Below are 56490 nucleotides of genomic sequence, written 5' to 3' on the forward strand. Positions count from 1 at the left end.
ACTGCGTCGCCCTACCTGCGCAATATCTATGAAGACACGCCGTTTTATCGCCGCTCCCTCATCGAGACACGGATCTCCGGCGACCATGTTTCGATGATGCACGAGACACTGGATTGTCGACGGCTCGCAATGCCGCTGGTCAGGCTGATGTTGCCGTTTCGCATGCCGCGTCGAGCCTAGCTTGCGTCCGTGTTGCGTTGCTGCGGCCGTTCGGCCTCTCGGGCGCGGGCCTCTGCCTTGAGCTTTTCCTTCTTGAGGTCGCGCATCTGCCAGACGTAAAAGGCAATGGCGAGGCTGAAGACGAAGATCGCTTCGATGATCCCGAAATAGTGCTCAAGCAAGGCTCGCCACCCTTTCCCGCGCCGCCCGGCGCCGCTCACGTGCCACGACGCGGGCGTCTTCATGCAGCCGAATGAGGATCTCGGTCACGCGTCCGATCCTGGCATTCTGCGCGGTTTCGGAAGCTATTGCCTGCATGGGTTCGGCCTCTTTATCCGTGCCGCTCAGGCCGACCAGATCACGTGCAACGACTTCCGTCGATGCATGAAGGTCACGTGCGGATGTGGCTGTCCACCTTACGTCCTCGCCGCGCGCGCGGATCAGCAGGCCGATCTTCCTTGCCAGGCCGGTGCTCGCGCGTTTCGAGACGCTGTCATAGCCGTTGGCGGCGATTTCCTCGCCGATTGCTTCGTAAACCAGTGCTGCCGTGCGAATGGCGTGGCGGCATGATCTCGGCAGACATGGGATGCCGGCATGGCCGAGCCGGTAGTGGCGCGCGGCCTCCGCCAGCAGACGCTGGACAACTGCGCCCAGCGCATCCGAATGGCGCGGATTTCGCAGGAAGGCGGCGGGATCGATCCCGTATTCGACGAGCCATTCGAGCGGCAGGTAGAGCCTGCCGTTCCGGGCATCCTCGCCGACGTCGCGGGCGATGTTGGTCAGCTGCATGGCAATGCCGAGATCGGCCGCCCGTGCGAGGGCCGCCCTGTCGCGAACGCCCATCACGCAGGCCATCATCAACCCGACGCTCGAGGCCACGCAGGTCGCATACGCCTTCACATCCTCGATTGTCTCGTGGCGGCGGCCGTCGAGATCCATGGCGAAGCCGTCGAGCAGCGCGTCGACAACCGGCTTGGGGATCTGATGCTCGCACCACCCGCGCAAAGGCGCGATCGCAGGAATAGGGAGCCGGATCCCCGGCATAGATGAGGTCCAGCCGTTGCCTCAGTCGGAGCAGGGCCGGCATGCCGCTTTTCGGGTCGTCTATCAGGTCGTCCGAATGGCGGCAGAAGGCATAAAGGGCCCGGGCAGCCTGGCGCGTGGGCGACGGAAGAAGCAGCGACGCCAGATGAAACGACCGTGAGCCGCGCCGGATGGCGTCCGAGCAGGCTTTCTCATCCTCATGGGCACCGGAAAAGCCATAGTTGAGCGCAATGGGGCGTTCACTCAGCGGGCGCGCAAACATGGGGTACTGGGTCGTATCTGATGTCATTGAGGCCGCTCCCGCCATGCCTGTTCCTGCCATTGTCCCGACAGGATGGTTGCCGGATCTGGCACCAGATCGGCGACGATGCGTGCCGAGGAGACAACGCCCGGCAAGCCCGCCCCCGGATGGGTGCCTGCGCCGCAGAGATAAAGGTTCTCCAGCTCTTCGCTCTTGTTGTGCGGGCGGAACCAGGCGCTTTGGAAGAGTTTCGGCTCAAGAGCAAAGGCGGCCCCCTGCCAGGACAGCAGGCGGTCCCGGAAGTCGACCGGTGTTGCGATCCTCGACGTCACGATATGGCGCGAGAGGTCCGGCAGGATGGTGTCTTCAAGGCGCTTTTCGATCTTGCGGCGATAGCGTTCGGCCGCCGCTGACCAGTCTGTCCCGCTTTGCAGGTTGGGCACCGGGCTCAGTACGTAAAAAGCATCGCAGCCGGGTGGCGCGAGCGACGGATCGCTTGCCGTCGGGCGATGCAGATAGAGGCTGAAATCTTCGGCAAGCCGCTGGCTGCGGAAGATGTCGTCGAGCAGTCCCTTGTAACGCGGTCCGAATAGCATGGTGTGGTGCAGGACATCGTCGTAGCGTCTGTTGGTGCCGAAGTACCAGACGAAGAGGCTCATGGAGTAGTCGCCGCGGGCAAGCTTGGCGTCCGTCCAGCGGCGCCGCGGATGGGCTTTCAGCAGGTGGCCATAGGTGGTTGCGGGATCGGCGTTCGAAACCACGATATCAGCCGCAATCTTCTCGCCCGAGGCCAGCCGGACGCCCGTCGCCCTGCGACCCTCGGTCTCGATTTCGACGACCTGTTCGTTCAGCCTGATGCGACCGCCGTTCCGGGTAACCAGCGAGGCAATCCCGCGCACGAGTGCATTGGTGCCGCCGATGGCATGGTGCACGCCGTATTTGCCCTCGAGATGCGCGATCAGGCAGTAAAAGGAGGTGGCGGAAAAGGGATTGCCGCCGATCAGCAGCGGATGGAAGGAAAACAGGGTTCTGAGCTTGTCGTTCCTGAAATGCTTGGAGACAACGGAATAGACGGAGCGATAGCCACCGACCCGAACGAGGCGGGCCAGTGTCTTTGCCGTGAACAGAAGACTGTGAAAGGGCTTGTGGGCGAGTTGCTCGAAGGCAACCTCGTAGATGCGGCGGCTTTCATCGAGGAAGCTGCGGTAACCGGCGACATCACGCGGTTCTATCCGGGCGATCTGCTCTTCCATAGCAGCGCGGTCGCCGGAATAATCGAAGACCGTGCCGTCATCAAAGCGCACGCGGTAGAAGGGGGCATTGGGGCGGAGCTCCACATCATCGCTCATGCGGCCGCCGCAATCGCGCCAGAGATTCTCGAACAGCCACGGTGCCGTGATGATCGTTGGTCCGGCGTCGAAGACGAAGCCGTCCTGCCGGTGGGCATAGGCGCGACCACCGGGTTCATCGAGCGGATCAAGGACGGTGACACGATAGCCCTTTGCGCCGAGCAGGGCTCCCGTCGCAAGGCCACCAACGCCGGCACCGATGATGACCGCATGCGGCCTTGTGTCGGCGGGTTGGCGGTTTGGTCGGGAGAAGCGGCCCACGATGTTCATGCTGCGTCCGCCCCGTTCGAATTCTGATCTCCGAGAACCTCGCCGAGCCATTGGGCGATTTCGTCTGCCCGACATTCGTGCAGCAGATGACCACCCCGCTCGGTGAGGATCAGGCGGCTGCCTGACGCCTGCTGTGCCGCATGGCGGGAGTTTTCAATCGGGACCATAGGGTCGTCCCGCGCGGCGATCACGGTCATTGGAAAGGGAAGGCGGCGCAGCATCTGGTCGAAACGGCTGAGGTCCCAGGCTGCCATCATGCCGAGCGCGCCCCGAACATGGGCGGGAGACGCAAGCAGCATGCGGTAGATGGCCTTGCCGTCTTCATCGATGGAAGAGCCGGTCGCTGTGAGCAGGTTGCCGCCCAGCGGTGTCGCGCGCGCCATCAGCGAAAACATGGAAGCCGAAAAGGGATTGGCGAACAGCGCCTTGGCGAGAGGCGAGAAGAGGGCGTTGCCCCTGATGGGCAGGAAGGCGCCGTTGATCCCGATGACATGGCGGGGGACGGAGGAGGCCTGATCCGCGGCCAGCGCGACCGCGATCGCAGCGCCAGCCGAATGTCCGACGATGACGGCGGGGCAACGGTCGAGCTTCGCCACAAGCTCACTCAATGCGCGCACCATGCCGGTGAGAGACAGATCGGCAGGACCGCGTGGGCGGGTGAAGCCGTGACAAGGCAGATCCGGCGCCACAATTCGAAACCGCCCCGAGAGAAGGGGAAGGAGATGCCGCCAGGAATGGGAGGCGGCGCCCGTTCCGTGGAGCAGGAGAATAATGGGTGCGTTTTCCGGGCCCGCGATCTGCACATGCCAGTTGAAAGACGAGGTCTGAAGGAATTGGCTCACCTCGCGGTGGGGCCACTGGCGCCCATCCGTTTCCCAGTCCAGCCATTCGCGCCCCATGGTCATGCGCGCGCCTCCTGCATGGAACGGTCGACCAGTAGGGACACGCGTCCGGCATCGGCCTGTTTCAGGACATGCAAATCGGCGCCCAGCATGCGGGCAAGGTTGGTCACGCTTTCGCGGGGACGGCGGGCAATGTCGATGCAGATCGTCCGCGTCTGACGCGCCTTGCAGGTCGCGGCCAATCGCGTGAGTTCTTCTGCCGCAAGCGCTCGGTCGGGAGAGCCATCGAGAGCAATATTGCCGCTACCATCCGTCAGAAGCACGAGAACCGGGCTGCTGCCACGGCGCTCGACGGACAGGGCCAGTTCCATTCCGGCTTTCAAACCAGATGCCAGCGGGGTCGGGCCGCCGCCCGGAAGGCCGGCCAGCTTGCGTTTGGCGGCGGTCAGGGAGCGGGTGGGAGGCAGTAGCAGCTCGGCGCTTGTGCCTCGGAAGGCGATCAGGGCCACCTCGTCGCGACGGACATAGCAACGCGCCAGCAATTGTTCGATGGCACCCTTGGTTTCGCCCAGGCGCTCGAGCGCAGTGGAGCCGGAGGCATCGACGACAAAGATCGCGGTCGACGGGGCGGCGTGGCGGAGACGCACGTAGCGAAAATCATCGCGGGTGACATAGGCGCGCGGTGTCATAGCCGACGAGCCGGGGGACTGCTGAGGTGTGGACAGCGCGAGGCGCTGTGCAGCCCGGATCTTCTGGAAAGGTGCTGCCGCGCGAAGCGTTGCGACAATGTCTGGGCGCGCCTCCGGATGCGGGGGGCTGAGGCCAATGCCGAAGGGGCGTCCCCGGCGCGCGTTCTTGCGCAGGCCTCCGGATTTGCCGGCGGACCCCGAACTGCGTGTCGGGCGCAGACAAATGGAGAGCCAGGGATCCGCGGTGAGGGTGCCGGCCTCAACGGCGGCGAGCATTTCGGTCAGGCTGTCGAGTTGCGCCGGTGTGGTCGTGGCGGATTGAGGCTCATGGCCCGCCGGCTCGTCGGCGGATGCGGGTTCGGATGATTGATCGGTGCCGTTTTCGGGTGGCGGAGTTTTGACTTCCGTCGGCTCGTGGGTGGGGACGAGGCGGATGCCGAGGCAAAGGCGGAGGGCGCCCAGCACATCCTGGTCCGCGACGGCCTTGCGACCTTCCCGAAAGGCAAGCAGCCGCGCGGTGCGGGCGAGATGGCCGAGAATTCGCGTCGAGCGATGGCCCGTGTTTGAGGAAAGCGCCGCCAGAGCCTTCAAGAGCCGGTCGTCGAGCGCGACGCCGCGCCAGTCCAACCCGGGCTTTAGTGGAGCAGGCGCCTCCGCGGCCGAGCGCTCCACATGGTGCCAGCCGATGCCATCGAGATCGACCCGAAGGGCAAGGCGGTCACCGATCAAACCGGACAATGGCGCTTCGTCCTCCAGGGATTCATCGAGGGCGATAACGAGGATGCCGTCTTCGGTTGTCTCGTCCATAGATTTGGCGACGAGTGCCGCGATTGCGGGGTCGAGCCGTTCGGCCATGGGGATCAGCAGCACGCCGCCTTCGGCTCTCGCCAGCAGCCCCCGTTGGCGCACAAGGGAGCCGCGCCTGGCGGTCGCTTCGAGATCAATACCGCCTATCAGGTTCGCCATGGATGTTCCGGGCGGCAGGCGTTGCCATGATCTTCCGAGACGCTCTCGCAGCCGTTCGAGAAACAGGTCGCGTACGCCGCCCGCGCGCGCCTTCAACCAGAGGCCGCCGATCTCTGCGTGTCCCACGGATAAAAGCTCGATGGCCAGCAGAGCGTCGCTCCAGAGCTCGCTCGCCCGGGCCTCCAGCGCCTGTTCAAAGGCTTCATGGCTCCCGAGTTCAGCCATGAGCGTGGTTGTCGCTGATTGTCGCCAGAGCGCGCTCCACCCTCGGTGTCGAGCCCGCATCGTCGAGCGGATCGCGTCTCAAGCGGTGGCAGAGCACCATCGGCGCGATGTCGGCCACGTCGTCCCAGGTGACGGATTTGCGGCCGGCGAGCGCTGCGGCCGCGCGGCTCGCACGCATCAGGGTCAGTTCGCCACGCATGCCGTCGATGCCGAGCCGGAGACAGAGCTGCGACATGCGCATGACCACATGATCCGGGATCTCCACCTGGCGCAGGATCTTGCGGGCGGCAACCACGCGACGGCTGATCGCCGCATCGCGTTTGGCCCAGGCCTTGCCGAAAGCGATCGGGTCGGTCTCATAGGCATCCCGGCGGCGGATGACCTCGATGCGTTGCTCGAGATCGTCGATGGTGCGGACATCGACCGAGAGACCGAAGCGGTCGAGCAGTTGCGGACGCAGATCGCCTTCTTCCGGATTGCCGCTGCCGACGAGGACGAAGCGGGCGGAGTGGCGGATGCTCAGGCCTTCCCGTTCAACGACATTGACGCCGGAGGCTGCGGCATCGAGCAGAAGGTCAACCAGATGGTCCTCGAGCAGGTTGATTTCGTCGATGTAGAGGAAGCCGCGGTTTGCTGCGGCGAGCAGTCCGGGTTCAAAGTGTTTCTCCCCGGCGACAAGCGCCTTCTCGATATCGAGCGAACCGCAGACACGGTCTTCGGTTGCGCCGAGCGGCAGATCGATCATCGGGGCACGGTGCTTGACGATCGGTGGCGGCTTCTGGCCGGTTGCCTGACTGCAGACAGGGCAGGCGGATTGCGGCTCGGCCGGCAGGCAGTTGTAGCGGCAGCCGACGCGGGTCTCGATCGATGGAAGAAGTTCGGTCAGGGCGCGGACAGCGGTGGATTTTCCCGTGCCGCGGTCGCCGAAGATCAGGACGCCACCCAATAGAGGCTCGACGGCGGCCATCAGGAGGGCCTTCTTCATGTCCTCCTGCGCGACGATGGCGGCGAATGGGAATGGTTGGGCCATGGGTCCCGCCTCTGCTCTTGTGTCAAATTTAGTTTACACTTTTTGATGTCCCTTTGAAGAGGGTGTTTTCAGAATATTGCCGCAAACGAAAATGGCCGCACGCGTGGTGCGGCCATCGTGTTCGGTAGCGTCAGGCGATCAGGTTCTGAGGACGCGGTAGATCGCCGGTATCACGAGGACCGTCAGCAGAGTCGAGGAGATCAGGCCAAAGAGCAGCGAGATCGCCAGCCCTTGAAAAATGGGGTCGGTCAGGATCACGGCTGCCCCGATGATGGCCGCAAGCGCCGTCAGGAGGATCGGCTTGAAGCGGATCGATCCGGCCTCGATCAGGACGTCGGTCAGTGTCTTGCCCTCGTGGTCCGCATGACGGATGAAATCCACCAGCAGGATCGAATTCCGCACAATGATTCCGGCGAGCGCGATGAAGCCAATCATCGAGGTCGCCGAGAAGGGCGCGCCGAAGAGCCAGTGACCGCCGAGGATGCCGATGAAGGTCAGCGGCACGGGCGTCAGGATCACCAGCGGCACCTTGAACGAGCCGAACTGGGCGACGACCAGGATGTAGATGCCCAGAAGCGCGATCATGAAGGCTGCACCCATGTCGCGGAAGGTGACCCAGGTGACTTCCCACTCGCCATCCCAGAGCAGGGTGGCCTGATCTTCGTTGGTCGGCTGGCCATGCAGCGAGATCACCGGCTTGGGCAGGCCTGTCCAGTCCTGCGCATTGATCGCCTCCTGAACGGCCAGCATGCCGTAGAGCGGAGCCTCGAAATCACCGGCAAGTTCGGCCGTGACCATTTCGGTGCTGATGCCGTTATGCCGGTAGATCGGCAGCGTCGTCTGTTCGTCGAGGACCCGCACGACGTCGCCGAGTTCGACGACACCCTTGTCGCCGGGCAGGACATTGGCCGGCATGGGGGTCGAGAGGAAGCGCTCATCGATCACCTTTTCGCCCTTGGCGCGCTCCAGTCGGATCGGGATCGGCGGGCGACCCTCGCCACGATGGGAATAACCGATGGTCTTGCCGTTGGAGAGAATGGCGATCGTGTCGAAGACATCCCCTTCCTCGACCCGGAAGAATTCCGCGTCGTCGGTGGAGATCACCAGCCGCTTGCGCGGGGCCTCGACCCCATAGGAATTGTCGACATCGACGATGAAGGGCACCGAGCGGAAGGCGGCTTCGACCTTGGCAGCGACTGCGCGGCGGATTTCCGGCGTCGGGCCGTAGATTTCAGCCAGCAGGGTTGCCATGACTGGCGGGCCCGGCGGGGGCTCGACGACCTTGAGACTGGTCCCCTCGGGCATCGCGATATCGGCGATCTGCTGACGGATATCGAGGGCGATATCGTGGCTCGTGCGGTCACGATCGCTCTTGGGCGTCAGGTTGATTGCCACATCTCCCTGATAGGATGCTGCGCGCATATAGGCGTGGCGGACCAGACCGTTGAAGTTGAAGGGTGCTGCGGTGCCTGCATGGGTTTGGACGGAAACCACTTCCGGCATCTCCAGCACTGTTCGTCCTACGGCCTGGGCGACCGCATCGGTCATCTCGACGGAGGAGCCTTCGGGTAAGTCGATTGTCACCTGCAGTTCCGACTTGTTGTCGAAAGGCAGGAGCTTCACCGTGACATGCTTGGTGTAGAAGAGGCTCAGCGATCCGAGCGTCAGCAGACCGATGAGGATCAGGAAGATCCAACTGCGGGTTTTGGTGGCGAGGATGGGGCGGGCGGTTGCCGCATAGATCCGGCCGAGCATGCCGCCGGTCTCATGATCGGCATGGGCATGGACGGGTGCGTTGCCGGCGACCTTCAGCATCAGCCAGGGGGTGACCATGACCGCGACGAAGAAGGAGAAGATCATCGCGGCGGAGGCGTTGGCCGGGATGGGGCTCATATAGGGGCCCATCATGCCGGAGACGAAGAGCATCGGCAGGAGGGCGGCCACCACGGTCAGGGTCGCAACGATCGTCGGATTGCCGACCTCGGCGACCGCTTCGATGACGCTGCGCCGCCGCGAGCGCCTGTCCCCCATGCCCCAGTGACGGGCGATATTCTCGATGACGACGATGGCGTCGTCGACAAGGATGCCGATCGAGAAGATGAGCGCGAAGAGCGAGACGCGGTTCAGCGTGTAGCCCATCAGACGCGAGGCAAACAGCGTCAGCAGGATCGTCACGGGGATGACGATGGCGACCACCAGGGCTTCGCGGCGACCGATCGACAGCCAGACAAGCGCGATGATCGAGACGGTTGCCAGGCCGAGGTGGTAGAGGAGCTCGTTGGCCTTCTCGTTCGCGGTCTCGCCGTAGTCGCGGGTCACCTCGACATGGATGTCGTCCGGGATCAATCGGCCTTCCAGCGCTTCGACGCGCTCAAGGATCGCCTCGGCAACCACGACAGCATTCGAGCCGGCGCGCTTGGCGATGGCGAGCGTGACGGAAGGCACCCGCTCGACGGTCTCATCCTGCTTGCGTAGCGTCGAGACGAGCGCTTCCGTCGTGTCGGTCGCAAAATCGATCGTCGCGACATCGCGGACATAGACGGGCCGACCGTCGCGGGCGGTCAGCAGCAGATTGCCGATCTCGGCCGGAGTGGAAAGCGTTTCGCCGGCAAGCACGTCAATCTGGCGACCGCCTTCGCGGACCTGAGAGGCGGGCATGGCCGTATTTGCGCCGCCGACCTTGCCGGCGAGCTGCTGCAGCGTGATGCCGTAAAGGGCGAGCTTTTCCGGCTGCGGCGAGATGCGGATGATCTCGTTGGTCTCGCCGACCACATAGGTGAGGCCGACATCTTCGACCTTGGCAACCTCGTTGCGCACCTCGCGCACGATGCGCGTCAGGTCGTTGGCGCTGACATGGCCGCCTGCGTCGGTCGTGGGGGAGAAGGTGAGGGTAACGATTGCAACATCATCGATGCCGCGCCCGACCACCTGGGGTTCGGCAATGCCGACGGGGATGCGGTCGATATTGGCGCGCACCTTGTCATGGACGCGCAGCACGGCGGCGTCCGAGGAGGTGCCGACCAGAAAGCGTGCCGTCACCATGACCATGTTGTCCATGGACTGGGAGTAGATGTGCTCGACGCCGTTGATGCTCTTGACGATTGTTTCGAGCGGCTCGGTGATCAGCTTTTGAGCGTCGTCGGCGCGCAGGCCCGGGGCCTGGACGATGATGTCGACCATGGGCACGGAGATCTGCGGCTCTTCTTCGCGCGGCAGGGTGAGCAGCGCCACGAGCCCGAAGGCGAACGCGGCAATCAGGAAAAGCGGTGTCAGCGGCGACTTGATGAAGGCGCGCGTGAGGTTGCCGGCAATGCCCAGATTGGTCATCGGGGTATCGTCGTCTGGCTCGCCAGCCGCAGGGGTCTTGTGATTGGGGTTCGTCATTTCGTCACCACGACATCACCGGCTGCGAGGCCGGAGAGGATTTCGACCTGTGTCTCGCCGCCGAGTTCAAGGGCCTCGCCTGCGACGACGGCGCGTTCGACGACTTGGTCATTTTCCCGCACACTGACGAAGTTGACGCCGGAGCGGTTGGTCAGTGCCGTTGCCGGCACCATGAGGGCCCGACGCTTGCCGACGGGCAGTTCGACCTGAACCCGCGCGGCGACAAAATCGGTATCGAGGCCATCGACCTCGACATCGGCAGTCACCCGCCCACCTTCGATCTGCGGATAGATCTTCACGAGTTCACCCTCGAGCGTTTCGCCGCCGGTCTCGATCTTGATGGGAGCGCCCTGTGAGAGATCCTGTGCATGACGCTCGGGGATCGCGAGCCGCAGGAAGAAGCCGCCGCCGGCAATGGTCGCCACGGTCTCGCCCGCCATCACCACAGCGTCGCGGGTAACGGGAACGGAGATGACGCGTCCATCCGAGGGCGCGATGACGGCGCCTTCGGAGGCCTGCTGGACGAGAACGGAGCGCTGGGCCTCGGCCTGGCGAACCTGGTTGGTGATCACGTCGCGCTGCGTCTTCAACTGGTCGAGGCGTTGGGTGCTCGCGGCACCGCTGCGAACGAGCCGATCGGCGCGGTCGAGCTCGACCTCGGCATCCCGCAAGGAGGCGTTGAGGCCCTGAAGCTGCGCATCGACCGCCTTGATCTGGAAGTCGATCTTGTCGTCCTTGACCTCGGCGATCACGTCGCCCGCCTTCACGATATCGCCTTCGGTGACATCGAGACGAACCAATGTGCCGCCGAGCCGGGCTCTTGCGAGCACACTGTTTCGCGGCTGGATCTGGCCATAGACCGCCTTCATTTCCGGGATGTCCACGGCTTCGAGCTTGAGTTCGGCGGCTCGCGTTGCTGTCAGCCCCAGCGCGGTCGCGGCGGCAACGAGGATCGTGAAGGCGGCTTTGTGCATGATCTATTTCCTCAGAATGCGGTGCCCGGGCGCAGGCCCAGCTTGCGGAAAATCATCGCTGCCGGACAGAAGCCGGTGAATGCCGACTGCAGCATGTTCACGCCGATGAAGGCGGTGAACCAGACAAAGCCGGGGTGCACGAAATAAGTGAGCAGCAGCGAGAGCAGGATCATAAGGCCGGCAAAGGCAAGGACGGCGCGATCGATCGACATGACATTCTCCTTAAGATACATACCTACGATAATACGTATATATTAGATAAGGGGATGTCAAGGCACGCTCCGACCTAGGTCACGTGAGAGGTCTTAGGCGGCGCAGTCGGAGGTCTTGCAGAAACTATTGTAGAGCGTGCCGATCACGGCACGCGCCGGTTCGCTTTCGATGCGGTACCAGATGGTCTGACCATCGCGGCGTCCGGCAATGATCTTCTCACGCCGGAGGAGAGCGAGATGCTGGGACACAGTGCTGTCTCGAATGCCGAGAAACTCCGCCAATTGCCCCACGGAATGCTCGCCATCGGCAAGCCGACACAGGATCAGCAACCGGTATCGGTTCGAGAGCGATTTCAGCAGTTCGCTGGCCATGTCGGCGCCAGCTTTCATCTGTTCAGGATCAATCTTCATAGATACGAATATATCGTAGAAAAGCAGGTTGGCAAGAGTTGACATGGCAGGCGGTGACCAACATATATGACAAAATATATATGTTATGGCGGCGCTTGCCCGCGTGCGCTGTGTCAGGAGGCTACATGAGCATTCGCAGCATCGATCCCAACTTCCACGTCACGGGTCAGATCAAGCCATCCCAGGTGGATGAGATCGCTCGGCTCGGTTTCAAGACTGTCATATGCATGCGGCCTGACAACGAGGGTTTCCTGCAGCCGAGCTTCACCGAGGTCGCCGATGCCGCGCAGAGTGCGGGCCTCGACGCGCATTACCTGCCGGTGGTTCCGGGCTCCATGCCGCTCGATCAGGCGACGCAGCTGAAACATCTGTTGAGCAAACAGACGGGTCCGATCCTCGCCTACTGCGCTTCCGGACAGCGCTGCGCGGCGGTCTATGATCTGGCGAAAAGAACCTCTTGACCGAGTGACGGCCGAACCCGCCTCGGACCAGCGCTTCCTTCATTAGGGGCGGCTACTAGATTTACCAATCGACGCGGCAGACGATATGACCTTCTATGGCCTCTCTCGTCTGGAGCATCGCTGATGGATCAATTGCGTGCCGAACACGACCGGGTGCAGCGATCAGTTCACCCAGGAATTGAGCAATTCCTGGGCGAGCCGGTCTGGTGTCTGGCCAGCCGCTATCTTGCGCATCCCGCATTCGACAATGCGGTGCTCACCTATTGCCGCCGGATCGTCGAGCCCAGTGCCTTCCGCTGGCCCGTCAGCAAGATCTTCGCTCAGAAGATGCGCTACATTACCTGTTACATGCTGATCGGTCTGGCTGCCCGTTTCGACGCCGGCAAGGGTCCGGCGCCGACCATGACCCTGCTTCAGACCGTGGTTCCGGGAAGCTCCCGCCAAGTCAGCGACCTGATCGCAGGTCTGAGAGCTGGCGGCTACGTGGAGGCGCATCGCAACGCGCAGGACAGACGAGAAATCCGGCTGCGTCCCACAATGCCTCTGGTCACGGAAATCGCGCGCTCGCCGATGGCTTTCCTGGAAATGTCCGGAATGCTGGAGGACCACGGACTGTTCGAAGCGCTGAATGCCGACCCGTCGCGGATCAGCAGCCTCATTGCACGATCGACCGAGGCGTTCCAGTCCAGCGACATCCTGTTCGCCCCCTTCGAGACGATCGTCGAGTTCACGAACCGCGACAGCGGATATTCCATGCTTTGCGCGCTGATGGGCGCCTATCTCGCCCGGCAGGCGGGCGAGGACTGGGCGCTTCCGCTGACCTATGATGCGCTGGCGCACCGGTTTCAGGTGTCCCGCCAACATGTCGGCAATGTGCTGGCCATTGCGACCAAACGAGGTCTCGTCTCCCTCCATGCCGGCGCCATCCAGGACATGGATCCGACCCTGGTCACCGAGTTCTCGTGCTGGGCGGCGGGCCAGATGGCACATTTCAGAATGCAGGCCGCCTGAGCCCCGAGATTGTGCACGGCAGAGGGCATTCTCCAAAATGATTTAGATATTCTTTAATTACTGGTGCGCTAACTTGATCACAGATTGCAGAATCAGGATCTGCACGGGGTCCAAGGCGGCCGCGATCATTGACACAAGGTGCGTGCCAGCGCGGGCACGCAGCAGGAGGAAATGCAGATGAACACGACGTCGAATGCCGCTGATGCCCTCGAAATCATCGCCTTTCGGCTTCATCATCAGGAATTCTGCGTCAAGACGACATCCATCCGCGAAATCCGCGGCTGGGCACCTGTGACGCCCATTCCTCATTCTCCTTATGAGGTTCTCGGCGTGATGAACCTGCGTGGCACGGTCATTCCGATCGTCGATCTCGCCGTCAAGCTTGGCATGCCCGCGGCCCAGGCCACCGAGCGCAGCGCCGTGGTGGTGACGGAAGTGAATGGCATGACCGTGGGCCTTCTGGTCGATGGCGTGTCCGATATCCTCACGGTGGCGGGCAGCACGCTGCAGCCGCTGCCTGCGGCGACCGGTCCAAGTGCGGCCTTCTCGGACGGCATCATCGCTCATGAGAAGAGCATGATCTGCTTCCTCAGCCTCGAGCGGATGTTCGGCGAGGACGACCCGTCTTCCTGGGGCATGGCTGCCTGACCAGAGCGGACTGCGGGGGAAGACGACTTCCCTCCCGCCTCTGGCGACTCCTCGTCACACTTTGTTTTCCATGGCTCGCGAAAGAGTTGTGCCAGCAGGCGCCGCTCACGGAGAATTGCGACTTTTTTAAGTGTTTGAGCCCAGCTTTGGTGGCGAACGGCTTCCGCAATTCCCATGTTTGTAGCAGGATGTCGTCAGAGGAGCACCGAGGTGACGCAGTCCCCGCATAACCTGACAGAAGACCTTCTGAGCCGTCTCAGCGAAGCGCTGGCCGGGACCCATGGTCGCGCGCTCTCGGTCGAGGCCGTGAAGTCGCTCGTCCAGCTCGAGGTCCAGGATTGGAACATGGATCACTCTGCGGAAGCGAGCCCGCCAGTGACTGCCCGTTTCGAGCAGCCGCTGATCGGTCACCGCATCCGGCTTTCTTCAGAGTAACCCGTCTCAGTTCTGTACTGAAATCGTACAGCTGATCCGGCGATCGTCGTAGAGCTTGGTCAAATTGCCGCCGAGCTTCGTGTTCGACATCGGCCGGAACGACGCGAATTCCTTTTCCATCTCCAGGTCATTGGTCACGGACACATAGGGTTCGAGCCAGGCAATCGCCGAGAGATTGTTCTTCAGCCCCGGTTTGACTGTCTGGCTCTTGCCGTTGATCTTCTGGACGATCTTGGGATCCTTGACGGCTGTGATCGAGAAGCGGGCCATTTTCTTCAGCTTGTCCAGATCTGCGCCGCCCTTACCGTAGCCTGCCTCGCAGTTGCGCGCGACGGAGGTGACGAGCGGTGCCATGGCGTGCAACTGGTAATGCAGGGCATATCTCTGCCGGTTCATCTCGAGCGGCAGGCTCCCGTCACTGTCTGCGTTGGTGATCATGTTATCATTGCTGAGGATGGACCATTCGACCAATCCGCGGTCGCGGTTCAGCACGCCCACTTCCCCGACAGCCAGGCTCGCCCAGGCGCGCAGGTTATTGCGGGAGGCACCCTTGGTCGCTTCGTTCTCGAAGAAGTAGACGATCTCCTGTGCCCTCTTTTGCAGCCATTTTTCGATGACGCGTTCGCGATCATGAAGTCCCGGCACCTGATCGCGGCTTTCGGCGTAAAGGATGGCCAGCCCGCCGATGCGCGAGGGTACGGAGAGCTTTGCGTTGAAGGTACGCATGTCACTCAGCGCATCGGCTTTCGCCCAGGCATAGATCGAGTCGACAACGCAACGCTGGTAGGCGCGGCGGGTGGCGACATCCTTTTCGCTCTCCGCCTTCGAGACGATCTTGGCGAGGTTCTGGATGAACTGGTCGATCGGCTTCAGGGCTTTGGTGACGGCCGCATCCGATTCTTCGTCGATGTCGGACCTCGTTTTCGAATCCGCCTCGTATCGGCTGCCGAACCCAAGGCTGATCACCGGCGTGGGGGTCTTGAAGCAGGTTTCATCGGCTGCTTTGGCGAATGACGTCGAGGTCAATGCGGCGGTGAGAGTAAGCAGCGAGGCTGCGACGTGGCGCTTCAGTGTCCATCTGGTGCGATTGGCCAATGATCAACCCTCCGTTCCTGCGTTGTTGAGTTTGAGGACCTGGGTGGCGGCGGGATATCCGGCCTCAGCGGCCTTTGCCATCCAGGCTTGTGCGGCATCGAGGGCAGGGCGTGTGCCCAACCCGTAGGCGTAGGATTGCGACAGGAGGAACATGGCCTCCGCATCGCCGGCTTCGGCCGCCTTCTTCAGCCAGCCGAAAGCAGCCAAGATCGACTGCGTGTCCTTGGCATCGTCGCGCAGAAGCTTTGCGACCTCGCGCATGGCGACCGGCTGGCCGGCCTCGGCCGCCTTCTGATAGAGCGCCTGCACATTGATGCTCTGGGAAACCTGACGCTGGATTTCCGGCTTCATGTTGGCCAGCATGAGGAGTTTTTCAGGCACTTCCTGCAACTCCGAGCGCCCGACGAGTTCGACAAAGATCGCGCTTGCCTTCTGCGGGTCATAGCTCTCGCGGGTGTTGTCGGCATAATGCTTCACGAGGCGATAATAGGCCGCGGGTTCACCGCCTTCGCGCGCCGACTGATAGAGGTCGAGTGCGTGCTTCTGCATGTCTGGGCCGTTGAGTGCCATGAAGACATCGGCGATCTTGACCTGCCTCCATGCGTCCTCGCCGGCAATATGCTCGGCAATCGACAGCCAGCGCTGCACGTCCTCACGCTCATGCCGGATGGCAAATTCAGCCAGCGCCATCGTGTCATCGTAGTCGCAGCGCTGCGTGCTGATCGCCTGATGATAGAGGCGGGTGCGCTCTTCGGCGGATGCCGCGTTTTCAGCCAGCAGCAATTGAGCCGACATGTCGCCGCGATCCCGCATGACATCGCCGAAACGGGTGAGCGGGGAGGAGAGCGGATCCATGTCCGGGCCCTCCAGTTCCTGGAGCAGGCGAACGGCACGTCCCGAACCGGTCTCGGCCAGCGGATGCAGGATTTCCTTGGCAAGCGCCACGCTCTCCGCATCCGTCGCGTAGTTGTTGACGAGGAAGCGGGCAAAGCTCAAGCCTGCGTCCACGGTCATGCCTTCGCCGGTCATCTGGATGCTGCGTTTTGCATCGTTGATACGACCTTTTTCGAGGTTCTGCTTGAACTCGAGCAGTGCCGCCTCGACGGTTGCGCCGCGACGCACTTCTGCGCGTTCTGCCCAGAAGCGAAGGACCTGGTCGGAGTAACCTGCCCCCTTCAGATAGCGCTGGTAGAGGGCCAAGGCGCTCGCTCGACCGTATAGCGCCTGGGTCTGGATCGCTGCGATCACCATGGGATCTTTCAGCTCGGGCAGCTTGTCGATCTGCTCAGGCGCAAGGTCCAGCGTCTTGTTGCCGGCTCCGGCCTCGATATTCGCCCAGTAGTCGGATGCGGCGACGTCGGGACCGGCAGGATCCATGCAGAGATAGACCCGCTGGAGCTTGGCGATGGCGTTGATTTCGCCATTGATGTGGATCGCGCCCGAGAGAAGGTCGGTCGAGCGGGCGATGGTTTCAGGAGAAAGGTCTTCCCGCATCAGGAGTTCGGCCAGATCGATCCCGCCTTCGATATCGCCGCGCTTCACGGCTTCTTCCAAGAGCGGCTTCACTTCAGGTGCCGATTTCCAGATGCCGTCGCGCGTCTGGATCACACGGGCGAGACGGGTAAATGCCCATGGTGGCGGATCCTTGCGGGCGATCAGCCGGCGCAGGAGGTCTTCATAGGCGGCCGCATCTTCCGGTGAGGCGTCCTTGGTCTGCTCCAGAAGCTGGGCTTGCTTGATCACACCGGCCTGGTTGCCGGCAGCTTCCGCCTGCTTGAAATAGGCGAAGGCCTTCTCTTTGTCTCGCGGGACCAAAGCGCCTTCGGCATAAAGACGGCCCATCTCCAGGATGGCAGCCATGTTGCCGCCATCGGCGGCCTTCTTCAGGTATTTCAGGAGGACATCGTTGTCCTTGACCACCTTCTCGCTGAGGAGGTTCAGTTCCGCGACTTCCCATGCGGCAGCCGTATCGCCAAGATCGGCAGCGAAACGGTACCAGGCCATGCTGAGTGCGGGGTCCTTCACCACGACCTCGCCATCGTCATACTCGCGGGCCACACGGCTGATGCGGTCGCAGATCCCCTCGTCCAGCACGCCGACCAGCGACCCGAATGCCATGTTCACGGCCAGTTCCGGCTCGATCTCCCAGCCCTCGACGGCTTGTCCGTCTTCGGTGAGACGCGCGAGATCCAGGATGGCGTCGGCATTGCCGCCATAGGCGGCCTGGACCTTCAGCTTGAATCCGGCTTCCTTGTCCTGGGCGATGCCCCTGCCTTCGATGAGGTAGTCGGCAAGCGTGTTAAGCGAGCCTGCCGGATGGCCCCCGATATCGATCAGTTTCTGCACCAAGGCCTCTTCGCGGACCTTGTCGCTTTCGCCTTTCGCCAGCATCAGCTTGACGCGGTCGAACAACGCGTCCGTTTCGCCGTAGTTCTTTTTGACGGTCGGCATCAGTTCCTGGATGCGGGTAATGATCGGCTCGAAGCGACGGGCGTCGAGATCCCGCATCCGGTTCATGTCGCGGGTGATCGCGAAGGTCGCGCGCTTCGGCAGCGCCTTCTGATCCCAGGTGGTCCATTCGGCGATCATGTCCTCGTCACGCACCCGCGGGGTGCAGACAGCTGATTTCGGCAGTTCGACATCCGGTGGCGCGAACCGGACGTCGATGGCGGCCGTACGGCCCGGGGTTCCGGCGGCCATCGTCATCACGCCTGCCATCAGCAGCGATTTCGCCATTCTTGCAATCGTCATGATAAACCTCCGGAACCTGTCTTCAATTATCGGGCAATGGTGCTGGGAACGGCGACGGCGTCGACCTTGTCGCCTTCGCCGGTCACGACGATTGTCACGCCGGCGAGGCGCTTGAATTCGATCTTGTCGAGCTTGGCGAGATCCTTGTCGCCGTCACGGACGACGAGATCGACGGCGAGTGGCGCGCGCAGCGCCACGGATTTGGAGCCTCCGCTGTCGACGTCCGACACGGCTTCGGCGCCGGCCTGGGGCACGAAGAGGTCGATCGCGGCTTTTTCCGTCAGGTTATAGAGCGAAAGCGTCGCCTTGGACGGGTTTTTCGTCATGTCGTCGACCATCGTCGTCGCACCGTCCTTGGTGACGATCACGGAGTAGAACTTGCCTGCTGTCGCATCGACGCTGCCTTCGCCGAGGCTGGACGAGACCGGGATCTGACCCGGCGCAACCGCGACATAGGGCGAAACGCCATCATCGAGCTGGTTGAAGGCACTGTTCTGGACCGTTGCCGTCGTCGCGCCCGGGGCAATGACGCGCACGAAGGCGGAGTTCGGATCGAGTGGCTTTTCGTAGAGCCCGCCATCGTCGGCAAAGGCCGCCGTCGAAAAGGCGAGGCCGGCTGCAAGCGAGGCGGCAGCAAAGCGGATCGGGGTCTTGGTCATCATGACTGTTCTCCAGTTTTGGTCTTGCAGATGGAAAGGGTGGTGGTTTCGCTGACCGGCGCGTCGAAGGTGACTTCGACCTTGTCAAAGGATCCGTCCGGGAAGCCACCGAGCGAGAAGAAGTAGCGACCGGTGGAGCGCAGGCGGTCGCCGCGCTCGATGGAGCGCGTGCGCACGGTGCCGTCCGCGCCGGTCAGGGTGAAGGTTGCCTTGCGGCTGACATCGCTGCCGATATCGGCAAGGATCACGTCATCGTGGCTGAGCTTGGTCGCCGAGAAATCGGCTTCGATGGCGTTTTCGCTCTTGCCCTTCGCGGGAACGGGAGCGCTGCATTCACCAAGCGATGCTGCAACAATCTCTGCCCAGGGGGCGCCGCCATACTGGCCGAGATTGTTGTAGATCGGGTTTTCCCAGATCAGGAAGCGGGGGCGGCGCTCCTGGAATTCGCGGGACGTAATGTAGGACAGGATCGAGCCGAACTGGTTACCGCCCGAAATCGAGTAGTTTTCGACCGGGATGCCGGTCCAGTGCTCGAGGTAGCCGGAGAAATTGCTGATCGGCTTGTCCGAGTAACTGGTGCCGATCAGCGCAACCGTTGCCTCGTCGCCGCTGCCGAAGATATCCATGGAGCCGGCTTCGGCCGACGCGTCCTCGGCACGGACGGCCTCGTAAGTGTGTGCGGTCACCGTCGGAACATGCGAGATGCAGTGCTTTTGCAGCAGTTCGCGCATGCTGGAGAATTCCTCCGGCGGCGGCACTTCCTTCATGTCGAAGCGAACGGGGGTGACATCACCATAGGCCGGCAGGCCCTTGATCCTGTCGCCGATTGCGCGTGCGGCGATGTCTGCCCCGTGAGCCGTCCAGTGGAAGTCTGCCTGGAAGAACGAATACTCGCCGAAACCGTTGCGGTTGTTTTCGCGCATCGGCGTGGCGATATCGACGGCAGCCACACCCTTCTCGTTCAAGCGGCGAACGACGTCGTCGTAGATCTCCGTCGCGATACCGGCTTCGAAACCGTAAAGAGATGCGCGGGCCGGAACGAGCTCCGGAAGCACCTGGGACTTGGTCGGAAGCGGCACGTAGATCAGCGTGGTGCCATTCTTCTCCAGCGCCTTGGCCATGGCCGCCAGATGATCGACGGTCTGATCGGTGAAGGCGTGTTGCAGGCGCAGATCCGCCAGAATGCGGAAGAACATGCCATCCTTGCCCTCGATCATCTGCAGTTCGGCGATCTCTTCGAGGCTCTTGCAGCCATAAGCGGAGGACGGGGCCGCGTCGCCACCGCCTGTCGTTTCGGCAGAAGCCGGATTGCCGACGGCCAGCATGATGATCGTGGCAAGGGCTGAGCTGGCCAGAATATGTGACTTGCGAACTGGGGTCATTGCTGAACCTCCGCGGTTGTTTCTGTGGGCTTGGTCTGAAGCTGGGCGAGAAGGTTCCCGGCCGCGGCCTTCATGCCGATGCTGCCGTTCTCTTCTGCGATTGCGAGAAAGCGCGTCGCGCGTTCGGTTTCTTCCGGCGTCCGGTCTCGATCCGACAGCAGCAGGACGGCGAGCTTGAAAGCGGTGTCACCGTTCTTCTTGCCAGCACCCGAAGCAAGCAGCGCTTCCAGCTCGTCGCGCTTGTCGCCGAACAGGCGGCCTTCGCTGTAGAGGCGGATGAGACCCTCGACAGCCTGCTCGTTTCCCTTCCGCGCCTGGCGCCGGAGGGCAGCTTCCGCACTTTCAAGATGCGACGGTCTGAGCTCAAGGCTGCCGTTATTGAGGATCGCCATCATGTGACGCACGGCGTAGCCGCGATCCTCATAGGCGGCGATTGCGAAGTAATGCAGCGCATCGGTTGCCAGCTTCGGGTCGCCTTGTGTCTGGATGCGTTCGGCCAGCTTGAAGGCGCCGATCCCGTCCTTCGCATCGGCAAGCGCCTGAAGCTCGCCGTAGGAGACCCGCTTCCCGGCCAGCAATCGCTTGCGCGCCTCCTGCAGGGCAATTGGCAGATGCGAGGCCGGTCCCATGGTCTTGCGCTTAACCGGCTTGGCGGGCTCCACGGTTTCCGGCGGGTTGCGCGGGAAGAAGGGTTTGACCGCATGTGCGGGCGACAGGCCCATCAGAGGCACGGCAAGGGCCGTGGCGCAGAGGAGGTGGATCAGGCGATCAGACATTGCCGCCCTCCGCCTTTGCATCGCCTTCGCGCTTCCAGAGGGTCTTCGTGCCGAGATAGCGCACCGGGAACTCCCAAACGACAACCGTCGGAGCGGTTTCGTCGAGCGCCGATCCTGCCAGAAGATCCATCATCGGCACGCCGGGGCCGAGGCCCTCCTTGGCGACATTGACGACATCGGCGCGCAGCGATTGGCGCAGGAAATCGGCAAAGGACCAGTTCTCGTTGGCGCTGTAGCTCGTGCCGACCAGCATGACCGGCACCGAAGCGTCGTCACCGAAGATGTCACCGCCACTGGCGTCCGTATTGACCGCCGTGCGGTAGATCGGGACGCTTTCCTCCGACAATCCGACGGTCGGGGCGTAATCCGGCGAAGTCACGAACTTGGTGAGGTCTCCCCATAGCGAAACCGGGGTCTGCCACTGGGCCGTCAGCTCCTGCGAGGGCAAAGTGACACCGTTCTTCTGCAGGCTCGACTGGATGGCTTCGGCTGCGGCTTTGGCTCCGGCCGGCGACCAATGGGTGTCGGACTTCAGGAACACCTCGCCGAAGGGTTTTGCCGTCAACATGGCGGCGCGCGTGTCGGCGACGGCGATCCCTCGTTGCTCAAGAGCGGCCGAGAAGGCGCTGTAGGCATCGGCCATGGCCGAGCTCCTCACGAATGACGGGACTTCTTCGGCATAAAGGTCCGACTTTGCCGGCAAGGGTGCTAGCACCAGACCGATGCCCCGGGTCTCGAGGTCACGCTTGATGGACGCGACGCGATCGGCGGCGTCATCGATATCCTTCGTCGACACGGTCTTGAATTCTTCGGCCGTGAAGAACCATCCATCCTGGCCGACGATCACGCCCTTGCGGCCGGCGCCGAGCAGCGCGTAGCGCGCGTTGCCGAAGAGGCCAACGGAGGCCGCCCGATGCGGCAGTTCGTTCTTGTAGAGGCTATCGAGATCGCGTGTCGCCTCACCGTCGATGACGTAGGAGAGGGAGAGATCCTTTCGCTCCGAGGCCTGGGCGGCCGGCGATGCCGCATTCATCAGGAGGGTCGAGTTTGCGTAGAGCGCATAGCCGAAGAAGGCGCTCGGCAGGAGGAAGAGGGCTGTGCACTGGCGCAGACTGGGCATTGTCTTGCTCCTGTCAGAACTGGAAGTAGAGGAAGGGGGAGGCGGACTGTTCGGCGAGACGTGCGATGGTCACGGCCAGCAGCGCGGTCATGGCTAGCGGGTAGGCGATGGACGGGGCAGCGACGATGGCGCCATCCGGTCCGACCTGCGGCTGACCGGCGAGCGGCACGCGGTCCGGATCGGTCAGATGCTTGAAGCGCGGCTCCATCACGACGGCGACGATGGCGAGCAGGATGAAGACGAGATGCTCCTGGTTCACGCTTGCCAGGAATTCCAGACTCGGCGCCGTTCCGTTCAGTCCGAGCATGCCGGCATAGACGGAGAAGGCTTCGGCGACGCTGGTCGCGCGGAACATGACCCAGCCGATGACGACGAGAAGCAGGGTGGCAGGAACGGTCAAGGCCTTGCTGAAGCCGGCGCGGGCATAACCCGTGTAGCGCTCGATCGCCAGCCAGCTCCCGTGCCAGGCGCCCCAGAGGACGAATGTCCAGGCAGCGCCATGCCAGAGACCGCCGAGCAGCATGACCAGAAAGAGGTTGAGGTAGGTGCGCAGCGGGCCTTTCCGGTTGCCGCCGAGCGGGATGTAGAGATAGTCGCGCAGCCAGGTCGACAGGCTGATGTGCCAACGCTGCCAGAATTCGGTAATCGAGGCGCTGACATAGGGCGTGTCGAAGTTGCGGATGAACTTGAAGCCCATCATCAGGCCGAGACCGATGGCCATGTCGGAATAGCCGGAGAAGTCGAAATAGAGCTGCAGCGTATAGGCGGCGGCTCCCAGCCAGCCCTCAACGAAGGTGACGTGACCGGAGGCGAAGGCGGCATCGGCGACCGGGGCGATGGAGTCCGCGAGCAGCACCTTCTTGGCAAGACCAATGGTGAATATGCCAAGGCCGGTCGAGAAGAGTGCCAGACTGTGGGTGCGCTCGTGGAACTGGTCGGCCAGATCCTTGAAGCGCAGGATTGGGCCTGCGATCAACTGCGGGAAGAGCGCGATGAAGGCGGCGAAGTCGACAAAGTTGCGGGTCGCCGGCGTGTCCTTGCGGTACACGTCGATGACGTAACCGACGGCCTGGAAGATGTAGAAGGAAATGCCGATCGGCAGGATCAGGCGCCAGTGAACCCCGAGTTCATCCGGTGTCGTGCCGAGCAGGGCGGCAAAGCTGTCGATGAAGAAATTCAGATACTTGAACACGCCGAGCACCGACAGGCAGCCGACGACACCCAGGATGAGCGGGATCTTCGCCCGCGCCTGACCTTCCCAGCGCTCGATCAGCAGTCCGCATCCATAGGCCCAGGCCGTGACGCCGACGAAGAGGATGAGGAAGTCCGGACGCCACCAGCAATAGAAGATGTAGGAGCCGATCAGGATCGTCCATGACTTCAGCCGGTCCGGCGTGAGGTAGTAGGCGGCCAGGAAGAGTGGCAGGAAGAGAAACAGGAACGTCTCGGAGGAAAAAACCATGGTCAGCTCCCGGTCTTGCAATCAGCCGGCGCGGCAGATTGCGTGTTGGCGTGGATGGTGAGTGCCTCGGCCTGCGGACCGGCGGAGGCTGCCGTCTTCAGCAGTTGGGGCACGTAAGGGGCGAATTCGCCGTCCAGGAGAATGGGCGACTGGCCGGCAAAGTCGTTCGCCTTGAGCGCAACTTCGCTGGCGGATCCGCCATGAATCCCTGATTTGTTGGCGGAGAAGGCATTGCCGTCGATCGCGACGCGGGCATGGGCGTCCTGATCGATGATCGAGATGCCGGCGCCGGCATTGGCGATGAGATCGTTGTGCGACAGTGTGAGCGCATCACTCGCTCGGACCTTGATGCCGACCTGGCCATTCGAGAGGATGATGTTGTCGGCAATCGTCATGCAGGCGCTGCGCACGACGGAGACGCCGCCGCGACCATTGCCGGAGAGCAAATTGCCCGTGATGGTGACGTCGCGGGCGTCGTTTGCGACGAAGATCCCGCTGCCGCGATTACCGAGCAGGATGTTACCGGTCACTGCAACCGAAGTGCTCGTGTTCTGGACGTCAATCGCCTGAGCATCCGTCGTGCCGGTAATGACATTGTTCATGATATCAGCACCGGTGACACCCTTCAGCGCAATCGCTGGACCCGCCCCGCCGGAGATGCGGTTGCCGGAAAGCCGGATGCGATGCGTGTTCTGGAGGCTGATGCCCCCGACATTGTCGAAGGTGCTGTCGACGATGAATGAGCTGATCTTGGCTGGGAAAAGGGCGGCTCCGAGAACGGAAATTCCGCTCGTCGAGCCTGTTCCGCCGTAACCCAGACGATCGAAGCGGGCTTCCCTCGCCTGCATCGCGCCGGTCATCGCGGTGGCGACGAAGGGGCGGAAGTTCTTGATGCCTGGATTGGTGCCCTCCGAGGCGGAAAGTGTGCCCCGGTCCAGGGTCAGCAGGCCGGAGTTCAGGAGGAATGCTCCGTCTGTGGTCGAGAGCTCCAGTCTTTGCCCTGATCCAACCACGAGCGCCGCATCAGACCAGATGACGATCGGCCATCGGGCAAGCACCGTTTCGCCGTCGCGTTGCAGGGCGTCCGGATAGGACTTGGTGGCTTCCGCCGCCAGTTGATCCAGCGTCATGGTGCCGCCGCGAATGAAGAGTGCGGGGGCTGCGCGATCGGCCAAAGCCTTCTCGACATCCGTGTCGAACTGCTGTGCGGTCTGCAGACGCAGCTGTGCCAGCATGAAGTCGACCGGCACGGTGCCGAGCTGTCCTTGCGTTTCGAGACGGTCGAGAACAACGGGCGCCTGATCCGCCTGACGGCCGACTGCCGCAAAACGGCCCGTCAGCAGGGCCCGGGCATCGTCTTTGCGGGCCTCGGGCGAGCGCAGACGTTCCCCGATCTTAGAGACGGTTCGGGTCAATCTGGCCATGTCTTCATGGCCTAGACTCTCGGCATGAACGCCGGGAGCCGTAGACGTCAGAAAGACGGCCAGGAGGAGTGAGAGGCCCTTGCGCATCGCCATCCCTCAGCTGTGCACGAGCTGGAGGCTGGCCACGGCTTCGGCCGCCGTGACGGTGACGTCGCAGACCACTTCGACCAGTTGCATCTCGGTCTCCGGGCCGCAATAGATGGCGGCTGCTTCCCCGGCCTGGACTTCGAAATTGTCGCCGATGCGCAGCGGTCGCGTCACCGCACCGGTCTTCAGCAGGCCGGAACCTGACGTCACCGTCACCATGCGGTGAGATGCGGCGTCTTCGATCATGGGCAGCATGGTACCGGGCCTGAGGGTCATCATGCGGAGTTCGTAGCCGGGGCCGGACTGAACGCGGCGCACTTCGCCCCAGGCCATCTGGTTGCGCATGTGCTGCGCGAGCTCGCGGCGCTTGATGCTTTCAAGCTTCTTGACGATCTGCTTGACCTGCTGGGCCTGATCTCGGGTCGTAATCAGCAAAGCGTCATCGGTGTCGACGACCACGACGTCATCCATGCCGACGACGGCGACCAGCTTGCTCGACGCGCGGACATAGGAATTGCGGGTGTCGATGCTGATGACGTCGCCGCTCAGAACATTGCCGTCGTCATCCTTCTCGGCGATGTGATGCAGGGCGTTCCAGGCGCCGACATCGCTCCAGGCAACGAGAAGCGGGGCAATGACCGTGCGCGGAGAATGTTCGAAAACGATGGATTCGGTCGGCAGATTGGCGGCCGGCTGCAGGGCTTCGGCATTGAGATAAAAGGCGTGCTCGGTTTCGAAGCCGTGGTCGAGCGCGTTCTTCACCGCATCGAAGGTCTTCGGATCGAGGCGCTTGAACTCTTCAATCAGGACGTCGGCGCGGAAGAGGCTGAGACCCGATGCCCAATAGGCGCCCCCGGCGTCGATGAGGGCCGTCGCGACCTCGACAGGCGGCTTTTCGATGAAGCTCGACACCTTGCGGGCGCAGGTGAGATCTTCAAGCGCGCCGCCATCGACAATGTAGCCGTAGCCTGTCTCGGGATATTCCGGGGGGACGCCGAAGAGCACGATATGGCCCTGCTCGGCAGCCTTGCGAGCGGCGAGTACATTGGCCGGCAGGTCACCCTTGACGATGTGATCCGAGGGGATCACGCAGATCAGGGACGCCGGGTCCGTCTTTGCCAGGGTGAGTGCCGTGGCCAGGACTGCAGGGCCCGTGTTGCGGGAGATCGGCTCGGCCAGAACGCGGGCCGGGCATTTGATGTCGTTCAGCTGCTGCAGAACGGTCGCGACATGGGCGCTGCTGACGGCGACGATCGGGTTGGCAAAGCCCGGCGCGCGGTGGCGCTCGACGGTCGCGTGGAAGAAGGTCGTTTCCGAGTTGCCGTCGATGCGCTGGAACTGCTTGGGGTGTTCGGTGCGCGAGAGAGGCCAAAGTCGGGTGCCGATGCCTCCGCAGAGGATGAGGGGGTGAACGTCTTGCATGGCTGTTCCTGTGAATCCGTTGGAGTGATTACGCGGGATAGTCTGCCGGGACGGGCTCTTCAGGTGGCGGCGCCCTCCTTGAACCACTCGCCAAGCTTCTGACGCAGGGCGAAGATGCGCTGGCTGATGATGCGAACGGAGACGGGAGAACCGGCGGCTTCACTACCGAGCTCGGTGTTCGGCTCGATCAGGGCGCGCATCTCGCCCTCGTTGCCCACGGCGGTCAGGGCTTCCGCGTTCTGAGCGAGGCTGCCGAAGATGACCTTGCCGTCGGAGAAGCGGAGCTCGGCGATGTCGCCGGAAACCAGCTGCTTGGCCTGCTCGGCCGAGACGACGGCCTGAACAACCGGGGTTGCGGTTTCATCGACGACCTCGACGATCGGGTCGCCCGCCATGACGGTCGAACCTTCGCCAGCGCGCGTCGGAAGGATACGGCAGTCGCAGGGCATGTTGACGCTGAGCGTTGTGCCAGAGACCGATTGCAGGGTGTAGAGGACTTCGCCGCGGGTCGCGCCGAGATCGAGATAGGAGATCTGGCCGCTGGCAATGGCGCGCAGCGGCTGCCCGCCGGCGGAGAGCACTGCGAGCTGCTTCACTTCCTTGGAGAAAACGCGCTCGTAGATGAGGTTTGCCGCAATACCGGCCAGCGCGAGGCTGACGGCGACCGTCGCCACCGTCTTCAGGCCGCGGCCCACCAGTCCGCCGATGCTTGCCTGGCCGGCCTGCTTCTTGCCGCCAGACACGGCTACCCGTTCGCGCAGGCTGATGATGCCGTCGACGGAGGTGATGTCGCCTGCGATGTAGCTATTCAGCAGATAGCGCAGGGTCGGCAGGTGCTCGCCCGTCGGCTCCAGAAAGTCGAGGCGCAATTCACCGGTTTCCGCATGGGTCCGGCTGACACGCACGTCCACCTGCAGGGAGATCGTGTAGCCGTCGAAGTCGAAGCGCAGGACGGCAATCCGTTCCTTGCCTTCCAGTTCCGGGCCGGCGAGGCCGGAGACATTGGCCGATACCAGCGAGAGGCTTCGACCGGTGAACTGGCGACCATCGATGACCGCGATGAAGGGAATGTTCGTCTTGGGGTGCTCGGTGCCGCTGTCCAGCAGGATCGGAAAGGTTTCTGCCTGTCCGGTGTAGCCCTGGGAAGCGGTGTCGCGTGCGGCCTTCGTTTCGATGTCCATGGTTACAGTCCTTCGGGAGTTAGATGATGTTGCCGACATAGGCCACGCCGAGGATGAGCCATCCGAGCGCGAGGCAGTGCATGTAGGTGGAGCTCATGGCGCGCCAGCGCTGGCCGAGGGGAATGGCTCGGGCGGATCCGGAACCCGACTGGCGGGTCCATCTCTGGCGGTCGAGGCGGAAAAGGATGAAGCTTTTGACGATCGCGCCGCCGACCTGGCTGAAGTAGAGCAGGAAGGGATAGGTGATCGGGAAGCTCTTGCCGCGGAAGGTCATGATGACCGTGCAGAAGAGGTAGCGGGTGAACATGACCCAGGCGAGATAGATCGGCAGGATCCAAGGGCTGACGAAGAAGGCTGCGAGCAGGATGCTCGCGGGGCCGGCCAGCGTCGTCCAGATGGAGAGTGCCTGATCGAGGATCGACCACCAGGTGAAGTAGCCGATGCGGGAGGCGGGGAGCGCCAGCGCGCGGGCATTGGTGCGCAGCATGTTGCCGAACCAGCGGGTCATCAGCGTCGTGGCGGATTCGAAGAAGCCGTCCTTGGGCTGGGTCTCGATCGACAGCGTGCAGAGATCCGGCAGGTAGAGCATCTTGTAGCCGCGCTGCAGAAGCCAGTACCAGGTGGACTTGTCGTCGCCGGTCAGGAAGTGGACGCGGCCAAGGCGCCAGTGATCGATGAAGTCGTTGCGGACGAGGTCGACGAAGCCGGGATCGGTCGCGAGGCTGGCGCGGAAGATCGACATGCGACCGGTCAGCGTGAGCACACGTCCGCCCAAAGACATCGACGACATCATCACATGGCGCTGCGAGAAGCGCAGGTCGAACCAGTCGCGGAACAGCTTGCCACCCTGGGTGTCGCTGAGTTCATCGGTGGTCACGGCGCCGACCGACGGATCGGTGAAAAAGGGAATGCTGCGGTCGACGACATCATGGGGGACGCAGCTGTCGCCGTCGACGAAGACCACGATGTCGTTGCGGCCGGGGTTCAGTCTCGCGATCGAGCGCAGCGAGGTGGCGAGCGCATCGCGTTTGCCGGTTCCGGCGATCTTGTCGATCTTTAGGCCGACCATCGCTTCACGGCCGGGATGATGCAGGGCAACGGATGCCATGACGCGGCGGATCAAGCGGGCATCGGCTTCGTCGACGATCGAAGCGACGATTGTGGCACCACCAGTTGCCCTGAAGGCGGCCTCGAAGATCGAGCGATAGACGCGGGTCGAGATTTCAGGGGCGATCTTGTAGGTCGTGACCAGAAAGTAAGCGTGGTCCTTGAGACCCCGGGCCGTGTAGGCCTCGGCGGCGAGATGGCGCCGCCGAGGATAGGCGAAGTTGAGGAAATAGGCGGCCCGCGCCAGGTTGATCCCGGCCCAGGCATAACGCCAGGCGCCAATCAGACCGACGGTGATCAGGGTGCCGGAAACCGCCGAAACGGTCGGGTGTGGCACGCTGAGCGCCAGGATCGTCATGGAAAGGATGTAGATGACGTGGGCCAGCATCTTTTCGCTCCTTACCAGCAAATGCCCTGGTAGGTGCCGGACGAGCGGATGTCCGGCCGGATGCGCAGGAGGTCGACCATTGGGATCTTGTCGCTCGACTGGTCGAGGACCGGCATGGCTTCGGCATAGTGGTTGCCGACAAGGATGACGTCCGAAGTGTCGATCAGGTCACCGAGCTCGCCGACGAGGCGGTTCTTCAGGTCGATCGCGGTGTCATTGCCGCGACCGGCACCGCTCATGCCCTCCGCGTAAGCCTGCTGCACGAAGGGGTCGTAGATCTTCAGATCATAACCCTTGGCGATCAGGCGCGAGGCAAGGCTTGCGAGCGGGCTTTCGCGCAGATCGTCGGTGCCGGTCTTGAAGCTGATGCCCACCATGCCGACGGTCTGGCCGCCCATCTGCGAGACCATGGTCTCGGCGCGATCGATCTGGGCTTCGTTCGCCTCGAGGACAGCATCCAGGAGAGCGCTCTCGACATGGGCTTCCTTCGCGAGGTGACGGAGAGCCCGCACATCCTTCGGCAGGCAGGAGCCTCCAAAGGCAAAGCCGGGACGCATGAAGTAGGGGGAGATGTTGACCTTCAGATCCGAGCACAGGATCTTCATCACCTGCTGGCCGTCAACGCCGCAGGCCTTGGCGATGTTGCCGATCTCGTTGGCGAAGGTGACCTTGACCGCGCGCCAGGAGTTGCTGGTGTATTTGATCATTTCGGCCGTCGCGAGCGGCACCGAATGGCAGACGCAGGGGAGACCGGCATTGATCTCGTGCAGGATCTTGTCGGTCGTCTCGTCGATCGCGCCGAAGACGATCAGCCCCGGATCGTAGTAATCTTCGATCGCGGTGCTCTCGCGCAGGAATTCCGGATAGTAGCCGACGCCGAAGTCCGTGCCGGCGATGAGGCCGGTTGCTGCTTCCAGCGCCGGGATGCAGACCTTGTCCATGGTGCCCGGCACGATGGTCGAACGCACGACCACCGAGTGGAAGGCCTGCTTGCGGGCAATCGCTTCGCCAATCGCCTCGCAGGCTTTGACGACATAGGTCAGGCCGACCGAACCGTCGGGTGCGCTGGGGGTGCCGACGCAGACGAAAGAGAGGTCGGTGGCGGCGATGGCTTCATCGATGTCGAGCGTGGCGCGCAGGCTGCCATTCGCCACTGTAACTTCGATGAGAGGCTCCAGGCCCTTCTCGACGATGGGTGTCTTGCCGCGGTTGATCGTGTCGACCTTCGCGGGATCGATGTCGACGGCCACCACTTCATGTCCGTCTTTTGCAAGGCATGCCGCGGCGACTACGCCGACATAACCAATCCCGAATACACTGATCCTAGCCATATGCTGCCCTCTACCTGGCGGCGCGACCCGCTCAGGGCCAGCCGTTCGTTAACATCTGTTAATCTCGGCTGTAGGATTGGCAGTATTGCACCTGCGAACAAAGTCAGGAAAATCGGACGCTTGTCAGGAATATCCTTACCTGTTTGGGATAGTTTGTTCAGAATATGTCAGTAATCATAAAGCTGCAACGCAAAAATGCCGCAATCAAGAAGATGCGGCATTCCAGTTTTGACTTGTTGTATTCTTAGTGCTGCAGCCAGCCTACACTAATTGCGTAATTCACGATATCGGATCTTGTTCTCAGATCCAGTTTTTTTATGGCTCTGTACTTGTAGGTTTCCACAGTTTTGGCGCTGAGTTGAATATCGGCGGCGATCTCTTTCATCGCCTTGCCGAGAGCCACGTGTCGCAGCACGAATTCTTCCTTTGTGGACAGCTTTCGCTGATCGACTTCGCAGGGCTGAAGCGACCGTTCAGACAGCGCAAGCACGGTTTCGTCAATCACGACATCCCCGGCATGGACACTCTTGATCGCCCGCAAAAGGCGTGGGCTCGCCACCGTTTTGGTCACCACGCCACTATAGCCGCGGTTGATATACGTCTCGCCCGACCGGGTTTCACGCGCATCGCAGTAAGCGATCAGCTTTGCGCCGGCGCGCAGCTCATGCAGTTCAAGTCCACACTCAGCCAGCGTGCGATCCAGAAAATTGGGATCCGCGACGATCACATCTGGCTCCAGGCGCTTGATCGCCTCGCACAACTCCTGGTCGCGTTGAGCAAGCAGGATCGCATGCAGTTGCCGGGTCGAGTTGATCAGGAAGTTCAACCCATCCACCAGGACGGGATTGTCGTCGAGAACAAGCACCCTGATCTTGCTAGTGTAATCCATTGCAGCTCCAATCTTTCGACAACGCCACAAAACCCCTCTCCGGTCACGACCGGTTGAACAAGTCTCACTTTCCTAGCCAGTGCCTCGAATGGTCCGGGAGAACGTCTGAGGTGTCAAGATGTTGCAGTGCCGCGAAAATCTTAGACAAATTGTTGGCCTGCAAAATCGTGGTCAGTCGGCGGTTGTCACTTGGTCAAAAATATATCGTTGATTATCAGTTATTTGATGGGCTGATACACGTGTTATCAAGTGGTTGCGGACGAGACCATTTCAATTTTGCGCTGCAGAAAACTGTCGATTTTTGGGGCACTCGGCGTCCTTTCAATAGGCTCTTTATAAGGAATGACAGATGAGAAATTTACTCTTTTGGGCTGCTGGGCGACGCTCAATTCGGGCGAGAATGTGGCGGTTTCGGCCGCGGTGCTGCGTTGTTTTGTCATCCCCGAAATCACAGATCATTGTTCCTCATCACTGCTTCTGACGGAATCGTGATTTGAGGAAGGCTAAAGAGGCTATCGGGCAAAATTGCAGCAGCGACATGAATGTCGCAAAACGGCGACCACGCAAAAGGAGGCGAGGCGCCGAATTGCGCCTCGCCTCCTCATGAATTTGTTCATGCAAAAGTTGTGACTGGGTGCTCAGGCTGCCGTCTCAAGCACCGGCGCTCCGCGCGTCGCGGAATAGGCCGGAGGTTGTGCTGCTCCAGGCGTCACGACCGACATCACATCGTTCACGAAGGCCTGAGCATTCGCAATGGCCTTCTCTCCGCTTCCGGTCTGTGCGCTTTCAAGCTTTCGAAGCGGTCTGTTCAGATCGAACATTTCACGGAAAGCAGCCCGCTCTGCGATCGGTGTGTCGAGCACGCTGATCTGCTGTTCGTGCAACAGGCGCTGGACGGCCTGCATGGAGCGGGTCGTGATCGCAGGATTGACGCGGGACAGGACGACGGAATGGGGAATGCGGATTCCGGCCTTGCGGTCGAGATAGCGCAGCAGGTCGAGCACCTGGGCTCCGCCCTGGGCATCCATGCTCGAGCCCTGGATCGGGATCAGGACATGGTCGGACAGGCCGACGGCTGATGCCAGAAGGGGAGACTGAATGCCCGGAAGGTCGACGATAACGAAATCCCACTGGCTCCGGCGTTCATGCACGATCCTCTGCAGCGTCGGAGCGGAGACATAGGTCTCAACGGAGAGCCTCGGCATCAATGCAGCGCTTTCGTACCACTTCGAGAACCACCGCTGAGGATCGGCGTCAATGACACAAACTCGGTAGTTGCGGTGCAGGAGTTCGGTGGTCAGAAGAAGAGCCGCAGTCGTCTTTCCTGCGCCGCCCTTCGTATTCGCGAAGGTGATCACTGCCATTGGGTATTCCTGTCTCGAATAGCGGGAGCCGGAATCGCTCATGCGGAGGCACAGCCATCGTGCATCGGGAAATATAAAGAAAACTGGTTAACAGAAAATTACGAGATTTAGGGAGGCAATGCTGCAGCCCCTGATTTTCAGGGCTTTCTCCCTATTCACCTTCGCCTATACTCGGCTTGTTGCGCCTGCTCATGTTAACCTTCGGTCCGCAGGCTGCACGTGCAAGTCCGTAGAAGTTGAGTTGCGTTCTATGCTGCAGTGCACAACATATAATAGTACTTTTGGACTTTACAGGTCTCGAACCTTTGCCTATGCATAATGCCAGACACCGTGGAGGCGGTGTCTTTTCAAGGGAGGACATCATGACATTTCTTCGCAAGCTTGCGCTCAGCGCAAGCGTGATCGCACTCGGCTGCTCGTCTGCTCTCGCTGCGGACCTGACCGTCGGCTTCTCGCAGATCGGTTCCGAATCGGGCTGGCGCGCTGCAGAAACATCCGTCACCAAGCTCGAAGCCGAAAAGCGCGGCATCGATCTGAAGTTCGCCGATGCGCAGCAGAAGCAGGAAAACCAGATCAAGGCCATCCGCGGCTTCATCGCCCAGGGTGTTGACGCCATCCTCGTCGCTCCGGTTGTCGCAACCGGCTGGGAAGACGTTCTGACGGAAGCCAAGGAAGCCGAAATTCCGGTCATCCTGCTCGACCGCGGCGTTGACGCTCCGCAGGATCTTTACCTCACCTCGGTCGCTTCCGACCAGGTCAAGGAAGGCCGCGTTGCCGGCGAATGGCTCGTGAACACCGTCGGCGACAAGCCGTGCAAGGTGGTCGAGCTTCAGGGCACTGTTGGTTCTACGCCTGCCATCAACCGCAAGAAGGGCTTCGAAGAAGCCATTGCCGGCAAGTCCAACATCACGATCGCCCGCAGCCAGACCGGCGACTTCACCCGCGCCAAGGGCAAGGAAGTCATGGAAGGCTTCTTGAAGGCTGAAAACGGTGGCAAGGACATCTGCGCGATGTATGCCCATAACGACGATATGGCCGTTGGCGCCATCCAGGCGATCAAGGACGCCGGTCTGAAGCCGGGCACCGACATTCTCGTCGTCTCGATCGACGCTGTTCCGGATATCTTCGCCGCCATGGTTGCCGGCGAAGCCAATGCGACCGTGGAACTGACCCCGAACATGGCAGGCCCGGCCTTCGATGCGCTCGAAGCCTACCTGAAGGACGGCACGCAGCCGGAGAAGTTCATCATCACGGAATCCAAGCTCTACACGCCTGCGGACAACCCGCAGGGCGAGTATGACAACCGCAAGGGCCTCGGTTACTAAGGTAACCCTCCCGGCAGGACCCCGCCCTACCCTGGTGGCGGGGTCTCTGTCGCTTTCTCCCGGCTTTAATCGGGGATAGCTTCATGGGAGAGGGGGAAGAGGCAATGACCGAGCATCCATCGATCGTGCTTGCGGCGGCGGGCATCACCAAGACATTCGGCAATCATACGGCGCTCGACGGCGTCGATATCGCGTTTCACCGGGGCGAAGTGCATGCGCTTCTCGGCGAAAACGGTGCCGGCAAATCCACGCTGATCAAGATCCTGACCGGTGCCTATATCCCGGACGGCGGCACGATCAGTGTTGACGGCGAGGCCGTCAGCTTTACGACCCCACAACAGGCGCAGGTCGCCGGCATCGGCACGGTCTACCAGGAGGTCAACCTCCTGCCGAACATGACCGTCGTCGACAATCTCTTCATCGGTCGTCAGCCGACCAATCGCTTCGGTCTCGTTGACAAACGCAGGATGGAACGGGAAGCCCGCGACATTTTGTTGACCTACGGCCTGGATATCGACGTGAAGGCCGAACTCTCGACATTTTCCGTCGCTGTCCAGCAAATCATTGCGATCGCCCGCGCCGTCGAACTATCCGGCAAGGTGCTGATCCTGGATGAGCCGACCGCCAGTCTCGATCGTTCCGAAGTCGAAAAGCTGTTCGGCATTGTCCGACAGCTGCGCGATCGCGGTCTTGCCATCGTCTTCATCACCCACTTCCTCGATCAGGTCTTCGAGCTTTCGGATCGGGTCACGGTTCTGCGCAATGGGCGCCTCGTTGGCACCGAAGCGATCGCTACGCTCGATCGTACGAGCCTGGTGCGCATGATGCTCGGCAAGGATCTCGCCTTCCACCATCCGGATGTGCTGGGCGAAGAGGGGGAAGTGGGGGAAACGCTGATGGAATTCGAAGGCTTCGGCCTCTCGAACAGCGTTCGCCCCTTCGATCTCAAGATCCATCGCGGCGAAGTCGTCGGCGTCGCAGGCCTGCTTGGCTCCGGCCGTACCGAGATGGCGCGGCTGATGTTCGGCATCGATCAGGCCGATAGCGGCGCGATCAAGATCGATGGCGGCAGCCGCCAGGTCCGCAATCCCCGCGAGGCGGTCGAACTCGGCTTCGGCTTCTGCCCGGAAGACCGCAAGATCGACGGCATTTTCGGTGATCTCTCGGTGCGCGAGAATATCGTGATCGCCATGCAGGCTCGGCTTGGCTGGTTCAAGGCCTTGAACCGTGACGAGCAGTTGGAGATCGCCGGCAATTTCATCGAGGCGCTCGATATCCGTACGGCTTCGGCCGAGCTGCCGGTCAAGCTTCTCTCCGGAGGCAACCAGCAGAAGGTGATCCTTGCCCGCTGGCTTGCCACCGATCCGCGTTTCCTCATTCTCGACGAGCCGACGCGCGGCATCGATGTCGGCGCCCATGCCGAGATCGTGCGCATGATCAGCCGGTTGCGCGAAGATGGGCTGGCGCTCGTCGTCATCTCATCCGAGCTCGATGAAATCGTCAGCTATTCCTCGCGTGTCGTCGTCATGCGCGACCGCAAGATGGTCGCCGAACTGCATGGCGCCGACATCACCCCCGGCGTCATCGTCCAGACCATTGCCGCCCAGCCGGCGGAGGTCGAGGCATGAAAAGGCTGTCCATGTCCCGCATCATTTCCCCGCAGCTTCTGGCGCTTGCCGGCGTGCTGTTCTTCAACTGGCTGGTGTTCCCCGGCTTCTTTAATATCACCTGGCAGGATGGTCGTCTCTTCGGCAGCCTGATCGACGTCATCAATCGCGGCGCGCCGGTGGCGATCCTGGCCATCGGCATGACAGCGATCATCGCGACCAAAGGCGTGGACTTGTCCGTCGGTGCCGTGATGGCAGTCGCCGGTGCTGTTGCCGCGACCTGTGCGGTTGCCGGGCAGCCCCTGATCGTGACGCTTGCAGCCGCGCTTGCGGTGGGCATTTTATGCGGCCTCTGGAACGGCGTTCTGGTCGCCTATCTCGGCATCCAGCCCTTCGTCGCGACGCTGGTTCTGATGGTGGCAGGGCGCGGGGTGGCGCAGCTCATCACCGAAGGCTCCATCGTCACCTTCTCCGATCCGGCATTGATCTTCGTCGGCACGGGCAATCTGTTCGGCTTGCCCATGCCGGCTGTCATCGCGATCGTGCTGATGATCACTGCGCATCTGTTCATGCGACGCACGGCGATCGGGTTGTTCATCGAGGCGATCGGGATCAACTTGTCCGCGGCCAACTATACGGGCCTGCGCAGCAAGATCGTGATCTTGTGCATCTATGCCTTTGGCGGCTTCTGCGCCGCGACCGCCGGCATTATCGCGGCTGCCGATATCCGCGGAGCCGATGCCAACAATGCCGGTCTCTGGCTGGAACTCGATGCGATCCTCGCTGTGGTTATCGGGGGCACCTCGCTGCTCGGTGGGCGCTTCTCGATCCCGATGTCGGTGCTTGGCGCCATCATCATTCAGGCCATGAATACGGGCGTTCTGGTCTCCGGCTTTCCGCCGGAATTCAACCTGATCGTCAAGGCGGGCATGATCATCATCATCCTGGTGCTACAATCGGCCCGGATCGCCCAGGTGCTCGGCCGCAAGTTCGGCCCGCGCCAGGCACCCGCCGCGACCCCGCCCCAGACCAAGACCCAAACTTCGGGACAGGCACGATGAATCCGCGTTATCGCCCTCTCGCCGCGACCACCCTTATCTTCGTGATCGCCTATGCCGTCTGCATTTTCCAGTATCCCGGCATGTGGTCGACGCGCGTCTTCGGTAACTTTCTGACGGACAATGCCTTTCTTGGTATCGCCGCGGTCGGCGCCACCTTCGTCATCCTTTCCGGCGGGATCGATCTCTCGGTCGGCGCCGTCATCGGATTGACCGGCGTCATCACGGCCATCCTGATCTCGTGGGTTGGCATTCATCCGTTGGCGGTCTTTGCCATCGTGTTGGCGCTCGCCGCCGCGTTCGGGGCGTCGATGGGGGCCGTCATTCACTTCCTGCAGGTGCCGCCCTTCATCGTGACGCTGGCGGGCATGTTTCTGGCGCGCGGATTTGCTTCCGTGCTCAGCCAGGATTCCATCCCGATCGATCACGAGTTCTATCGCACGATCTCCAGCCTCTACTACCGGCTGCCCGGTGGCGGACGGCTGAGCGCGATCGGCCTTCTGATGCTTGCCACCTTCGTGGTCTGTGGCTTCATCGCCCACAAGACGCGTTTCGGCTCCTATGTCTATGCGATCGGCGGCAATCCGACCTCGGCTTCGCTGATGGGCGTGCCCACCGGCCGCGTGACGATCGGCATCTATGCGCTTTCGTCCTTCCTCGGCGGGCTCGCGGGTATTGTCTACTCGCTCTATACCTCGGCGGGCTACCCGCTGGCGGCCGTCGGCATCGAACTTGACTCGATTGCAGCCGTGGTGATAGGCGGAACCCTGTTGACGGGCGGTTATGGTTTCATCTTCGGAACCCTGATCGGGGTCATGCTGCAGGGCCTAGTCCAGACTTACATCGTCTTCGATGGGACGCTCTCCAGCTGGTGGACTAAAATCGCCATCGGGTTCCTGCTGTTCATGTTCATATTGCTCCAGAAGCTGGTGTTTACCGCGCAGACCGGGCGTACACGCCTGAAGAAGGCCCCTGCATGAGCGAGCCGGGGAGCCTTCTTCGCTCCCTGTCCGGGCGGTCGACGGCGCGTAACTATCATTCGCATGTGATCAACGAGATCGGGGCCGGGGTTATCTCCGGCCGTTATGCGATCGGGACCACCCTGCCGAACGATGCGGAACTCATGGAAGAGTTTGAGGTTTCGCGCACGGTGTTGCGTGAGGCCTTGAAGACGCTCGAGGCCAAGGGGCTGCTCGAAGCCCGGCCGAAGGTCGGCACAAAGGTGGCCAAGAAGAGCCGCTGGAGCCTTTATGATCCCCAGGTGCTCGCCTGGCACCTGGAAGCCCCTGTTGATGCGGAGTTTCTGTCCGGGCTCCACGAAGTTCGACGTTCGCTTGAGCCGCAGGCGGCGGCCGAGGTCGCCCGACGCAGAACTGCCGACCAGATCCGTCTGATGCTCTACTGGATCCATCAGATGGAGACGTCGCTCGCGTCGCCGCAGAATTTCGCTCTGGCCGATTTCGAACTGCATCGCATCATTGCAGATGCCGCGCATAATCCGTTCGTGCGCGCTCTCTACGGGCTGATCGAACTGGCGCATGCCTTCGCCTACAAGCCCCAGATGGACAATCCCGATCCATGCGTGCTCGACAAGATCCTCGAGAGCCACAAACTGCTGGTTAACCGCATCGAATATGGCGATGAGGCGGGGGCGCGGCAGGCGATGCTGGACACGATCGAGCAGGACAGGGTGATCTCGGTCGCCGTCAGGTAATAACAGTAATGGCTTCAGTTGCCGACGCTCAGAGCGCCAGGGCGTCCTTGAGAGTGCGAGCCTCGGCGACAGAGAGATCGAGATCCGCCTCGATGTGGTCGATGTGATGCATCATGAGATGGGTCGCCCTCTTGACGTCACCCTTCTCCAGCGCGTTGAGAATTTCGTCATGCTCGTCGTGGCCACAGCTTGAGACGCCCGTGCGCCCGTAGAGCGCGATCACGAGGGACGAGCGGGCCACCAGTTCGTCCATGAATTTTTCCAGCACCTGGTTGCCGGCCACCTTGGCCAGCATCAGATGGAAGTCGCCGGACGCCTTGATCTCGGCACGTCGTGCGTTCGCACCGCGTTCCGTGCGGTACCTCGCTTCTTCCTTCAGGTGTTCGCGAAGTGCTGCGATATCATCGGGGGCAATCCGCTCGGCGGCAGCGGCGATGATCCCGGTTTCGATCAGGCGCCGCGAGGCGAAGACCTGGCGGGCCTCTTCCGTGCTCGGATTGGAAACGAAGGCGCCGCGATTGCGCTCCGTCTTCACAAGACCTTCAAAGGCAAGCATCTGCAAGGCGTCGCGGACCACCGTGCGGCTGACGTCGAAAAGCGTGCCGACCTCGGCTTCAGAAAGCTTGGTGCCGGGGGCAAGGCGTCGGTCGACGATTGCGTCGCGCAGGGCATCGCGGATCGCGCGGGCGCGGTCCTCCAGGTTCGGGTCGAGTTGCCGGCGAAGCGAGCTCTTGGCGTTCATGGATCCATCCGGTGTCGCATTCCTTTTAGCCCGCATCCCGCGGTTGGGGAAGATCAGCGGCAGACGAAATTGCTTTACGATTGCATACAATGTTGCGCAGCGATTGACATCAATCGCTCATTTGCTGTGCATGCAGTCTTTCCATGTGCTCAATCCTTTTGCGGCGCAGCAATTGCAGCGATGGGAATCAATCACTTAGCCTGGCGGCCTCGAACTGGCACGGCTTATGCATCGTCAATGGTGTGACCAAGGAGCCGCCATGACGAAAGCCGCCGACATCGAACTTGCCGCCGTATCCAAGGTTTACGGGACTGCGACAGCTGTTCATGCCATAAGCCTGAAGATCCCGGCCGGTACCTATTGCTGCCTGCTCGGGCCGTCCGGTTGCGGCAAGACATCGACGCTCAGGATGGTCGCGGGGCATGAGAGCGTCTCCTCCGGCGATGTCGTCTTCGGCAGCGCGAACGTGACCGACCTGCCGCCGGCGAAGCGGGGCACGGCGATGATGTTCCAGTCCTACGCGCTCTTCCCGCATCTCGATCTTGTCGACAATGTTGCGTTCAGCCTGAAGATGAAGGGTGTCGATAAGGAGACGCGTCGCGCGCAAGCGCTGGAGATGCTCAAGCTGATGCACCTCGAGCCCTATGCGAGCCGGCGCCCAGCGCAGCTGTCCGGCGGCCAGCAGCAGCGCGTGGCACTGGCGCGCGCGCTCATCACCAAGCCCGAGGCGCTGCTGCTCGACGAGCCTCTGTCGGCACTCGACCCCTTCTTGAAGATCCGCATGCGAGCCGAGCTGAAGAAGCTGCAGACGTCGCTCGGCATCACCTTCGTGCATGTGACGCACAGCCAGGAAGAGGCCATGGCGCTGGCCGACCTGATCGTTGTCATGAACGAGGGCCGGATCGAGCAGGCAGATACACCGCGCACCGTCTTCGAGCGGCCGGCGACTGCCTTCGTCGCCCGCTTCATGGGCGATCACAATGTGCTCTCCGGGCGCATCGTCGAGCGCACCGCTGATGGCTTGTTTATCGAGGTTGTCGGTGGCGGACGTTTCTTCGCGCTCGGTACGGCACCTGTCGAGGATGAATCGGCCGATATCGCCATCCGCACGGACCATGTGCGCATTGGCGCCATGCCGGCTGATGGTCTCGGCTTCGACGGTATCGTGTCGAATGTCGAATATCTCGGCGCAAAGGTGAAGCTGACCGTCACCACCGCCTTTACCGACGAATTCACCGCCGTTCTCTCGGACGCGGCCTTCTTTGCCTCCCCGGTTCGCGTCGGGGAAGGCGTCACCCTGTCATGGGATCAACCGGATTCGATCGTCCTCGGACGCATCGTGAAATGAGCAAACAACAAACAAGCCAGGAGAACAGCGCAATGTCAGACAGCAGCAAGACCAAGAAGGGCGTATCCCGCCGTACATTCCTAAAAACCGCATCGGCCGCGGCCGGCCTTGCCGCCGGTTCGGGCGCGATCACCGGCTTCCCGACGATCTGGGCGCAGAACCCGATCACGCTTCGCCAGTTCGGCACGGGCGTGTCGAACATCAATGCGATCGCCGAGAAGTGCAAGGCCGACCTCGGCATCACGCTTGAGATGACGGCGACCGACTCCGACGCCGCAGCCCAGCGCGCCGTGACCCAGCCGAACTCCTACGACATCGCCGACATCGAATACTGGATCCTGAAGAAGGTCTATCCGACCGGTGTCATCCAGCCGATGGAAACGTCGAAGCTCAAGTTCTACGACAAGGTCGTACCGCTGTTCAAAACCGGCAAGCTTCTGCCCGATAGCGTGATCGCCCAGGGGACGGCACCCCACACGGTCGGCTATGTCGAAAGCAAGGATGCGAAGACCTTCGCCTCGGGCGAGACCGAACTCTTCACGATGATGCCGACCATCTACAATGCCGACACGCTCGGCATCCGTCCGGATCTCGTCGGTCGCGAAATCACCTCTTGGGCCGACATCATGGATCCGGCGTTCAAGGGCAAGACTTCGATCCTGAACATTCCGTCGATCGGCATCATGGATGCCGCGATGATCTGCGAAGCCATGGGCATCATCAAATATGCCGACAAGGGCAACATGACGAAGGAAGAGATCGACACGACGATCGATTTCCTGATCAAGGCCAAGCAGGATGGCCAGTTCCGCGCCTTCTGGAAGTCCTTCGACGAGTCGGTCAACCTGATGGCATCGGGCGAAGTCGTCATCCAGTCGATGTGGTCGCCGGCCGTTGCCGCCGTTCGTTCCAAGGGCATTGCCTGCAAGTATCAGCCGCTCAAGGAAGGCTATCGCTCGTGGGGCGGTGGTCTCGGTCTTGCCGCCCATCTCACCGGCGCGCAGCTCGACGCGGCCTATGAATACATCAACTGGTACACGTCCGGCTGGGTTGGCGGCTATCTCAACCGCCAGGGTTACTACTCCGCCTGCATGGAAACCGCGAAGGAATTCATGTCTGCCGACGAGTGGGGCTACTGGATCGAAGGCAAGGCTGCCCAGGGCGACATCCTCTCGCCGGAAGGCAAGGTGATGGAGAAGGCCGGTGCGGTCCGCGACGGCGGCTCCTTCGAAGAGCGCATGGGCAAGGTTGCCTGCTGGAACTCCGTCATGGACGAGGACCGCTACATGGTCCGCCGCTGGAACGAGTTCATTGCGGCTTGATGTCTTACCCTCCCCTTGAGGGGGAGGGTCGGAGCGAAGCTCCGGGGTGGGGTGAAAGTCTGCAATGGATCACCCCCACCCGCGGCTTTGCCGCGACCTCCCCCCTCAAGGGGGAGGTGGCCCCAGAACCCCTTCTCCCCGCTTGCGGGGAGAAGGTCCAGGCAGGGGGATGAGGGGCATCTTCTCATGCGGAATGCTGATCGAGCGACAGGAGACCTGATAACATGGTGGAAGTCCGATTTCTGGGCGTCGGCAAACCCAAGCCGAAACGCGTGATCCGTGTGCCGCTTAGGTTCGTCTCCTATCTGCAGGCGACGCCGCTGATCGTCATTCTCGGAGCCTTCCTGCTGCTGCCGATCCTGATGATCGGGACAGTATCCTTCTGGGACTACGACTTCGCCCAGATGTATCCCGACTTCGTCACCTTCAATTACACAGAGACTCTCGGGTCCTGGGTCACCTGGAAGACCTATCTCAACACGCTGAAATTTGCCTTCATCGTCTGGGCGATCACGCTCTTCGTCGGCTTCTGGGTCGCGTATTTCCTCGCCTTTCACGTGCGGACATCGGCCATGCAGAGCGTTCTGTTTCTCGTCTGCACCGTGCCGTTTCTGACCTCCAACATCATCCGGATGATCTCCTGGATCCCGGTGCTCGGTCGCAACGGGCTGATCAACTCGGCGCTCGTCAATGCCGGCATCGTTCCGCAGCCGATTGAATGGCTGCTCTATTCCGATTTCGCGGTCGTGCTCGCCATGGTACATCTCTACACGCTGTTCATGGTCACCCCGATCTTCAACACGATGATGCGCATCGACCGGTCGCTGCTCGAAGCCGCGCGGGATGCGGGCGCCAGCGGCTGGCAAATCCTGACCAATGTCATCATCCCCTTGTCGAAGCCCGGCATGGCGATCGGGACGATCTTCGTCGTGACGCTCGTCATGGCCGATTTCTCCACCGTGCAGGTGATGTCCGGCGGCCAGAGCGCTTCCGTGGCGCTGATGATGAAGAACCAGATGTCGCTGCTGCAATATCCGGCGGCTGCCGCCAATGCAGTGGTGCTCTTAGCGCTGGTCCTGCTGATGGTCGCCGCCATCCTGCGTGTCGTCGATATCCGGAAGGAGCTCTGAAGATGCATTCCGACAAGCGTCCGCGCGAATTTTACGTTCTCGCCGCCTTCTTCGCCCTCTTCGTGCTGTTTCTCTATGGGCCGCTTTCGGCGATCCTGATCCTCTCCTTCCAGGGGCCGAATGGGGGCCTGACTTTCCCGCTCAACGGCATGTCGTTCCACTGGTTCGGCAATCTCTTCGAACAGCAGGCGGTCGGCGATTTCGGCGGCTCGTTCCGGCGGTCCTTCGCGCTTGGCATCATGGTCATGGTGGTGACGGTCGTGGTCTCGCTGCTGGCCGGCCTTGCCTTCCGGCGCAAGTTCGTGGGCGCAACGGCGCTCTTCTACCTCTCGGTTGCCAGCCTCGTGGTGCCCTCGATCATCATCTCGCTCGGCATCGGTGTCTTGTTCAGCCAGCTCGGCCTCCAGCCGGCCTGGTATTCCTCGGCCTTCGGCGCGCATCTGACCTGGACGCTGCCCTTCGGCGTCTTGATCATGTTTGCGATTTTCAACCGTTTCTCGCCGGCTTACGAGGAGGCCGCGCGCGACCTTGGCGCAACCTCCTGGCAGACATTCCGCTACGTCGTCCTGCCGATGATCGCGCCGCCGCTGATCGGTGTCGGGCTCTTCGGCTTCACGCTTTCCTATGACGAGTTTGCCCGCACGCTGATGACCTCGGGGACCTACAACACGCTGCCGCTCGAGATCTACGGCATGACGACCAATGTCACGACGCCTGTCCTTTACGCGCTCGGCACGGTGACGACGCTCTTCTCCTTCCTGGTGATCGCGGGAACGCTTGGCATCATCATGGCCATGAACCGCCGTCGGGGGCGGGCGTAATCGTATGAAAATTGCCGTTATCAATCCGAATACGACTGCCAGCATGACTGCGACCATTGCCGATGCTGCGCGGCGGGTCGCCCATGACGGAACCGAAATCCTGGCGATCACCTCGTCGATGGGGCCTGTTTCGATCGAGGGCTATTATGACGAGGTCTTCGCGGTGCCCGGCCTGCTGGTGGAAATCGTCAAGGCCGAACGCGAAGGGGCAGATGCAATCGTGATTGCCTGTTTCGACGATACCGGGCTCGATGCAGCCCGGGCGCTGGCCGGCATCCCGGTCATAGGCATCTGCGAGGCGGCCCTTTCAGCGACCTCCTTTATCGCCCAACGGTTCTCCGTCGTGACCACCATGGAACGTTCGCGGCTCCCGGTCGAACATCTCGTGCATCGCTACGGCATGGGTAGCCGCTGCAAGGTGCGGGCGGCGGACGTGCCCGTTCTTTCCCTTGAGGATCCAAACTCCAACGCCCGCGACCGGCTGCGCAGCGAGATCTCGGCAGCGCTGAAGGACGACAGGGCCGAGGCGATCGTGCTGGGCTGTGCCGGCATGGCGGATCTCACGGCATCGCTGCGGCAGGAGTTCGGCGTGCCCGTGATCGACGGCGTGGCTGCGGCCGTCAAACAGGCGGAGAGCCTGGTTGCGCAGGGCTTGTCGACTGCCAAACGCGGCGCCTATGCGAGCCCGGTTCACAAGGCCTATGGCGGGGAACTCGCTCGCTTCGCGCCCCAGGCGATGGAGGCTTGAGCGTGGCCGCTGACGCGGAGATCCGCGTGCTCGAGGCCGCCGAGGTTGAGGAGCTTGTCGGCTGGGCGGCGCTGGAAGGCTGGAACCCGGGGCATGGCGATGCGGCCGCCTTCCGATCCGCCGATCCCTATGGCTTTCTCGGATGTTTCGTTGGCGGACGGCTCGCTGCGGGCATTTCGGCCGTGCGCTATGGTTCCGGTTTCGGGTTCATCGGCCTTTATATCTGCCACCCTGATTTCCGCGGCCGAGGTTTCGGACGGCAGGTTTGGGATGCCGGCATGGCGCATCTCGCAGGCCGGGTCATCGGCCTCGACGGTGTCATCGAGCAGCAGGCGAATTATGGTCGCATGGGCTTCGTGCCGGCCTATGACACCGTGCGCTGGAGCATCGAGCGTTTGCCGGCTTTGACCCGGTCGGGTGCCGGCTGCCATGTGATGGATGAAGCTGATGTCACCGAGGTTTCGGCCTTCGACCGGGCTTTCTTTCCCGAGTTCCGTGACGCGTTCCTTGCTACGTGGCTGCGATCCCCCCGTCGGGCCTTCGTCTGCCGGCGTCAAGGTGCCGTCGCGGGTTATGCCGTGCTGCGTCCCTGCCTCAGCGGCTACAAGATCGGACCGCTCTTTGCTGCAGACGGGCGCACGGCGGAGGATCTTCTCAAGGTCTGCCTCGAAAACCTGCAAGGCGAAGAGGTCCATCTGGACGTGCCGGATTATCAGGAAGGGTTCCGCTATCTCCTTGGCCGGCTCGGCTTCAAGCCGGGTTTCAGGACCGCGCGGATGTATCGCGGGGAAGCACCCTCAGTGCAAAAGGCAGGCATCTATGCCATTACCACGCTGGAACTCGGCTGATGCGTCTCAGTCGGTCATGCCCGATGGTGCCGCCAGCGGCAGCATGTCCTTGTAGATACCGGGCGAAGAGCCCGGAATGGCGATGGCACCGACGCTCTTCTCGTAGAAGCCCATGGGGCCAGCGCCTCCGATGATCGCGTATCCGTAGCCTTGGTCGCGCATGTCCATGAGCGTTCGGATCAGAAGCGCGTGGCCGATGCCGCGTCCGCGCGCGGCCTCGTCCACGCCGGTCGGGCCGAAGAAACCTTTCATCGTCGCCTCGTGGCAGGCAAAGCCGAGCAGTGTCTCACCTTCGTGGGCGATCCAGCAGGTCACGGGCTGGCGCATGATGGCCGCTGTCGCTTCCGATGCCCAGCCGGCGCCGAAACGAGGCTCGATCCAGGCGCAAAGCCCAGAGAGTTCCGGCACCAGCGCGCGCCTTATCGTGACGCCCTCTGCCTCCATCCGCCGGTCTAGATCCGTATTGGCCTGGAGTTCATAGAGTTTCACCAGCATGTCTGCTGCCATGTCAGCCTCCCTGATGCTCGCTGGCAAAATCCAGCCCGAGGATTGCGGCGCCGATCAGACCGGGTTCGACGCCACAGGCGGCCTGAACGACGATCGGGCTCTTGAACTTGCGCAGGATGCGTTTGCGCAATGCCGTATCGATCCGCGCGAGCAGTTCCGGCACGTTGGACAGTCCGCCACCGACGGGCAGGATGGTCGTTCCGGTGACATTGACCACGACGGACAGGGGATCGGCGAGAATGTCGACATAGACGTCGATCGTGCGCTCGGCCTTGGCGTCGCCGGCCTGCCAGTTCGTGATGATCTCTTCGCTCGTCAGCTGTTTGGCATGAATGTGCCTGTGCAGCTTTTCGAGGCCCCGCGCGCTGCAAATCGCGTCGATGCAGCCGATCTGGCCGCAGCCGCATTGAAAGCGCGGCACATGGATCGGCGGTGTTCCGGCCTCGGTTGGCTGGATTGGTCCATGGCCCCATTCGCCGGCAAAACCACTCTCGTTGATCAGCTTGCCATCGATGACGAGGCCGCCGCCGACGCCGGTGCCGAGGATCACACCGAAGACGACGCGATGGCCGCGGGCCGCCCCGATGCCGGCTTCGGCCAGCACGAAGCAGTCGGCATCGTTGGCGATGATGACCGGCAGGCCGAGCGCCGTTGCCAGATCCGCCTGCAGGGGGCGGCCGTGGATGCAGGGGATATTGGCCACCACGGCGTTTGCCGTATCGGGATCGATGACCCCGGCGATCGAGATCGCAATGCAGGCAGGCCGTCCGCCGGCCAGGCTTTCAGCCTCGGCTATGACCGAGGCGAGGGTGGCGACGAAGGCGTCGAAATCGTGGATCGGGGTCGGCTTGCGCGGGAAGGGGCGGATGTCTTCGGGGCTCATTGCCAGCGCACCCTTGATGGCGGTGCCGCCGATATCGAAGCAGACGATCATGCAAAGGCCCGCTTCGGTTCTGTGCCCGCAGCAAAGACGCAAGTTCCTGCGATCCAGGTCGCGTGGATGTCGAGATCCGAACCAAGCACGACGAAGTCGGCATCCTGGCCGGCCGCGAGGCTACCCTTGCTCGAAGCGCCGATGGCTTCAGCGGGATAGAGCGATGCCATGCGCAGCGCTTCTTCCAGGGGTTGGTCGAGTTTCTCGTGCACGTAACGCACGCAGGAGAGCATATCGATGTCGGCGCCGGCCAGCGTTCCATCGGCAAGGGTCAGGCGGCCGTCGCGGCGGTAGACGGCGCGGCCGTTGAGGTCAAAGCCGGTCTGGTCGGTACCGATGGTCGACATGGCGTCGGTGACGAGAAAGATGTGGGCTGGGCCGGTCTTGGCGGCCAGCGCGATCTTCATGGTGACCGGATCGACATGGAAGCCGTCGGCGATCAGGCCGCAATGCAGGGCAGGTGAGGTGAGGGCAGCACCCACGAGGCCGGGTTCGCGATTGCCAAGCGGGCTCATGGCATTGAAGAGATGAGTGACGAGTGTTGCTCCGGCTTCAACATAGGCTTCGACGCCGGCGCAGGTCGTATCCGTGTGACCGAGGCTGACGCGGTAACCTGCCTTTACCAGGCGCTTGACCTGATCCGGTGCGACGCTTTCCGGCGCCACCGTGATCATCGGAATGCCGAAGCGCTGGGCTTGCGCGACGAGGTAATCGAGATCGGTCTCCGTCATCGCGCGTATCAGGGCCGGATCATGAGTGCCCTTGCGGGCGATGGAGAGATGCGGGCCTTCGAGATGGAGGCCGAGATAGCCCGGCTCGCCTGCCTTGGCGGTGGCCTCGCCAGCGGCGATCGCTTCCCGCTTGATCTCGGGTGCGTCCGTGATCAGCGTGACCATCAGAGCCGTCGTGCCGTAACGCGCATGGGCCTCACAGATCGTGCGGATGCCGGAGACCGTCGGATCGTTGTTGAACAGCACGCCGCCGCCGCCATTCACCTGCAGGTCGATGAAGCCTGGGGCAATCAGCGCATCGCCGGCATCCTGCCACGGGACACCGGTCGGCAGGTCGGCCTTGTGCAGGATTGCCTTGACCCGGCCGCTTTCGACCAGGAGCGCCGCGTCCTTGTGGAACGTGTGCCCATCGAAGATGCGGCTTGCTGTGATGGCGAAGGCTTGGCTCATTGGGTCTCGGTGACTTTCTTCAGTGCGACCGGCTTGTCGGGATTGAAGCCACGGGCACGGGAGAGGGATTCGATGAAGCCATAATAGGGAACGATCAGCGCCAGCGCATCCGTGATCGGATGTCCCGTCGCGATGAAAGGCAGCTTGTGGCCGGCCGTCGCCTGATCCGAGGTGATGAAGCAGGTGGCATTGCTTGCCGCAAGCTTCGAGACAGTGCCGGCGATCGAGGCTTCCGCCTTGTCGCGGGCGGCAAAGGCGACGACGGGGAAATTGCGGCCGACGATCGAGACAGGACCATGCAGGACTTCCGCCGAGGAATAGGCCTCGGCATGCAGTTCGCAGGTTTCCTTGCATTTGAGCGCGGCTTCGGCAGCGATGGCAAGTGCTGGACCGCGGCCGAGCATGTAGAGTGAGTCTGCCGATTTCAGCGGCTCGAGCAGGGCGCTCCAGTCGAGAGCGAGTGCCTTGTCGAAGTGCTCGGGCAGGGTATCGACGGCGCGCGTCAGCGCCTCGTCGCGGCTCCAGCTTGCGAGAATGGCGAGGCCGGCCACGATGGAATTGACGAAGGATTTGGTCGCGGCGACAGCGATCTCGGGGCCAGCCTTGATGTCGACAGCGAAGGTTGCTGCGTCTGCAAGCGGGGAGGGAAGGGTGTTGACGAGGCTGACCGTGGTCGCGCCGCCATGGCGGGCGCCTCTGGCCATCGCGACGATGTCCGGACTTGCGCCCGACTGCGACACGGCAAAGGCGGCTGCCTTGCCGAGCTTCATCGGCGCCTGATAGATCGAGGCGAGCGAGGGGCCGAGCGAGGCGACCGGCAGGCCCATCTGCAGCTCGATCGCGTATTTCAGAAAGTGTGCCGCATGATCGGACGAGCCGCGAGCGATGGTCACGACCACGCTGGGATCTTTGTCACGCAGGGCGGTTGCGGCTTCTGCAATGACGGTTCTGGAGGTCTCCAGCAATCGGGCAGCGGCTGCGGGGATCTCGTCGATCTCCTCACGCATCTTCGTGTTCATGGTACGCGCTTTCAGTCTTGAGGCTTCATGGGCGAGCCGATGCCGAGTTCGGCCACCAGGTCATAGGCGTCGCTGCGATAAAGGGCGCGCGACATTTCCATCACGCGGCCGGTTTCGAGATAGGCGATGCGCTGAACGGAGAGGGCCGCCGAGCCGGGCGGGACGCCGAGCAGCTTGGTTTCCTCGTCCTTCAGGAGCACGGCCGAAATGCGCTGGTTGGCTCGGACTGGTCGAATGCCGGCGTCGAGCAGGCAGAGGTAGAGCGAGTCCTCAATCTTATCGGGATCCGGCAGAAGGTCGTCCGGAAGGCTCGTGCGCTCCAGCGCGATCGGCATGTCATTGGCGGTTCTCAAGCGGTCGATGCGAGCCACACGGGCACCGCTGACGAGACCCAGCATCATGGTTTCTTCGGCTGTCGGGTAGAACAGGCCACGGCTCAGCCAGCGGGAGCCGGCGACCATGCCGCGGCGGCGCATGTCTTCGGTGAAGGAGGTGAGCTGGCTCAGCGGCTGCTGCATGCGCGGCACGGGCTTGACGACGAAGGTGCCGGATCCCCGGCGGCGCACGAGAAGGCCCTCATCCACCAGTTCGTCGATCGCCTTGCGCACCGTCACGCGGCTGATCTCTGCCGCTTCGGCAATATCGCGCTCCGCCGGCAGGGCCTCACCATGCTTGAGGCGGCCGGAGGCGACCGCGTCTTCAATCATCTTGCGGAGCTTGACGTAAAGCGGTCCGCCGCGAACCGATTGCAGCTGTTCCAGGGGTAGGGGTGTGCTCATGCGTGTCCTCTGCCCTGATGATGGTCAAATCGCAAGCAAGGGGCAGCCGCGACATCGATCTTCTGCGTCAGCATGCTTGCGTCCCCTCCGTGGTCTTTCTCGAAACAATACCAACCAGAAACCTATTTCGCAAATGGTTTTGAATTTTATCGCTCCAACATGGTGGGAAGTCAGAAATCCTGACGTGAAAACAGCAATTTGGCTGTTTTAGGCGCGAATTCGACAGAAGTCGCTTTACGATTGGACTAGTTTTGGTATCTTAAATTAACGATTGGATAGGAGCCCAATCCGAAACCTCTGGATGGCGTACGCAGTGGAAACACTCGAGGCTGCAGGGGCATCGCTGATCCAGCTCTTCATCCGATCACGCAGACAGCTGTGAAAACGATTTTCATCAATGGCGAGTTTTTCGCTCACCTTGTTGACGATGTCGGAAATTTGACGCAGTCTGCGAAAAATAATTACGAAAGCAGGGGAATGCATCATGAAGGTCGCGATTGTCGGACTCGGATTCCGTCTTGGTTATCTGGGTCGGGTTTTCAAGGAGATCGACCCGAGCTTCGAGATCGTCGGTTATGTCGATCCGGCGCCTGCCGGCATGGCGACGCTCGACGAATTTGGCATCTCTCCCGGCAAGGCCTACGACACGCCCGAAGCCCTGATTGCCGGCGAAAGCTTCGACCTGCTGATGATCGGTTCGCCCAACCACCTGCATCTTGATCACATCCGCATCGGGCTGGAGGCTGGCCTTACGGTCTTCACCGAGAAGCCGATCGTCACCAGCATCGAGGAAAGCTATGCGCTTGCCTCGCTGCTGAATACCTATGGCCACGACCGTCTGCTGGTCGGTCTGGTGCTGCGATACTCTCCGCTCTACCGCGATCTGCGCAAGGCCCAGGAAGAGGGGCGGCTCGGCAATGTCGTCTCGATCGAGGCGTCCGAGCATATCCAGCCCTATCACGGCGCCTTCTTCATGCGCGACTGGCGCCGTTACGGCCGTTATGCCGGCGGCTTCATGCTGGAGAAGTGCTGCCACGACCTCGACCTCTACAACGGCGTGGTGGGTGCCCGGCCGCGTTTCGTTGCGAGCTTCGGCGGTCGAAAGAGCTTCGTTCCAGAAAATGCGCCGGAAGCAGAGGGCATAAACGACCTCAATGTCTATCACCGCAAGCCGAGCGGCTGGCAGGGTTCCGACAAGGTGTTCGACAGCGACGGCGACATCATCGACTACCAGACCGCGATCGTCGAATACGAGAACGGCGTGTCGATGACCTTCCACACCAATCTCAACGTTCCGGACGAGTTCCGCCGTTTCTGCGTGATCGGCTCCAAGGGCATGGCCGAAGGCGATTTCGTCCGCGGCTTCATGGATGTGCATGACGCCCGCACCAATGAGAAGGTGATCGCAAACACCTACAAGGCGCCGTCTGCCCTATCACAGCATTACGGTGCGGACGAGCAGATGGCCGAAGATGTCATCGCGTTCGTGCAGACCGGTGCCAAGCAGCCGGTGTCCGCCATCGATGCGCTCGAAGCCGGGATCCTGGCGCTTGCCATGGACGAGGCGCGGCTCGGCCGTAAGGTCGTCGACCTGAAGCCGGTCTGGGAGAAGTTCGATGCCTGCCTGCATGGCGCGTCGGACGCCCCCTCCCGCATGCGTTCGGCATAAGGAGCGGTTGGATGCAGGCTCGCCAAAGCGCCATCATCTTCGCCTGGCTGCTAATCGCGCCGGCGCTTCTCTATATCACCGCGATCGTCGCCTATCCGCTCGTCGATACCTTCATTCTGTCGTTTACCGATGCCTCGCTGCGCAAGACGACGAACTGGGTGGGCTGGGTCAATTACGAGAAGATCTTCAACGACACCTTTGCGACCGTCATTGTCAGGACCTTCATCTGGACCTTCTTCTCGGTGTCGATCAAGATGATTATAGGCACCTTCGGCGCGGCGATGCTGAATGCCGCCGTGCCGGGCCGCACGCTCTTCCGAGTGCTCACCATGCCGCCTTGGATCGTGCCGATGGCCATCGGCATCTTCATGTGGGGCTGGATGTATAACGGCCAGTTCGGCATGATCTCCGGCGTGCTGCAGCGCATGGGCGTGGTCGATGGCCCCGTTGCGTTCCTGGCCTATGGCTCGACCGCCTTTTGGGCGACGATCTTCACCGATGTGTGGATCGGCGTGCCGATGGTGACACTCTATATGCTGGCTGCCATGCAGGCGATCCCGCAGGATCTTTATGAGGCCGCCTGGACCGACGGCGCCGGTCGCTTCTATCGCTTCCGCCGCATCACTCTGCCGCTGATCCTGCCGGCAATGATCACCATGTCAATGATCTCGCTGATCTCGACCTTTAATTCCTTCGACATCATCTGGATCCTGACGCGCGGTGGTCCGAGCGGCGAGACCACCACGATGATCATCGACACCTACCACACGGCAATCGGTTCGAAGAAATACGGTGAAGGTGCTGCCCGCGCAGTGCTGATCTGCATCTTCCTGTCGATCTTCTGCGTCGCCTATTTCCGCGTGACCAGCCGTCTTTCGCAGGAGCACGCTCGATGAGCTACGACAAGACAGCCCTGATCAACCGCTATCGCTGGTACGAGCTCGTCGGGATCTATGCAGGCATCGCACTTTTCCTCACCTTTGTGCTCGCGCCGTTCGTCGAAGGCTTTCTGGTATCGCTGAAGCCGCTCAGCCAGCTTTTCTCCTCTCCCTATCGCTTCTGGCCGGAAAACGGCTCGTTCGACGCCTATTTCACGATGTGGGAGAGCGTGCCGGGCTTTGCGCGCTATATCTTCAACTCCTTCTTCATTTCCACGATCGCGACCTTCGTCGTGCTGCTGCTGGTGGTGCCGGCGTCCTACGCCTTCGCCCGGTTCGAGTTCCGCGGCCGTGGCCAGCTGCTCGGCGCCTTCCTCGCGGTCAACATGTTCTCCGGCGCCGTACTGCTCATCCCGCTCTTCCGGCTGATGCGCTCGTTCGGCGTGCTCAACACCTATTTCGCCATGATCGTGCCGGGTGTGGCCTTCCTCATACCGACCGCCATCTGGCTGCTGCGCACCTACATGATGCGTATTCCGCGGGAGCTGGAAGAGGCGGCCTATGTCGATGGTGCGAGCTATTTCTACACCTTCCGACGTGTCGTCCTGCCGCTCGCCATGCCGGGTATCGCGGTCGTTGCCATCACCACCTTCATCGGTGCCTATGCCCAGCAGTTCATCTTCGCGCTGACCTTCAATTCCAAGACCGAATACATGCCGCTGCCGATCGGGCTGTTTGCCTATTTCGGTCGCCAGGAGGTCATCTGGAATGAGCTGATGGCGGCAAGCTTTGTCGGGATCGCACCCGCCATGATCGTGATCTTCTTCCTGCAGCGCTACCTCGTCAGCGGGCTCACCGCTGGTGCCGTGAAATAGAGGCTGCCAAACAAAAATTCGGGCCAACCGGACGCTTTCAACCTGTCAACAAAGGGGAACTACCGATGACAAGAAAACTGACCATGCTCGCAGGCTCGTTTGCCCTGCTCGCAAGCTCGGCGCTCACCACGCTTGCAGCCGACCAGGAAATCAGCTGGATCTACTGCGGCGACGTGATCGATCCGATCCACGAAAAATACATCGCCGAATGGGAGAGCAAGAACGAAGGCTGGAAGGTCAAGCCGGAAGTCGTCGGCTGGGAGCAGTGCCAGGACAAGGCGACGACACTTGCTGTTGCCGGTACCCCGGTTGCCATGGCCTATGTCGGCTCGCGTACGCTGAAAGAATTTGCCCAGAACGAGCTGATCGTCCCTGTTCCGATGACGGACGAGGAAAAGGCTTCCTACTATCCGAACATCGTCGACACCGTCACCTTTGACGATACGCAATGGGGCGTTCCGATCGCCTTCTCGACCAAGGCTCTCTACTGGAACAAGGACCTCTTCAAGCAGGCTGGCCTTGACCCGGAAACCCCGCCGAAGACCTGGGCTGAAGAGATCGAATTCGCCAAGCAGATCAAGGAAAAGACGGGCATCGCCGGTTACGGCCTGCCGGCCAAGACCTTCGACAACACCATGCACCAGTTCATGCACTGGGTGTATACCAACAACGGCAAGGTCATCGACGGCGATACGATCGTCATGGACAGCCCGGAAGTGCTGGCCGCACTTCAGGCCTACAAGGACATCACACCTTACTCCGTCGAAGGTGCGACCGCTTACGAGCAGAACGAAATCCGCGCCATCTTCCTCGATGGCAAGGTCGGCATGATCCAGGCCGGTTCGGGCGCTGCCTATCGCCTGAAGGACACCCAGATCAACTGGGGCGTCGCTCCGCTCCCGCAGGGTCCGTCGGCCAAGGGTGAGGGCACGCTCTTGATCACCGACAGCCTCGCGATCTTCTCGGGTTCGGGCGTCGAGGAAAAGGCGATCGAGTTTGCCAAGTACATCACGTCCACTGACATCCAGCATGAATACGAACTGCAGGGCGGCGCTGGCCTCACCCCGCTCCGTCCCGGCCCGGTTGTCGACGAATTCGTCGCCAAGGAGCCCTTCTGGAAGCCGTTCATCGACGGTATCGCCTATGGTGGCCCAGAGCCGCTCTTCACCGACTACAAGGGCTTCCAGAACGTCATGATCGAGATGGTCCAGTCGGTTGTCACCGGCAAGGCCGAACCGGCTGATGCGCTGAAGAAGGCAGCCGCCGACCTCGAGCAGTACAAGTAATCTCGGGCAACCGAGGCTCCGCGGGCCGGTTTCGGCCCGCGGATTTCATCAGGCTTATTTGGCCGGTCTGCGACGGATCGGCAGTGGAGACTAAGGGTCGTGGGTCAGCTATTTCTGAAAAAGGTGCGCAAGTCGTACGGGCATTTCGAGGTCATCAAGGGTGTCGATCTCGAGGTGAAGGACGGCGAGTTCGTCGTTTTCGTCGGGCCGTCGGGCTGCGGCAAGTCCACGCTCTTGCGCATGATCGCAGGCCTCGACGACACCACCGACGGTGACATCGTCATCGACGGCGAACGTGTCAACGACAAGCCGCCGGTGGAGCGCGGCATCGCCATGGTCTTCCAGTCCTATGCGCTCTACCCGCATATGTCGGTCTTCGAGAACATCGCCTTTCCGCTACGCGTCGAGAAGCTGCCGGAGGAGCAGATCCGCGAGAAGGTGGGGGCGGTTTCCAAGATCCTGCAGCTCGACCAGCGCCTGCAGCAGCGTCCCGGCCAATTGTCTGGCGGCCAGCGCCAGCGCGTTGCGATCGGCCGTGCCATCGTCCGCGAACCCAAGATCTTCCTCTTCGACGAGCCGTTGTCGAACCTCGACGCAGCTTTGCGCGCCGACATGCGGATCGAGCTGACCAAGCTGCATCGTGACCTTGCAGCGACCATGATCTATGTCACCCACGACCAGATCGAGGCCATGACCATGGCCGACCGGATCGTCGTGTTGAATGCAGGCAACATTGCCCAGGTCGGTGCCCCGCTCGAACTTTACCACAAGCCGCAGAACACCTTCGTTGCCGGCTTCATCGGCAATCCGAAGATGAACTTCGTGCCTGTTACCTGTGTCGGCGTCGATGCGATCGGAGTCACGATATCCTATGAAGGCCAGACCGCGCTGATCCCGGTCGACGGACGCTCCGATCTCGTCGGCCAGACGCTGACGCTGGGCATCCGGCCTGAGCATACGCGACTCAGCGACGGCGATCTCAACATCCTGGTGACGCCGTCCGTCATCGAGCGTCTCGGCATCAACACCATCGCCTATGCGGCGCTGCCGAACGGCGAGCCCTATTGCGCGCTGCTGCCCGGCTCTGCGCCAGTGCGCGCCGAACAGCCCATGACGACGGGCATCATGGCCTCCGACTGCCATCTCTTCGATGCCAATGGTCAGGCGCTGGAACGGCGCATCGACTGGCGCGTCCTTGATCTTCCGGCCTCCGTCACGGCGGCCGAATAACCTTCCTCCCGGCCACGCCAAAGGCCAATCCCCTGGTCCGCCTTCGGGCGGACCTTTTTTCGTTTGTGGGGACTGAACCTGGTTAGTCAGGAAATTCTTCAAATTGCGGCAGGTCGTCCAGGATCTCGTACCAGGATGCCTTGGAGCCGACAAAGATATGCATGGAAGGCTTCATTGACGGTGGGTCGCTGAGCGTGCCCATCGGCACATGAACCTTCACGCTGCCGTTTTCGGCGATCCAAGAATAGATGAGGGAGCCGCAGGTGCGGCAGTGCATGTCATGGATGCCCTCAGGATCGCCGTGGCGAAACAGGGCCTCCGAACCTGCTGTCACGGCAAAGTCCTCGACCGCGACACCGGCGATCGGCTTAAAGGCCGAGCCCGTGGTGCGGCGGCATTTCGAACAGTGGCAGTTCATCGCATAGAGGAAGCGATCGGTGATCTCATACGCTACTGCCCCGCACATGCAGCCGCCACGCAGCCGGCGCACACCCTGCAACTCGCTCAGCTTTGTCATCATCGCCCTCTTATGTTGAGGCCAAAATCTCGCCAAGAAGGCTCTACGCTGCCGAGCGAATGTCCGTTTGCGCGAAGTCTTTACCTTTGAATAGCAGCGGTTCGTCGAGGTCCTTGGCGAGAGCGTAGGCAAAGCAGTCGCCAAAGTTCAATCCTGCCTTGTG

General features: G+C 61.9%; 52 protein-coding genes and 1 pseudogene (2 of these 53 running past the window's edge). 21 read left to right on the plus strand and 32 right to left on the minus strand.

Going from position 1 to position 56490, the window contains the following annotated elements; all coding sequences use genetic code 11:
• On the plus strand, positions 1-180 hold the end of the coding sequence (locus FAA86_RS00520; protein WP_210309857.1) for a carotenoid 1,2-hydratase. Its footprint begins 552 nt before the window's first position; 180 of the gene's 732 nt are visible here — the last part of the coding sequence; its start codon lies beyond the left edge, outside the window; it ends in the stop codon at positions 178-180.
• Here FAA86_RS00520 and FAA86_RS24470 read toward each other — a convergent pair.
• The 10 genes and pseudogenes from FAA86_RS24470 to FAA86_RS00565 form a co-directional block, all read right to left on the minus strand.
• Positions 177-341 carry a hypothetical protein gene (locus tag FAA86_RS24470; RefSeq protein ID WP_167494845.1) on the minus strand — a complete coding sequence of 55 codons (165 nt, stop codon included), beginning with the start codon at positions 339-341 and terminating at the stop codon, positions 177-179. The genes FAA86_RS00520 and FAA86_RS24470 overlap by 4 nt on opposite strands.
• Positions 334-1525 (minus strand): annotated as a pseudogene (locus FAA86_RS00525) (phytoene/squalene synthase family protein). Before FAA86_RS00525 ends, FAA86_RS24470 begins: the two are co-directional and overlap by 8 nt.
• Positions 1489-3063, minus strand: a complete 1575-nt coding sequence (locus FAA86_RS00530) for a phytoene desaturase (protein ID WP_136537894.1) — start codon at positions 3061-3063, stop codon at positions 1489-1491. The pseudogene FAA86_RS00525 and the gene FAA86_RS00530 overlap by 37 nt, the downstream one beginning before the upstream one ends.
• Positions 3060-3968 carry an alpha/beta fold hydrolase BchO gene (gene bchO, locus FAA86_RS00535; protein WP_136537895.1) on the minus strand — a complete coding sequence of 303 codons (909 nt, stop codon included), beginning with the start codon at positions 3966-3968 and terminating at the stop codon, positions 3060-3062. The genes FAA86_RS00530 and bchO overlap by 4 nt, the downstream gene beginning before the upstream one ends.
• A complete protein-coding gene (locus tag FAA86_RS00540) occupies positions 3965-5785 on the minus strand; it encodes a VWA domain-containing protein (RefSeq protein ID WP_167494846.1) in 1821 nt (606 codons plus the stop codon). The genes bchO and FAA86_RS00540 overlap by 4 nt, the downstream gene beginning before the upstream one ends.
• Positions 5778-6815, minus strand: coding sequence for a magnesium chelatase ATPase subunit I (gene bchI, locus FAA86_RS00545; protein WP_136537897.1), 1038 nt, complete (start codon positions 6813-6815; stop codon positions 5778-5780). The genes FAA86_RS00540 and bchI overlap by 8 nt, the downstream gene beginning before the upstream one ends.
• A gap of 138 nt (positions 6816-6953) precedes the next feature.
• A complete protein-coding gene (locus FAA86_RS00550) occupies positions 6954-10142 on the minus strand; it encodes an efflux RND transporter permease subunit (protein WP_136538314.1) in 3189 nt (1062 codons plus the stop codon).
• A 53-nt stretch (positions 10143-10195) separates the two neighbouring features.
• The gene (locus FAA86_RS00555; protein ID WP_136537898.1) at positions 10196-11173 is read right to left on the minus strand and encodes an efflux RND transporter periplasmic adaptor subunit; all 978 of its coding nucleotides are present in this window, start codon (positions 11171-11173) and stop codon (positions 10196-10198) included.
• An 11-nt stretch (positions 11174-11184) separates the two neighbouring features.
• Positions 11185-11385, minus strand: a complete 201-nt coding sequence (locus FAA86_RS00560) for a YgaP family membrane protein (RefSeq protein WP_136537899.1) — start codon at positions 11383-11385, stop codon at positions 11185-11187.
• 93 nt (positions 11386-11478) lie between these two features.
• The gene (locus FAA86_RS00565) at positions 11479-11796 is read right to left on the minus strand and encodes an ArsR/SmtB family transcription factor (RefSeq protein WP_113458907.1); all 318 of its coding nucleotides are present in this window, start codon (positions 11794-11796) and stop codon (positions 11479-11481) included.
• A 125-nt stretch (positions 11797-11921) separates the two neighbouring features.
• On the opposite strand from FAA86_RS00565, the gene FAA86_RS00570 reads away from it, so the two are divergent.
• From FAA86_RS00570 to FAA86_RS00585, 4 genes are all read left to right on the plus strand, one after another.
• Positions 11922-12257: a protein tyrosine phosphatase family protein gene (locus tag FAA86_RS00570; RefSeq protein ID WP_113458908.1), complete on the plus strand. Its 336-nt coding sequence runs from the start codon at positions 11922-11924 to the stop codon at positions 12255-12257.
• A 123-nt stretch (positions 12258-12380) separates the two neighbouring features.
• The gene (locus FAA86_RS00575; RefSeq protein ID WP_136537900.1) at positions 12381-13268 is read left to right on the plus strand and encodes a MarR family transcriptional regulator; all 888 of its coding nucleotides are present in this window, start codon (positions 12381-12383) and stop codon (positions 13266-13268) included.
• A 177-nt stretch (positions 13269-13445) separates the two neighbouring features.
• Positions 13446-13916: a chemotaxis protein CheW gene (locus tag FAA86_RS00580; protein ID WP_113458937.1), complete on the plus strand. Its 471-nt coding sequence runs from the start codon at positions 13446-13448 to the stop codon at positions 13914-13916.
• Between the two features lie 210 nt (positions 13917-14126).
• Positions 14127-14351: a hypothetical protein gene (locus FAA86_RS00585; protein ID WP_136537901.1), complete on the plus strand. Its 225-nt coding sequence runs from the start codon at positions 14127-14129 to the stop codon at positions 14349-14351.
• A 6-nt stretch (positions 14352-14357) separates the two neighbouring features.
• On the opposite strand, the gene FAA86_RS00590 is transcribed toward FAA86_RS00585, so the two are convergent.
• The 14 genes from FAA86_RS00590 to FAA86_RS00655 form a co-directional block, all read right to left on the minus strand.
• A complete protein-coding gene (locus FAA86_RS00590) occupies positions 14358-15446 on the minus strand; it encodes an alginate lyase family protein (protein ID WP_136537902.1) in 1089 nt (362 codons plus the stop codon).
• A gap of 3 nt (positions 15447-15449) precedes the next feature.
• The gene (locus tag FAA86_RS00595) at positions 15450-18197 is read right to left on the minus strand and encodes a tetratricopeptide repeat protein (RefSeq protein ID WP_246034966.1); all 2748 of its coding nucleotides are present in this window, start codon (positions 18195-18197) and stop codon (positions 15450-15452) included.
• A gap of 26 nt (positions 18198-18223) precedes the next feature.
• On the minus strand, positions 18224-18859 hold the full coding sequence (locus FAA86_RS00600) for an alginate O-acetyltransferase AlgF (protein WP_136537903.1): 636 nt from the start codon (positions 18857-18859) through the stop codon (positions 18224-18226).
• Positions 18856-20238: an alginate O-acetyltransferase AlgX-related protein gene (locus tag FAA86_RS00605; RefSeq protein WP_136537904.1), complete on the minus strand. Its 1383-nt coding sequence runs from the start codon at positions 20236-20238 to the stop codon at positions 18856-18858. Before FAA86_RS00605 ends, FAA86_RS00600 begins: the two co-directional genes overlap by 4 nt.
• Positions 20235-21014 (minus strand): hypothetical protein, encoded by a 780-nt coding sequence (locus FAA86_RS00610; protein ID WP_136537905.1) that lies wholly within the window; start codon positions 21012-21014, stop codon positions 20235-20237. The genes FAA86_RS00605 and FAA86_RS00610 overlap by 4 nt, the downstream gene beginning before the upstream one ends.
• Positions 21007-22134 carry an alginate O-acetyltransferase AlgX-related protein gene (locus tag FAA86_RS00615; protein ID WP_136537906.1) on the minus strand — a complete coding sequence of 376 codons (1128 nt, stop codon included), beginning with the start codon at positions 22132-22134 and terminating at the stop codon, positions 21007-21009. Before FAA86_RS00615 ends, FAA86_RS00610 begins: the two co-directional genes overlap by 8 nt.
• 13 nt (positions 22135-22147) lie before the next feature.
• Complete coding sequence (locus tag FAA86_RS00620; RefSeq protein WP_136537907.1) at positions 22148-23596, minus strand: MBOAT family O-acyltransferase; 1449 nt, start codon at positions 23594-23596, stop codon at positions 22148-22150.
• A gap of 2 nt (positions 23597-23598) precedes the next feature.
• The gene (locus tag FAA86_RS00625; protein WP_246034967.1) at positions 23599-25020 is read right to left on the minus strand and encodes a right-handed parallel beta-helix repeat-containing protein; all 1422 of its coding nucleotides are present in this window, start codon (positions 25018-25020) and stop codon (positions 23599-23601) included.
• A 96-nt stretch (positions 25021-25116) separates the two neighbouring features.
• Complete coding sequence (locus FAA86_RS00630; RefSeq protein WP_113458918.1) at positions 25117-26529, minus strand: mannose-1-phosphate guanylyltransferase; 1413 nt, start codon at positions 26527-26529, stop codon at positions 25117-25119.
• Positions 26530-26588: 59 nt separating this feature from the next.
• Complete coding sequence (locus FAA86_RS00635; protein WP_136537909.1) at positions 26589-27710, minus strand: pilus assembly protein PilZ; 1122 nt, start codon at positions 27708-27710, stop codon at positions 26589-26591.
• Positions 27711-27729: 19 nt separating this feature from the next.
• Positions 27730-29205, minus strand: coding sequence for a glycosyltransferase (locus FAA86_RS00640; RefSeq protein ID WP_136537910.1), 1476 nt, complete (start codon positions 29203-29205; stop codon positions 27730-27732).
• A gap of 11 nt (positions 29206-29216) precedes the next feature.
• Positions 29217-30536 carry a nucleotide sugar dehydrogenase gene (locus FAA86_RS00645; protein WP_136537911.1) on the minus strand — a complete coding sequence of 440 codons (1320 nt, stop codon included), beginning with the start codon at positions 30534-30536 and terminating at the stop codon, positions 29217-29219.
• Positions 30537-30780: 244 nt separating this feature from the next.
• On the minus strand, positions 30781-31425 hold the full coding sequence (locus FAA86_RS00650) for a LuxR C-terminal-related transcriptional regulator (protein WP_113458922.1): 645 nt from the start codon (positions 31423-31425) through the stop codon (positions 30781-30783).
• 638 nt (positions 31426-32063) lie between these two features.
• Complete coding sequence (locus FAA86_RS00655) at positions 32064-32789, minus strand: ParA family protein (protein ID WP_136537912.1); 726 nt, start codon at positions 32787-32789, stop codon at positions 32064-32066.
• Positions 32790-33151: 362 nt separating this feature from the next.
• Here FAA86_RS00655 and ytfQ point away from each other — a divergent pair, with 362 nt between their 5' ends.
• From ytfQ to FAA86_RS00680, 5 genes are all read left to right on the plus strand, one after another.
• Positions 33152-34114, plus strand: coding sequence for a galactofuranose ABC transporter, galactofuranose-binding protein YtfQ (gene ytfQ / locus FAA86_RS00660; RefSeq protein WP_113458924.1), 963 nt, complete (start codon positions 33152-33154; stop codon positions 34112-34114).
• A 104-nt stretch (positions 34115-34218) separates the two neighbouring features.
• Positions 34219-35742, plus strand: a complete 1524-nt coding sequence (locus tag FAA86_RS00665; RefSeq protein WP_113458925.1) for a sugar ABC transporter ATP-binding protein — start codon at positions 34219-34221, stop codon at positions 35740-35742.
• Positions 35739-36782 (plus strand): ABC transporter permease, encoded by a 1044-nt coding sequence (locus FAA86_RS00670; RefSeq protein ID WP_136537913.1) that lies wholly within the window; start codon positions 35739-35741, stop codon positions 36780-36782. The genes FAA86_RS00665 and FAA86_RS00670 overlap by 4 nt, the downstream gene beginning before the upstream one ends.
• Positions 36779-37759, plus strand: coding sequence for a galactofuranose ABC transporter, permease protein YjfF (yjfF, locus tag FAA86_RS00675; protein ID WP_113458927.1), 981 nt, complete (start codon positions 36779-36781; stop codon positions 37757-37759). The genes FAA86_RS00670 and yjfF overlap by 4 nt, the downstream gene beginning before the upstream one ends.
• Positions 37756-38493 (plus strand): FadR/GntR family transcriptional regulator, encoded by a 738-nt coding sequence (locus tag FAA86_RS00680; protein WP_136537914.1) that lies wholly within the window; start codon positions 37756-37758, stop codon positions 38491-38493. Before yjfF ends, FAA86_RS00680 begins: the two co-directional genes overlap by 4 nt.
• Before the next feature lie 28 nt (positions 38494-38521).
• Here the strand turns inward: FAA86_RS00680 and FAA86_RS00685 are convergent, their stop codons facing one another.
• The gene (locus FAA86_RS00685) at positions 38522-39235 is read right to left on the minus strand and encodes a GntR family transcriptional regulator (RefSeq protein ID WP_136537915.1); all 714 of its coding nucleotides are present in this window, start codon (positions 39233-39235) and stop codon (positions 38522-38524) included.
• Between the two features lie 259 nt (positions 39236-39494).
• Here FAA86_RS00685 and FAA86_RS00690 point away from each other — a divergent pair, with 259 nt between their 5' ends.
• The 6 genes from FAA86_RS00690 to FAA86_RS00715 all read left to right on the plus strand — a co-directional run bounded on the left by FAA86_RS00690 (position 39495) and on the right by FAA86_RS00715 (position 45452).
• Positions 39495-40583: an ABC transporter ATP-binding protein gene (locus FAA86_RS00690; protein WP_136537916.1), complete on the plus strand. Its 1089-nt coding sequence runs from the start codon at positions 39495-39497 to the stop codon at positions 40581-40583.
• Between the two features lie 32 nt (positions 40584-40615).
• Entirely contained in the window at positions 40616-41905 is a 1290-nt protein-coding gene (locus FAA86_RS00695; protein ID WP_113458931.1) for an ABC transporter substrate-binding protein, read from the plus strand.
• Positions 41906-42129: 224 nt separating this feature from the next.
• On the plus strand, positions 42130-43035 hold the full coding sequence (locus FAA86_RS00700; protein ID WP_136537917.1) for an ABC transporter permease: 906 nt from the start codon (positions 42130-42132) through the stop codon (positions 43033-43035).
• 2 nt (positions 43036-43037) lie between these two features.
• Complete coding sequence (locus FAA86_RS00705; protein ID WP_136537918.1) at positions 43038-43856, plus strand: ABC transporter permease; 819 nt, start codon at positions 43038-43040, stop codon at positions 43854-43856.
• Between the two features lie 4 nt (positions 43857-43860).
• Positions 43861-44604, plus strand: a complete 744-nt coding sequence (locus FAA86_RS00710) for an aspartate/glutamate racemase family protein (RefSeq protein WP_136537919.1) — start codon at positions 43861-43863, stop codon at positions 44602-44604.
• Positions 44605-44606: 2 nt separating this feature from the next.
• Positions 44607-45452: a GNAT family N-acetyltransferase gene (locus tag FAA86_RS00715; RefSeq protein ID WP_342774112.1), complete on the plus strand. Its 846-nt coding sequence runs from the start codon at positions 44607-44609 to the stop codon at positions 45450-45452.
• 6 nt (positions 45453-45458) lie between these two features.
• Here the strand turns inward: FAA86_RS00715 and FAA86_RS00720 are convergent, their stop codons facing one another.
• Genes FAA86_RS00720 through FAA86_RS00740 form a run of 5 tightly spaced genes read right to left on the minus strand, consistent with a single transcriptional unit; the run spans position 45459 to position 49872 of the window.
• Complete coding sequence (locus FAA86_RS00720; protein WP_136537921.1) at positions 45459-45959, minus strand: GNAT family N-acetyltransferase; 501 nt, start codon at positions 45957-45959, stop codon at positions 45459-45461.
• A 1-nt stretch (position 45960) separates the two neighbouring features.
• Positions 45961-46893, minus strand: coding sequence for an ROK family protein (locus tag FAA86_RS00725; protein ID WP_136537922.1), 933 nt, complete (start codon positions 46891-46893; stop codon positions 45961-45963).
• Positions 46890-48074 carry an N-acetylglucosamine-6-phosphate deacetylase gene (nagA, locus tag FAA86_RS00730; RefSeq protein WP_136537923.1) on the minus strand — a complete coding sequence of 395 codons (1185 nt, stop codon included), beginning with the start codon at positions 48072-48074 and terminating at the stop codon, positions 46890-46892. Before nagA ends, FAA86_RS00725 begins: the two co-directional genes overlap by 4 nt.
• Complete coding sequence (locus FAA86_RS00735) at positions 48071-49093, minus strand: SIS domain-containing protein (protein WP_136537924.1); 1023 nt, start codon at positions 49091-49093, stop codon at positions 48071-48073. Before FAA86_RS00735 ends, nagA begins: the two co-directional genes overlap by 4 nt.
• Before the next feature lie 11 nt (positions 49094-49104).
• A complete protein-coding gene (locus FAA86_RS00740; RefSeq protein WP_113461892.1) occupies positions 49105-49872 on the minus strand; it encodes a GntR family transcriptional regulator in 768 nt (255 codons plus the stop codon).
• 484 nt (positions 49873-50356) lie between these two features.
• Here FAA86_RS00740 and FAA86_RS00745 point away from each other — a divergent pair, with 484 nt between their 5' ends.
• The 5 genes from FAA86_RS00745 to FAA86_RS00765 all read left to right on the plus strand — a co-directional run bounded on the left by FAA86_RS00745 (position 50357) and on the right by FAA86_RS00765 (position 55810).
• Complete coding sequence (locus tag FAA86_RS00745) at positions 50357-51541, plus strand: Gfo/Idh/MocA family protein (RefSeq protein ID WP_136537925.1); 1185 nt, start codon at positions 50357-50359, stop codon at positions 51539-51541.
• Positions 51542-51552: 11 nt separating this feature from the next.
• The gene (locus tag FAA86_RS00750; RefSeq protein ID WP_113461889.1) at positions 51553-52437 is read left to right on the plus strand and encodes a carbohydrate ABC transporter permease; all 885 of its coding nucleotides are present in this window, start codon (positions 51553-51555) and stop codon (positions 52435-52437) included.
• Positions 52434-53294: a carbohydrate ABC transporter permease gene (locus FAA86_RS00755; protein WP_113461888.1), complete on the plus strand. Its 861-nt coding sequence runs from the start codon at positions 52434-52436 to the stop codon at positions 53292-53294. Before FAA86_RS00750 ends, FAA86_RS00755 begins: the two co-directional genes overlap by 4 nt.
• Positions 53295-53359: 65 nt before the next feature.
• On the plus strand, positions 53360-54580 hold the full coding sequence (locus tag FAA86_RS00760) for an ABC transporter substrate-binding protein (protein WP_136537926.1): 1221 nt from the start codon (positions 53360-53362) through the stop codon (positions 54578-54580).
• A 99-nt stretch (positions 54581-54679) separates the two neighbouring features.
• Positions 54680-55810 (plus strand): ABC transporter ATP-binding protein, encoded by a 1131-nt coding sequence (locus FAA86_RS00765; protein WP_136537927.1) that lies wholly within the window; start codon positions 54680-54682, stop codon positions 55808-55810.
• Positions 55811-55892: 82 nt separating this feature from the next.
• On the opposite strand, the gene FAA86_RS00770 is transcribed toward FAA86_RS00765, so the two are convergent.
• Positions 55893-56327 (minus strand): GFA family protein, encoded by a 435-nt coding sequence (locus FAA86_RS00770; protein WP_136537928.1) that lies wholly within the window; start codon positions 56325-56327, stop codon positions 55893-55895.
• A gap of 43 nt (positions 56328-56370) precedes the next feature.
• On the minus strand, positions 56371-56490 hold the end of the coding sequence (locus FAA86_RS00775) for a type II toxin-antitoxin system VapC family toxin (protein ID WP_136537929.1). It continues 270 nt past the right edge of the window; 120 of the gene's 390 nt are visible here — the last part of the coding sequence; its start codon lies beyond the right edge, outside the window; its stop codon occupies positions 56371-56373.

The organism is Rhizobium rosettiformans W3, from assembly GCF_004912135.1.
GTDB lineage: Bacteria > Pseudomonadota > Alphaproteobacteria > Rhizobiales > Rhizobiaceae > Allorhizobium > Allorhizobium rosettiformans.

Bases quoted from the DNA above. Each gene is read 5' to 3' on its own strand.
- FAA86_RS00530 (WP_136537894.1), bottom strand. From the start codon at position 3,063: ATGAACATCGTGGGCCGCTTCTCCCGACCAAACCGCCAACCCGCCGAC.
- bchO (WP_136537895.1), bottom strand. From the start codon at position 3,968: ATGACCATGGGGCGCGAATGGCTGGACTGGGAAACGGATGGGCGCCAG.
- FAA86_RS00540 (WP_167494846.1), bottom strand. From the start codon at position 5,785: ATGGCTGAACTCGGGAGCCATGAAGCCTTTGAACAGGCGCTGGAGGCC.
- bchI (WP_136537897.1), bottom strand. From the start codon at position 6,815: ATGGCCCAACCATTCCCATTCGCCGCCATCGTCGCGCAGGAGGACATG.
- FAA86_RS00550 (WP_136538314.1), bottom strand. From the start codon at position 10,142: ATGACCAATCTGGGCATTGCCGGCAACCTCACGCGCGCCTTCATCAAG.
- FAA86_RS00555 (WP_136537898.1), bottom strand. From the start codon at position 11,173: ATGCACAAAGCCGCCTTCACGATCCTCGTTGCCGCCGCGACCGCGCTG.
- FAA86_RS00560 (WP_136537899.1), bottom strand. From the start codon at position 11,385: ATGTCGATCGATCGCGCCGTCCTTGCCTTTGCCGGCCTTATGATCCTG.
- FAA86_RS00565 (WP_113458907.1), bottom strand. From the start codon at position 11,796: ATGAAGATTGATCCTGAACAGATGAAAGCTGGCGCCGACATGGCCAGC.
- FAA86_RS00570 (WP_113458908.1), top strand. From the start codon at position 11,922: ATGAGCATTCGCAGCATCGATCCCAACTTCCACGTCACGGGTCAGATC.
- FAA86_RS00575 (WP_136537900.1), top strand. From the start codon at position 12,381: ATGGATCAATTGCGTGCCGAACACGACCGGGTGCAGCGATCAGTTCAC.
- FAA86_RS00580 (WP_113458937.1), top strand. From the start codon at position 13,446: ATGAACACGACGTCGAATGCCGCTGATGCCCTCGAAATCATCGCCTTT.
- FAA86_RS00595 (WP_246034966.1), bottom strand. From the start codon at position 18,197: ATGACGATTGCAAGAATGGCGAAATCGCTGCTGATGGCAGGCGTGATG.
- FAA86_RS00600 (WP_136537903.1), bottom strand. From the start codon at position 18,859: ATGATGACCAAGACCCCGATCCGCTTTGCTGCCGCCTCGCTTGCAGCC.
- FAA86_RS00605 (WP_136537904.1), bottom strand. From the start codon at position 20,238: ATGACCCCAGTTCGCAAGTCACATATTCTGGCCAGCTCAGCCCTTGCC.
- FAA86_RS00610 (WP_136537905.1), bottom strand. From the start codon at position 21,014: ATGTCTGATCGCCTGATCCACCTCCTCTGCGCCACGGCCCTTGCCGTG.
- FAA86_RS00615 (WP_136537906.1), bottom strand. From the start codon at position 22,134: ATGCCCAGTCTGCGCCAGTGCACAGCCCTCTTCCTCCTGCCGAGCGCC.
- FAA86_RS00620 (WP_136537907.1), bottom strand. From the start codon at position 23,596: ATGGTTTTTTCCTCCGAGACGTTCCTGTTTCTCTTCCTGCCACTCTTC.
- FAA86_RS00625 (WP_246034967.1), bottom strand. From the start codon at position 25,020: ATGGCCAGATTGACCCGAACCGTCTCTAAGATCGGGGAACGTCTGCGC.
- FAA86_RS00630 (WP_113458918.1), bottom strand. From the start codon at position 26,529: ATGCAAGACGTTCACCCCCTCATCCTCTGCGGAGGCATCGGCACCCGA.
- FAA86_RS00635 (WP_136537909.1), bottom strand. From the start codon at position 27,710: ATGGACATCGAAACGAAGGCCGCACGCGACACCGCTTCCCAGGGCTAC.
- FAA86_RS00640 (WP_136537910.1), bottom strand. From the start codon at position 29,205: ATGCTGGCCCACGTCATCTACATCCTTTCCATGACGATCCTGGCGCTC.
- FAA86_RS00645 (WP_136537911.1), bottom strand. From the start codon at position 30,536: ATGGCTAGGATCAGTGTATTCGGGATTGGTTATGTCGGCGTAGTCGCC.
- FAA86_RS00650 (WP_113458922.1), bottom strand. From the start codon at position 31,425: ATGGATTACACTAGCAAGATCAGGGTGCTTGTTCTCGACGACAATCCC.
- FAA86_RS00655 (WP_136537912.1), bottom strand. From the start codon at position 32,789: ATGGCAGTGATCACCTTCGCGAATACGAAGGGCGGCGCAGGAAAGACG.
- ytfQ (WP_113458924.1), top strand. From the start codon at position 33,152: ATGACATTTCTTCGCAAGCTTGCGCTCAGCGCAAGCGTGATCGCACTC.
- FAA86_RS00665 (WP_113458925.1), top strand. From the start codon at position 34,219: ATGACCGAGCATCCATCGATCGTGCTTGCGGCGGCGGGCATCACCAAG.
- FAA86_RS00670 (WP_136537913.1), top strand. From the start codon at position 35,739: ATGAAAAGGCTGTCCATGTCCCGCATCATTTCCCCGCAGCTTCTGGCG.
- yjfF (WP_113458927.1), top strand. From the start codon at position 36,779: ATGAATCCGCGTTATCGCCCTCTCGCCGCGACCACCCTTATCTTCGTG.
- FAA86_RS00680 (WP_136537914.1), top strand. From the start codon at position 37,756: ATGAGCGAGCCGGGGAGCCTTCTTCGCTCCCTGTCCGGGCGGTCGACG.
- FAA86_RS00685 (WP_136537915.1), bottom strand. From the start codon at position 39,235: ATGAACGCCAAGAGCTCGCTTCGCCGGCAACTCGACCCGAACCTGGAG.
- FAA86_RS00690 (WP_136537916.1), top strand. From the start codon at position 39,495: ATGACGAAAGCCGCCGACATCGAACTTGCCGCCGTATCCAAGGTTTAC.
- FAA86_RS00695 (WP_113458931.1), top strand. From the start codon at position 40,616: ATGTCAGACAGCAGCAAGACCAAGAAGGGCGTATCCCGCCGTACATTC.
- FAA86_RS00700 (WP_136537917.1), top strand. From the start codon at position 42,130: ATGGTGGAAGTCCGATTTCTGGGCGTCGGCAAACCCAAGCCGAAACGC.
- FAA86_RS00705 (WP_136537918.1), top strand. From the start codon at position 43,038: ATGCATTCCGACAAGCGTCCGCGCGAATTTTACGTTCTCGCCGCCTTC.
- FAA86_RS00710 (WP_136537919.1), top strand. From the start codon at position 43,861: ATGAAAATTGCCGTTATCAATCCGAATACGACTGCCAGCATGACTGCG.
- FAA86_RS00720 (WP_136537921.1), bottom strand. From the start codon at position 45,959: ATGGCAGCAGACATGCTGGTGAAACTCTATGAACTCCAGGCCAATACG.
- FAA86_RS00725 (WP_136537922.1), bottom strand. From the start codon at position 46,893: ATGATCGTCTGCTTCGATATCGGCGGCACCGCCATCAAGGGTGCGCTG.
- nagA (WP_136537923.1), bottom strand. From the start codon at position 48,074: ATGAGCCAAGCCTTCGCCATCACAGCAAGCCGCATCTTCGATGGGCAC.
- FAA86_RS00735 (WP_136537924.1), bottom strand. From the start codon at position 49,093: ATGAACACGAAGATGCGTGAGGAGATCGACGAGATCCCCGCAGCCGCT.
- FAA86_RS00740 (WP_113461892.1), bottom strand. From the start codon at position 49,872: ATGAGCACACCCCTACCCCTGGAACAGCTGCAATCGGTTCGCGGCGGA.
- FAA86_RS00745 (WP_136537925.1), top strand. From the start codon at position 50,357: ATGAAGGTCGCGATTGTCGGACTCGGATTCCGTCTTGGTTATCTGGGT.
- FAA86_RS00750 (WP_113461889.1), top strand. From the start codon at position 51,553: ATGCAGGCTCGCCAAAGCGCCATCATCTTCGCCTGGCTGCTAATCGCG.
- FAA86_RS00755 (WP_113461888.1), top strand. From the start codon at position 52,434: ATGAGCTACGACAAGACAGCCCTGATCAACCGCTATCGCTGGTACGAG.
- FAA86_RS00760 (WP_136537926.1), top strand. From the start codon at position 53,360: ATGACAAGAAAACTGACCATGCTCGCAGGCTCGTTTGCCCTGCTCGCA.
- FAA86_RS00770 (WP_136537928.1), bottom strand. From the start codon at position 56,327: ATGACAAAGCTGAGCGAGTTGCAGGGTGTGCGCCGGCTGCGTGGCGGC.